This is a genomic window from Rhodococcus opacus B4, from assembly GCF_000010805.1.
Taxonomy (GTDB): domain Bacteria; phylum Actinomycetota; class Actinomycetes; order Mycobacteriales; family Mycobacteriaceae; genus Rhodococcus_F; species Rhodococcus_F opacus_C.
Genome location: NC_012522.1, coordinates 4,980,270 through 5,036,144, shown reverse-complemented (window position 1 = coordinate 5,036,144; position 55,875 = coordinate 4,980,270). Strand labels below are relative to the sequence as shown.

The 55,875-nt window shown below is 65.1% G+C and carries 58 protein-coding genes (2 of these 58 running past the window's edge); 32 read left to right on the top strand and 26 right to left on the bottom strand.

The genetic code is table 11. The features are described 5' to 3' along the window. From ROP_RS23210 to ROP_RS23200, 3 genes are all read left to right on the top strand, one after another. Positions 1-990: the 3' portion of an aldehyde dehydrogenase gene (locus ROP_RS23210; protein WP_015888445.1), read on the top strand. 456 nt of this gene lie to the left of the window's left edge; the window shows 990 of its 1,446 coding nt (coding positions 457-1,446); its start codon lies off the left edge, out of view; the stop codon is at positions 988-990. A gap of 202 nt (positions 991-1,192) precedes the next feature. Then, on the top strand, positions 1,193-2,860 hold the full coding sequence (locus tag ROP_RS23205; protein ID WP_015888444.1) for an AMP-binding protein: 1,668 nt from the start codon (positions 1,193-1,195) through the stop codon (positions 2,858-2,860). Between the two features lie 194 nt (positions 2,861-3,054). After that, positions 3,055-3,375 carry a 2Fe-2S iron-sulfur cluster-binding protein gene (locus ROP_RS23200; RefSeq protein WP_015888443.1) on the top strand — a complete coding sequence of 107 codons (321 nt, stop codon included), beginning with the start codon at positions 3,055-3,057 and terminating at the stop codon, positions 3,373-3,375. Position 3,376: 1 nt separating this feature from the next. Here the strand turns inward: ROP_RS23200 and ROP_RS44865 are convergent, their stop codons facing one another. Together ROP_RS44865 and ROP_RS23190 are read right to left on the bottom strand one after the other, a co-directional pair. Beyond that, complete coding sequence (locus ROP_RS44865) at positions 3,377-4,396, bottom strand: helix-turn-helix transcriptional regulator (protein WP_269454455.1); 1,020 nt, start codon at positions 4,394-4,396, stop codon at positions 3,377-3,379. A gap of 178 nt (positions 4,397-4,574) precedes the next feature. Then, on the bottom strand, positions 4,575-5,714 hold the full coding sequence (locus ROP_RS23190) for a helix-turn-helix transcriptional regulator (protein WP_015888441.1): 1,140 nt from the start codon (positions 5,712-5,714) through the stop codon (positions 4,575-4,577). Between the two features lie 269 nt (positions 5,715-5,983). Between ROP_RS23190 and ROP_RS23185 the strand changes: the two genes are divergently transcribed. The 4 genes from ROP_RS23185 (at position 5,984) to ROP_RS23170 (ending at position 9,717) form a co-directional block, all read left to right on the top strand. Then, entirely contained in the window at positions 5,984-6,964 is a 981-nt protein-coding gene (locus tag ROP_RS23185; RefSeq protein ID WP_015888440.1) for a quinone oxidoreductase family protein, read from the top strand. Between the two features lie 55 nt (positions 6,965-7,019). Continuing rightward, positions 7,020-7,550 (top strand): MarR family winged helix-turn-helix transcriptional regulator, encoded by a 531-nt coding sequence (locus ROP_RS23180; protein ID WP_015888439.1) that lies wholly within the window; start codon positions 7,020-7,022, stop codon positions 7,548-7,550. A gap of 185 nt (positions 7,551-7,735) precedes the next feature. Then, positions 7,736-8,890 carry an acyl-CoA dehydrogenase family protein gene (locus ROP_RS23175; RefSeq protein WP_015888438.1) on the top strand — a complete coding sequence of 385 codons (1,155 nt, stop codon included), beginning with the start codon at positions 7,736-7,738 and terminating at the stop codon, positions 8,888-8,890. 29 nt (positions 8,891-8,919) lie between these two features. Then, a complete protein-coding gene (locus ROP_RS23170; protein ID WP_015888437.1) occupies positions 8,920-9,717 on the top strand; it encodes an SDR family NAD(P)-dependent oxidoreductase in 798 nt (265 codons plus the stop codon). Positions 9,718-10,006: 289 nt separating this feature from the next. Here the strand turns inward: ROP_RS23170 and ROP_RS23165 are convergent, their stop codons facing one another. Then, positions 10,007-10,723 carry a phosphotransferase family protein gene (locus ROP_RS23165; protein ID WP_015888436.1) on the bottom strand — a complete coding sequence of 239 codons (717 nt, stop codon included), beginning with the start codon at positions 10,721-10,723 and terminating at the stop codon, positions 10,007-10,009. A 527-nt stretch (positions 10,724-11,250) separates the two neighbouring features. Between ROP_RS23165 and ROP_RS44300 the strand changes: the two genes are divergently transcribed. The 4 genes from ROP_RS44300 to ROP_RS23145 all read left to right on the top strand — a co-directional run bounded on the left by ROP_RS44300 (position 11,251) and on the right by ROP_RS23145 (position 15,439). Further along, positions 11,251-11,781 (top strand): hypothetical protein, encoded by a 531-nt coding sequence (locus ROP_RS44300; protein ID WP_231868972.1) that lies wholly within the window; start codon positions 11,251-11,253, stop codon positions 11,779-11,781. A 137-nt stretch (positions 11,782-11,918) separates the two neighbouring features. Beyond that, complete coding sequence (locus ROP_RS23155; protein WP_015888434.1) at positions 11,919-13,082, top strand: LLM class flavin-dependent oxidoreductase; 1,164 nt, start codon at positions 11,919-11,921, stop codon at positions 13,080-13,082. Between the two features lie 171 nt (positions 13,083-13,253). Then, positions 13,254-14,099 carry a mycofactocin-coupled SDR family oxidoreductase gene (locus tag ROP_RS23150; RefSeq protein ID WP_015888433.1) on the top strand — a complete coding sequence of 282 codons (846 nt, stop codon included), beginning with the start codon at positions 13,254-13,256 and terminating at the stop codon, positions 14,097-14,099. Positions 14,100-14,104: 5 nt separating this feature from the next. Next, positions 14,105-15,439, top strand: a complete 1,335-nt coding sequence (locus ROP_RS23145) for an MFS transporter (protein WP_015888432.1) — start codon at positions 14,105-14,107, stop codon at positions 15,437-15,439. Between the two features lie 93 nt (positions 15,440-15,532). On the opposite strand, the gene ROP_RS23140 is transcribed toward ROP_RS23145, so the two are convergent. Together ROP_RS23140 and ROP_RS23135 are read right to left on the bottom strand one after the other, a co-directional pair. Beyond that, positions 15,533-16,606, bottom strand: coding sequence for a CaiB/BaiF CoA transferase family protein (locus ROP_RS23140; protein WP_015888431.1), 1,074 nt, complete (start codon positions 16,604-16,606; stop codon positions 15,533-15,535). After that, a complete protein-coding gene (locus ROP_RS23135) occupies positions 16,603-17,436 on the bottom strand; it encodes a mycofactocin-coupled SDR family oxidoreductase (RefSeq protein WP_015888430.1) in 834 nt (277 codons plus the stop codon). The genes ROP_RS23140 and ROP_RS23135 overlap by 4 nt, the downstream gene beginning before the upstream one ends. 210 nt (positions 17,437-17,646) lie before the next feature. On the opposite strand from ROP_RS23135, the gene ROP_RS23130 reads away from it, so the two are divergent. Next, positions 17,647-19,188 carry a class I adenylate-forming enzyme family protein gene (locus tag ROP_RS23130; RefSeq protein WP_419789304.1) on the top strand — a complete coding sequence of 514 codons (1,542 nt, stop codon included), beginning with the start codon at positions 17,647-17,649 and terminating at the stop codon, positions 19,186-19,188. 86 nt (positions 19,189-19,274) lie between these two features. On the opposite strand, the gene ROP_RS23125 is transcribed toward ROP_RS23130, so the two are convergent. The 4 genes from ROP_RS23125 to ROP_RS23110 all read right to left on the bottom strand — a co-directional run bounded on the left by ROP_RS23125 (position 19,275) and on the right by ROP_RS23110 (position 23,216). Next, positions 19,275-19,697 (bottom strand): MaoC family dehydratase, encoded by a 423-nt coding sequence (locus ROP_RS23125; protein WP_015888428.1) that lies wholly within the window; start codon positions 19,695-19,697, stop codon positions 19,275-19,277. After that, positions 19,697-20,155 (bottom strand): hypothetical protein, encoded by a 459-nt coding sequence (locus ROP_RS23120; protein WP_015888427.1) that lies wholly within the window; start codon positions 20,153-20,155, stop codon positions 19,697-19,699. Before ROP_RS23120 ends, ROP_RS23125 begins: the two co-directional genes overlap by 1 nt. 20 nt (positions 20,156-20,175) lie before the next feature. Next, positions 20,176-21,372: an acyl-CoA dehydrogenase family protein gene (locus ROP_RS23115; RefSeq protein ID WP_015888426.1), complete on the bottom strand. Its 1,197-nt coding sequence runs from the start codon at positions 21,370-21,372 to the stop codon at positions 20,176-20,178. A gap of 68 nt (positions 21,373-21,440) precedes the next feature. Continuing rightward, complete coding sequence (locus ROP_RS23110) at positions 21,441-23,216, bottom strand: sigma-54-dependent Fis family transcriptional regulator (RefSeq protein WP_015888425.1); 1,776 nt, start codon at positions 23,214-23,216, stop codon at positions 21,441-21,443. Positions 23,217-23,505: 289 nt separating this feature from the next. On the opposite strand from ROP_RS23110, the gene ROP_RS23105 reads away from it, so the two are divergent. Both ROP_RS23105 and ROP_RS23100 read left to right on the top strand, forming a co-directional pair. After that, complete coding sequence (locus tag ROP_RS23105) at positions 23,506-24,006, top strand: flavin reductase family protein (RefSeq protein ID WP_015888424.1); 501 nt, start codon at positions 23,506-23,508, stop codon at positions 24,004-24,006. Between the two features lie 19 nt (positions 24,007-24,025). Then, positions 24,026-25,276, top strand: coding sequence for a bifunctional 3,4-dihydroxy-2-butanone-4-phosphate synthase/GTP cyclohydrolase II (locus tag ROP_RS23100; RefSeq protein WP_015888423.1), 1,251 nt, complete (start codon positions 24,026-24,028; stop codon positions 25,274-25,276). Positions 25,277-25,363: 87 nt separating this feature from the next. On the opposite strand, the gene fabG is transcribed toward ROP_RS23100, so the two are convergent. Genes fabG through ROP_RS23080 form a run of 4 tightly spaced genes read right to left on the bottom strand, consistent with a single transcriptional unit; the run spans position 25,364 to position 29,234 of the window. After that, positions 25,364-26,104 carry a 3-oxoacyl-ACP reductase FabG gene (gene fabG, locus ROP_RS23095; RefSeq protein ID WP_015888422.1) on the bottom strand — a complete coding sequence of 247 codons (741 nt, stop codon included), beginning with the start codon at positions 26,102-26,104 and terminating at the stop codon, positions 25,364-25,366. Between the two features lie 24 nt (positions 26,105-26,128). Further along, the gene (locus ROP_RS23090; RefSeq protein ID WP_015888421.1) at positions 26,129-26,884 is read right to left on the bottom strand and encodes an SDR family NAD(P)-dependent oxidoreductase; all 756 of its coding nucleotides are present in this window, start codon (positions 26,882-26,884) and stop codon (positions 26,129-26,131) included. Further along, positions 26,884-28,014: an acyl-CoA dehydrogenase family protein gene (locus ROP_RS23085; protein ID WP_015888420.1), complete on the bottom strand. Its 1,131-nt coding sequence runs from the start codon at positions 28,012-28,014 to the stop codon at positions 26,884-26,886. Before ROP_RS23085 ends, ROP_RS23090 begins: the two co-directional genes overlap by 1 nt. Further along, complete coding sequence (locus ROP_RS23080) at positions 28,011-29,234, bottom strand: acyl-CoA dehydrogenase family protein (protein WP_015888419.1); 1,224 nt, start codon at positions 29,232-29,234, stop codon at positions 28,011-28,013. The genes ROP_RS23085 and ROP_RS23080 overlap by 4 nt, the downstream gene beginning before the upstream one ends. 163 nt (positions 29,235-29,397) lie before the next feature. Here ROP_RS23080 and ROP_RS23075 point away from each other — a divergent pair, with 163 nt between their 5' ends. From ROP_RS23075 to ROP_RS23060, 4 genes are read left to right on the top strand one after another with little or no spacing between them, the layout of a single operon-like run. Further along, positions 29,398-29,862 (top strand): MaoC family dehydratase, encoded by a 465-nt coding sequence (locus tag ROP_RS23075; RefSeq protein ID WP_015888418.1) that lies wholly within the window; start codon positions 29,398-29,400, stop codon positions 29,860-29,862. A 47-nt stretch (positions 29,863-29,909) separates the two neighbouring features. Further along, positions 29,910-31,049: a hypothetical protein gene (locus ROP_RS23070; RefSeq protein ID WP_015888417.1), complete on the top strand. Its 1,140-nt coding sequence runs from the start codon at positions 29,910-29,912 to the stop codon at positions 31,047-31,049. Position 31,050: 1 nt separating this feature from the next. After that, complete coding sequence (locus ROP_RS23065; protein ID WP_012691817.1) at positions 31,051-32,238, top strand: thiolase family protein; 1,188 nt, start codon at positions 31,051-31,053, stop codon at positions 32,236-32,238. Further along, a complete protein-coding gene (locus tag ROP_RS23060) occupies positions 32,235-32,717 on the top strand; it encodes a Zn-ribbon domain-containing OB-fold protein (protein ID WP_007299597.1) in 483 nt (160 codons plus the stop codon). The genes ROP_RS23065 and ROP_RS23060 overlap by 4 nt, the downstream gene beginning before the upstream one ends. 69 nt (positions 32,718-32,786) lie before the next feature. Here ROP_RS23060 and ROP_RS23055 read toward each other — a convergent pair whose 3' ends face one another. The 4 genes from ROP_RS23055 to ROP_RS23040 form a co-directional block, all read right to left on the bottom strand. Continuing rightward, complete coding sequence (locus tag ROP_RS23055; protein WP_012691816.1) at positions 32,787-33,971, bottom strand: thiolase family protein; 1,185 nt, start codon at positions 33,969-33,971, stop codon at positions 32,787-32,789. Positions 33,972-34,039: 68 nt separating this feature from the next. Further along, positions 34,040-34,783 carry an SDR family NAD(P)-dependent oxidoreductase gene (locus ROP_RS23050; protein WP_012691815.1) on the bottom strand — a complete coding sequence of 248 codons (744 nt, stop codon included), beginning with the start codon at positions 34,781-34,783 and terminating at the stop codon, positions 34,040-34,042. Beyond that, a complete protein-coding gene (locus tag ROP_RS23045; RefSeq protein WP_012691814.1) occupies positions 34,780-35,541 on the bottom strand; it encodes an SDR family NAD(P)-dependent oxidoreductase in 762 nt (253 codons plus the stop codon). Before ROP_RS23045 ends, ROP_RS23050 begins: the two co-directional genes overlap by 4 nt. Continuing rightward, entirely contained in the window at positions 35,538-35,879 is a 342-nt protein-coding gene (locus tag ROP_RS23040) for a hypothetical protein (RefSeq protein WP_050785123.1), read from the bottom strand. Before ROP_RS23040 ends, ROP_RS23045 begins: the two co-directional genes overlap by 4 nt. 186 nt (positions 35,880-36,065) lie before the next feature. Between ROP_RS23040 and ROP_RS23035 the strand changes: the two genes are divergently transcribed. Further along, entirely contained in the window at positions 36,066-36,515 is a 450-nt protein-coding gene (locus ROP_RS23035) for a limonene-1,2-epoxide hydrolase family protein (protein ID WP_012691812.1), read from the top strand. A gap of 120 nt (positions 36,516-36,635) precedes the next feature. Beyond that, positions 36,636-37,223: a TetR/AcrR family transcriptional regulator gene (locus ROP_RS23030; RefSeq protein WP_012691811.1), complete on the top strand. Its 588-nt coding sequence runs from the start codon at positions 36,636-36,638 to the stop codon at positions 37,221-37,223. A 64-nt stretch (positions 37,224-37,287) separates the two neighbouring features. Here the strand turns inward: ROP_RS23030 and ROP_RS23025 are convergent, their stop codons facing one another. Then, the gene (locus ROP_RS23025; protein WP_012691810.1) at positions 37,288-38,523 is read right to left on the bottom strand and encodes a CaiB/BaiF CoA transferase family protein; all 1,236 of its coding nucleotides are present in this window, start codon (positions 38,521-38,523) and stop codon (positions 37,288-37,290) included. A 305-nt stretch (positions 38,524-38,828) separates the two neighbouring features. On the opposite strand from ROP_RS23025, the gene ROP_RS23020 reads away from it, so the two are divergent. After that, positions 38,829-40,136, top strand: coding sequence for an MFS transporter (locus ROP_RS23020; RefSeq protein ID WP_148222508.1), 1,308 nt, complete (start codon positions 38,829-38,831; stop codon positions 40,134-40,136). An 83-nt stretch (positions 40,137-40,219) separates the two neighbouring features. Further along, on the top strand, positions 40,220-40,966 hold the full coding sequence (locus ROP_RS23015) for an IclR family transcriptional regulator (RefSeq protein WP_012691808.1): 747 nt from the start codon (positions 40,220-40,222) through the stop codon (positions 40,964-40,966). Between the two features lie 26 nt (positions 40,967-40,992). Here the strand turns inward: ROP_RS23015 and ROP_RS23010 are convergent, their stop codons facing one another. Then, positions 40,993-42,054, bottom strand: coding sequence for a 2,3-dihydroxy-p-cumate dioxygenase (locus tag ROP_RS23010; RefSeq protein ID WP_012691807.1), 1,062 nt, complete (start codon positions 42,052-42,054; stop codon positions 40,993-40,995). A 115-nt stretch (positions 42,055-42,169) separates the two neighbouring features. Continuing rightward, on the bottom strand, positions 42,170-42,976 hold the full coding sequence (locus tag ROP_RS23005; RefSeq protein WP_231868971.1) for an IclR family transcriptional regulator: 807 nt from the start codon (positions 42,974-42,976) through the stop codon (positions 42,170-42,172). Between the two features lie 196 nt (positions 42,977-43,172). On the opposite strand from ROP_RS23005, the gene ROP_RS23000 reads away from it, so the two are divergent. From ROP_RS23000 to ROP_RS22955, 10 genes are all read left to right on the top strand, one after another. Then, positions 43,173-44,237, top strand: coding sequence for an amidohydrolase family protein (locus ROP_RS23000; RefSeq protein ID WP_012691805.1), 1,065 nt, complete (start codon positions 43,173-43,175; stop codon positions 44,235-44,237). Next, complete coding sequence (locus tag ROP_RS22995; protein ID WP_012691804.1) at positions 44,224-45,207, top strand: alpha/beta fold hydrolase; 984 nt, start codon at positions 44,224-44,226, stop codon at positions 45,205-45,207. Before ROP_RS23000 ends, ROP_RS22995 begins: the two co-directional genes overlap by 14 nt. Positions 45,208-45,399: 192 nt before the next feature. Then, positions 45,400-45,738 carry a hypothetical protein gene (locus ROP_RS22990; protein ID WP_043825184.1) on the top strand — a complete coding sequence of 113 codons (339 nt, stop codon included), beginning with the start codon at positions 45,400-45,402 and terminating at the stop codon, positions 45,736-45,738. Beyond that, complete coding sequence (locus ROP_RS22985; protein ID WP_012691802.1) at positions 45,735-46,334, top strand: hypothetical protein; 600 nt, start codon at positions 45,735-45,737, stop codon at positions 46,332-46,334. The genes ROP_RS22990 and ROP_RS22985 overlap by 4 nt, the downstream gene beginning before the upstream one ends. Before the next feature lie 72 nt (positions 46,335-46,406). Next, the gene (locus ROP_RS22980) at positions 46,407-47,603 is read left to right on the top strand and encodes an NAD(P)/FAD-dependent oxidoreductase (RefSeq protein WP_012691801.1); all 1,197 of its coding nucleotides are present in this window, start codon (positions 46,407-46,409) and stop codon (positions 47,601-47,603) included. An 11-nt stretch (positions 47,604-47,614) separates the two neighbouring features. Then, positions 47,615-47,902: a hypothetical protein gene (locus ROP_RS22975; protein ID WP_012691800.1), complete on the top strand. Its 288-nt coding sequence runs from the start codon at positions 47,615-47,617 to the stop codon at positions 47,900-47,902. Continuing rightward, positions 47,899-49,212, top strand: coding sequence for an aromatic ring-hydroxylating oxygenase subunit alpha (locus ROP_RS22970; protein ID WP_012691799.1), 1,314 nt, complete (start codon positions 47,899-47,901; stop codon positions 49,210-49,212). Before ROP_RS22975 ends, ROP_RS22970 begins: the two co-directional genes overlap by 4 nt. A gap of 60 nt (positions 49,213-49,272) precedes the next feature. After that, entirely contained in the window at positions 49,273-49,776 is a 504-nt protein-coding gene (locus ROP_RS22965; RefSeq protein WP_012691798.1) for an aromatic-ring-hydroxylating dioxygenase subunit beta, read from the top strand. A 30-nt stretch (positions 49,777-49,806) separates the two neighbouring features. Further along, positions 49,807-50,142 carry a non-heme iron oxygenase ferredoxin subunit gene (locus tag ROP_RS22960; RefSeq protein WP_148222507.1) on the top strand — a complete coding sequence of 112 codons (336 nt, stop codon included), beginning with the start codon at positions 49,807-49,809 and terminating at the stop codon, positions 50,140-50,142. Between the two features lie 45 nt (positions 50,143-50,187). Next, positions 50,188-50,970, top strand: a complete 783-nt coding sequence (locus ROP_RS22955) for an SDR family NAD(P)-dependent oxidoreductase (protein ID WP_012691796.1) — start codon at positions 50,188-50,190, stop codon at positions 50,968-50,970. Positions 50,971-51,131: 161 nt separating this feature from the next. On the opposite strand, the gene ROP_RS22950 is transcribed toward ROP_RS22955, so the two are convergent. The 6 genes from ROP_RS22950 to ROP_RS22925 all read right to left on the bottom strand — a co-directional run. Beyond that, a complete protein-coding gene (locus tag ROP_RS22950; RefSeq protein WP_012691795.1) occupies positions 51,132-52,091 on the bottom strand; it encodes an alcohol dehydrogenase catalytic domain-containing protein in 960 nt (319 codons plus the stop codon). A gap of 45 nt (positions 52,092-52,136) precedes the next feature. Continuing rightward, entirely contained in the window at positions 52,137-52,883 is a 747-nt protein-coding gene (locus ROP_RS22945; RefSeq protein ID WP_012691794.1) for an SDR family oxidoreductase, read from the bottom strand. 63 nt (positions 52,884-52,946) lie between these two features. Further along, on the bottom strand, positions 52,947-53,327 hold the full coding sequence (locus tag ROP_RS22940) for a nuclear transport factor 2 family protein (RefSeq protein ID WP_043825179.1): 381 nt from the start codon (positions 53,325-53,327) through the stop codon (positions 52,947-52,949). A gap of 160 nt (positions 53,328-53,487) precedes the next feature. Then, positions 53,488-53,703 carry a hypothetical protein gene (locus tag ROP_RS44295; protein ID WP_231868970.1) on the bottom strand — a complete coding sequence of 72 codons (216 nt, stop codon included), beginning with the start codon at positions 53,701-53,703 and terminating at the stop codon, positions 53,488-53,490. Positions 53,704-54,027: 324 nt separating this feature from the next. After that, positions 54,028-55,191: an acyl-CoA dehydrogenase family protein gene (locus ROP_RS22930; RefSeq protein WP_012691790.1), complete on the bottom strand. Its 1,164-nt coding sequence runs from the start codon at positions 55,189-55,191 to the stop codon at positions 54,028-54,030. Positions 55,192-55,328: 137 nt separating this feature from the next. Beyond that, a protein-coding gene (locus ROP_RS22925) for a 3,4-dihydroxy-2-butanone-4-phosphate synthase (protein ID WP_012691789.1) crosses the window boundary here: on the bottom strand, positions 55,329-55,875 show its 3' portion. It continues 95 nt past the right edge of the window; only the last 547 of its 642 coding nucleotides appear in the window; its start codon lies off the right edge, out of view; its stop codon occupies positions 55,329-55,331.

The window sequence follows — 55,875 nt, the reverse complement described above, 5'->3', positions numbered from 1 at the left end:
GTTCCGTGGAACTTCCCGCAGGCGCTCGCCGCGTTCAAGTACGCACCTGCCCTCGCTGCCGGGTGCACGATCGTCATCAAGCCGTCTCCCGAAACAGTGCTCGACAGCTACGTCCTCGCCGAGGCGATCGAAGAGGCGGACCTTCCGGCCGGCGTGATCAACATCGTTCCCGGAGGCCGCGAACTGGGCGCGTACCTGGTCTCGCACCCCGGCATCGACAAGGTGGCGTTCACCGGGTCGTCTGCTGCCGGCCGCAACATCGCCGAGGCCTGCGGTCGCCTGCTCCGGCCGGTCACGCTGGAACTGGGTGGCAAGTCGGCGGCCATCATCCTCGACGACGCAAACCTGGATCTCGCCACCGTCGGGGAGCAGTTGTTCGGCGCGACGATGTTGAACAACGGGCAGGTCTGCTACCTCGGCACCCGCGTACTCGCACCGCAGTCGCGTTACCAGGAAGTGGTCGACACGTTCAGCGCTCTGGCCGGGTCGCTGACCGTGGGAAGCTCCCTCGACCCCACCACGATGATCGGCCCCATGGCGAGCGCCCGGCAACGCGACCGCGTGGAGTCGTACATCGCGAAGGGCAAGGGCGACGGCGCCCGCATCACGGTCGGTGGCGGACGTCCCGCAGACCTCGACAAGGGATGGTTCGTCGAGCCGACCATCTTCGCTGACGTGGACAACAACTACACCATCGCCCAGGAGGAGATCTTCGGCCCGGTGCTCTCGATCATCTCGTATCGCGACGACGAGGAGGCGGTCCGTATCGCGAACGACAGCGACTTCGGGCTCGGTGGCACCGTCTTCACCGCCGATCACGACCACGGGGTCGCCGTCGCCCGGCGCGTCCAGACGGGAACGATCGGGATCAACGGCTACCTTCCCGATCCCACGGCACCCTTCGGTGGTGTCAAGGCCAGCGGCCTCGGCCGTGAACTGGGCCCGGAAGCACTCTCCGCCTACCTCGTGCCGAAGTCGATCTACTTGTGACACCCCGGGTGCGGGTGCTGCACACGCGCCGTACCCGCACCCTCCACGGAGCACTCATCCCGACGGGGTATTTCCCTCATCCCGGAGGAGGAGAAGACGTCCGTTTCATACCTTTTTCCTCCCCCGGTCGACATTATGGTTAGACCAATCACTCCGGCCTGTCTCCTGTCGAGGAGAGGCACCTGAAAGCAAGGATCCGCGCATGGATGTCATGGAACACGCGGGAGCCATTCTCCCCGAGGACCGCTACAGTGCGAGCACCCTCGAGGCGTTCCGATCGAACGGCTATTGGCGCGACGAGAGCCTGGCCGAACACGTGGATCGCTGGGCAACGATCGATCCGGACTTCGTGGCTGTCACCGACGGCTACGGGTCACTCACCCGAGGCGAGCTGCGGGCGCAGGCGTACCGCCTCGCGGCGGCACTGAAGAAGCTCGGCGTCGACAGCGGCGACCGCGTCCAGGTCCAGTTGCCGAACTGGAACGAATTCGCCGTCATCTACGTGGCGCTCGCCAGGATTGGCGCAGTACTCGTTCCGACGATGCCGGTGTACCGGCACGACGAGGTCCGGTATGTACTCGAGCACTCCGGCGCCAAGATCTCGTTCGTCACAGAGGAATTCCGGAAATTCCGGTACACCGACATGCTCGCCGAGGTCCGGCCCGAGGTTCCCGGACTCGAGCATGTCGTCGTCGTACGCGGAGCTGCGAGGGCAGATGAGATCGCGTTCGATTCACTCACCGCCGGCGACCACGTCCCCGGTGACGACGAACTCGGGCCGCCGCCGTCCGCCGATGCGGCCCACGCCATCATCTACACCTCGGGAACCGAGTCGCGGCCGAAGGGCTGCCAGCACACCTTCAACACGCTCTCGTTCACCGTCCACGGATTGGGTGGAGACGTGATGGGCCTGAACCCCGACGACGTCATGTTCATGCCCTCCCCCGTCACCCACGCAACCGGACTCGCGGTGGGTGTCGCAACACCGCTGATCCTCGGCAGTGGGATCCACCTCCTCGACGTGTGGGAACCGAGGGAAGGTCTTCGGCGCATCGCGGAGTACAAGGCGACGGTCAGCATGGCCGCGACACCGTTCCTCCAGATGGCACTCGGGGCGATCGATGCCGGTGCCGACCACGACGTCAGCTCCATGCGAATGTGGGTCAGCGCCGGCGCTCCCATACCGGAAAGCCTTCTGCGGGAGTGGAAGAATGCGTTGCCCGCCTGCACGCTGCTTCCGGTGTACGGCAGCAGCGAGGGCCTCCTGGTTACCGCGGTCCGCGAGGATGATCCCCTCGACAAGGTGCTCTCCTCCGACGGGCGGGCCTTCGACGGAGTCGATCTCGCGATCCGCGACGAGGAGGGCGCCGTCGTGACGGCCGGCGAGGAAGGCCAGATCTTCTACGGTGGACCGGGGATCTTTCTGGGCTACTGGCGCGATCCCCAACGCACCGCCGCATCGGTCGACGCGCGCGGCTTCCTCGCTTCCGGAGATCTCGGTCGCGTCGACACGGATGGCTTTCTGCGAGTCACGGGACGGATCAAAGACCTGATCATCCGCGGCGGTATGAATATCTCCGCGCGTGAGGTGGAAGAACACCTGCTGGCGCATCCGCGCATCACGGGCGCGGCCGCGGTGTCCATGCCGGATCCCCGCCTCGGAGAAAAGGTATGCGCCTTCATCGAGGTGAACGGTCCGGCGCCGACCCTGGACGAGCTGGCCGATTTCCTCCGCAACGAGCGGAAGGCCATGATGCAGAAGATTCCCGAGAAGGTGGTCGTCGTCGATCAGCTTCCCACGACCGCCACCGGAAAGATTCAGAAGTTCTTGCTTCGCAAGCAGGCAGCCGAACTGACCGGCAACGGGTAACGTCATCCGGCGCTGCCGGATTCCACGAGCGGGGGCTGCCGCAACGAGGTTGCGACAGCCCCCGTTTCGTTCCCCCGATTCCCGACGAAACAATCTCACCCCAAGGGTGTAGGAAGATCTCTCGTCGAGGTGACGTGTCACCTGCCGGCGCAGGAGAGACTTGGATCACACGAGAGACCTCGAAAGGAACCGAAATGAGCAAGATCACCTACGTGCTGCCCGACGGAAGTGAGTCGACGATCGACGTCCCGACCGGCCAGAGCATCATGGACGGCTCGGTCCGCAACAACCTCCCGGGAATCATCGCCGAATGCGGGGGAAGTTGCTCGTGCGCAACGTGTCACGTCATTCTCGACGAAGGCTCCACGGGCCTGTTCGACGAGGCCACCGACGAGGAGCGTGATCTGCTCGAATACCTCGAAGGGGTGCAGTCACATTCACGCCTGTCGTGCCAATTGATCGTCAACGGGCAGTGTGACGGTGTCCGAGTCGTAGTACCGGACACCAACGGCTGACTCAGGTGGTGCGGCGGGACGAGGCGTCGGAGTCGGTCATCTCGAGGTACCGGTAGATCGCCTCCGACCGGTTCATAGCCCCGAGCTTCCGCAGGATCTTCTTGACATGCGATTTCACGGTGAAGACACTGATAACGAGCTCATCCGCAATTTCCGTGTTGGATTTTCCCGCCGCGAGGAGCTGGAAGACTTCGCGCTCGCGCATGGTGAGTTCCTCGAGACCCGGTGCGCGGCAATCGGAAGGCAGTGGCACCGACGATAACGACGCCGCACCCGCACCACTCGGCTTTCCAAAAGCGACTTCGGCGTTCGACAGTCCCTCCGCCTCACGACTTTCCTCTTGCAGCCGTTCGAGGATCAACCGTTTCTGCTCGCTCAGCCGTTCGGAGACGAGGGCCCGTTCGAAGAGCGTCCCGAAGCTACCCGCGAAAGCATCGAGAAGGTCTCGCTCGGCGACGCTCGGCTTTCGCTCGTCGGCGCGACACGCGTGAATCAGGCCGATCACCCCTGTGGAGACCGCAATCGGGGCCACGACGTACCCGCCGGCACCAAAGAACGGGACACCTGCGATGGCCGTGGAGTTCCCCTTCGAAAGCTGCGGATTCGGCAGTACGAGGACTGCAGCGCGTTTCTGGACTGCCTCTTCCTCTGGCGACCCCGGCGCTATCTCTGTCGACGCCAGTGCAGTCACGTCCGGCGCAGAGCCCTTCTCGAACTGCGTCTCCACGATGGTCCACGCGTGATCGTGAAGCTCCGACAGCAGCACCCGGCCGAGGCCGGTCATCGCGGCGGCCTCGGAGCACACACTCCTGGACAACCCGGCCACCGTTTCAGCACCGCGAAGACGTCGAACAGCGCCTGCGAAGTCGGCGGCACCGACAACACTGGACGAGGACGGCGCCGCGTGCAGACGGAGGCGGACCTCTCGAATCTCGACGAGGAGCCGCCCGAAGAAGACCTTCTTGTCCACTGGGATCGACGGCAGTCCACGGAGTCCTGCTTCGGTCGCCTCGTCCAACATGGCGAGCATGAGGCCCGGTGACACCTTCCGCGTCTCAGTCGGGGCCTCTGGGCCGAAACCGAATTCCTTACGCAAGCGGCCGAGAAGCGATGCGGCCGTCTTCAGACCTTCGGCCTCGGCTCGCGACCGTGCCGAGTTCTGTGCCGGTAATTGACCATTGTTCACGATGGCGTGCCCGTCATCGTCGGTTCTGGTGGGAATAGAGCACCGCCGCCGCTGCCCGCGTAGGCACCCGCAGCTTCTTGAGGATGTGCTTGACGTGTGACTTCACGGTTCCCTCGGAAATCACGAGTGTCTGCGCAATCTGATTGTTGGTGGCTCCGGTCGCGATGTGGGACAGGATCTCGCGCTCGCGGAACGTCAAGACCGCGTTGACCTCAACCGCGCTGGTCTCGTCGACGATGCGTCGAGGGACGGAGGACCGCGCGTCCGGCTGGGGACGCAGGCCCAGCTCCGTCTTCTGCATGCGTTCGAGCATCGAATCGGTGGCGTCGAAGGAGGCCGCGAGTCGCGTCCGCTGCGCGCAGATTCGTTCCCGCAGTACCGCTTGCTCGTACACGAGAGCGAAGAACGTTGCGAACGCGTCCAATCGGTCGCGGTCGTCCGGGTCGAGCGAGTCCCGCACGCCAGGACGATCAGCATGTATGAGGCCTATCACTCTGCCCTTGGAAACTATGGGCGCTGCAACATAGCTGGAGCAGCGTGACACAGCCACGATCTCCTTGAACGTCCGGTTGTCTTCTGCCGGCGCCGGGACAAGGGCGGGCACTCGTCTGCGGACGAGTTCCGTCTCCAGCCGCGCCTCCGACAACGAAAATTCCGCGGAATCAACGAAGTACGAGAAGTCCATCGGCGACCCGTCGAATTCCGGCTGTACGTGGAGTCTCTGCGGTCGCCACAGCGATCCACTGATCGCCGAGATCATGGCGCGTGCGAACGGGAGCGCAGAACAGATCGCCAACGGTGCCGCCTGGACGATGTCATCGGATGCGAGATCCCGTAGCCCGGCCGCGGCGTCGTGGACGGCACGCAACTCGGCGGCACGGCTGACGGCCGCGCTCTCGGCGCACCGCTCCTGGTGTTCTTCGATCCGGACCAGGAGGAAGCATGCTTCCTCGATGTCGGCCTCAGGCAGGCGTCCTTCGGTCAGCGCGTCTCCGAGTTGATGTCGGGCGGCGGCGAGTGCGACGTAGGCATCATCGAAGCTGCAAGCATGGAACCCCGGCCCGAGGATCTTCGCTGCCAGTTCCACATACTCGTGCGCGTGCTGAACGAGGCCCTCGTCCCGCACTGCCACCGACTGCGCCGTCCGACTCATCACGCTCCGTAGTTCAGTTGCCGCACGACGCGGATTGCATCGCAGGGCAGACGTTCCTCATCCGACAACCCAGTATATGTGACTGCCATCACTAAACACGATTCGCGCGCCCGAGGCAAGGCGCGTCGTACACGGAAAGCGTTGCCCAATATTGTTGGGAGGGCGCACGTTCGAGAGCTCGCGCCAGCCACTGCGCATCCAACCGGTCGACACAGTGCTCGTTGATAAAACAATGCTATCATTCAAAAGGTACGACCGAAAGGATTTCTGTGGACGCCGTGGTTTTGCGAGAGTTCGGGGAGCCGGACGTCTTGAGGTTGGAGTCGACTCCCGATCCGGTTGCGAGCCCAGGATGGGTCACCGTCCGACTGAAGGCGGCCGCGCTCAATTGGCACGACGTTCTCGTTCGCCAGGGCAAGTACTCGTCCCCCCTGCCCCATGTCCTCGGCGCCGACGGCGCGGGCATCCGAACGGACACGGGCGAAGAGGTACTCGTCCTCCCATCGCTGTGGTGGGGCGACCGCGAGGCGGCCCCCGGTGCGCAGTGGGAGATCCTCGGCGACCACCAGCGCGGCACCTACGCCGAATTGGTCCGCGTCCCGGAAAACTGTGTCGCCCCGAAGCCTCGTGGCCTCAGCTGGGAACAGTCGGCCGCCCTGCCCCTGGTCGGACTCACGACCTACCGCGCCCTCTTCAGCCGCGGACACCTCCGCGCCGGGGAGAGTCTCCTCGTTCTGGGCGCCGGCGGCGGCGTCGCGACTATGGCAGTGATGCTCGCTTCCGCGATCGGCGCCAACGTCACCGTCACGTCCTCTTCTGCCTCCAAGATCGCGCAGGCCCAGGAGCTCGGCGCCGCCAACGGCGTGCTCTACACCGATCCCGAGTGGCCGGAAGCCGCGCGAGAGCTTTCGCCGGAGGGGCAGGGGTTCGATCTCGTCCTCGACTCCGTCGGGACGTGGGAGCAGTCCATCGCAGCCCTGCGACCGGGCGGCCGGCTGGTCGTCCTTGGGGCGTCGCGCAGCGAACTCGCCAGCCTCGACGTCCGGCCGTTCTACTTCGGCCAGTACGAACTGATCGGAACCACGATGGGCAGCCCACAGGATTTCGCCGGACTTCTGACGCTGCTCGACGCGAAGGACGTCCCTCCGGTCCCCATCAGTGCGGTGTTCCCGCTCGCGGAGGCGGCGGCCGCGCACAAGCATCTCGAGCAGGGAAGCGGGTTCGGCAAGGTCGTTCTGTCCCACGGCTGAGAGCGGTGTCTATCATCGACCGCAACGTGGTTCGGTGACGAGGAGAGGACGCGCAGTGGCGAGTGAACTGCCGGCGCCCGCCGACGACGATCGCGGTGATGTGGTCGACTGGATGCGCACCGAATGGGCGGAGTCGCGGGATTCGGCCGAACTGGAGTTCGCCACCACGATGGCGCTGCTGCGCACCCATCAATGGGTCGTCCGCGCCATGGACCAGGAGCTTCGCCCACTTCGCCTGTCGCGCAACGCATACCTCATTCTCACTTCGCTACAACTGTCCGACGAACACACTCGGACGCTCGGCAAGTTGAGCAAATACCTCATGGTCCACCCCACCACGGTCTCGATGGCGGTTGACCAACTCGTGAAGGCCGGCCTCGTCGAACGCCGCGCGCACACCACGGACCGCCGAACCGTTCTCGCCACGCTGACTCCGGCAGGCATGGCCGTGGTGGAGCAAGCGAACGACCTTCTCGCCGGGGTTCGCTTCGGCCTGGCGTCGGTCGATACCGAGACGCTGGAAGCGGTGATCGGACAGCTTCAACAGGTCCGTCGCGCCGTCGGCGACGTCGAAACCGGGAACTGACTTACACGTCCGCGCAGCACAGACGCGGGCACAACCGGCACACCTCTTGCCGTCGGTGCTTTGACGACCTACTATTCAAACCTAGAATACTTCTCACGGTGCGGGGCACGGGCGCCCTGCTTCCCCACGCACACCAACGCTCCCTCGCCGTGACCACTCCACCGATTCACAGGAGGCACACTCCGATGGTTTCTTTTGCATTCACCGACGAACAGGAAGAGTTCCGGAAGACGCTGGCAGCGTTCAGTGATCGCGTCCTCCTCCCGAGTTACCGCGACCGCGCGGCGTCAACCGAGTTCCCCTTCGACATCATGAAGAAGATTGGCGATCTCGGTCTGCTGGGCATCGGCCTGCCCGAGCAGTACGGCGGAACCGGCACCGAAGACCCCGTCCTGCTCGGACTCGCCACCGAGACCCTGGCCTACGGCGACGTGAACATGGCGTCGGCACCCGTCCAGATCGGGCTTGTCGCCTCCCAACTAGCGCTGTGCCGGGACGAGATTCAGGAGCGTTATCTTCCTCCCCTCATCAGCGGTGAACAGACCATCGCCATCGCCCTGACCGAACCCGGGTCGGGGTCCGACGCAAGTGCACTGACCACCACCGCCACGGCCGTCGAGGGCGGGTGGCGCCTGAACGGTGAGAAGACAGCGATCTCCTGGGCCATGAATGCCACCGCGGCGCTCGTCTATGCGCGCGAGCCCGGATCGAGTCGTGCACGGGGCGTCAGTTGCTTCGTCGTGCCGCTCGACGCGGAAGGCGTCACCGTCAGCCACATGCCCGGCATGGGCTGCCTGCCACTGGGCTGGGGGAGCATTCACCTGTCGGATGTCTTCATTCCCGAATCGCACCTCGTCGGCGAACTCGGCAGAGGCTTCCACTCGGTCATGGACCACTTCGACTTCAGCCGCGCCGCCCTGGGTCTGATGTGCCTCGGGGCCGCAAAGCAGAGCCTGGAGGAAGCCGCCGCCTATGCCCAGCAACGGGAGACGTTCGGGCAGCCGCTATCGGAACACCAGGGACTCGCGTTCCAATTCTCGGAACACGCAACATATCTGGAGGGTGCGCGCTGGATCTGTTACCGCGCACTGTGGCTTCGGGAGACTGCTCAGCCACACACAGCGCTGGCGTCGATGAGCAAGTGGTGGCCGCCCGTCGCGGCCAAGAACGCGATCGAGTTCGCCATGCGCGTCCACGGCAACCTCGGTTACTCCACGGAATCTCCCCTGCAGCAACGCTACCGCGACGTCACCGCCTACCTCGTCGCGGACGGCACCGCCGAGATCCAGAAGCGCATCATTGCGAAGGACATTTTCGCCCGCGGCACCGTCTCCCTCTGACCCACATCACTCGAAAACGGAGTACAACCATGACTACACCCGACATCGCCCTGCCGAAGGATCTGAAGGACTGCGGCGTCCTCGTGGTGGGCGGCACTGCCGGTATCGGTCTCGCGACCGCCGTGGGCCTCGCCGAGGCCGGCACTCCGCGCGTGATGATCGTCGGCCGAAGCGCCGAGCGTGGACGGACAGCGCAAGAACGTATTTCGTCCGCCAATCCGTCGTGCACCGTCACCTTCCTGTCCGCGGACGCGACGACCCTCGACGGCGCCGTGTACATCGCGTCCGAAGCCGAGCGAATCCTGGGCGGCGTCGACGTCCTGGTCTCCACGACGGCCGCCGACGTCCGGCCGGAACTCTTCGCGAACATTCCCACCGACGACATCGCGCGGACCTTCAACCAACTGGCGTTGCCATCCATGTATCTCGCGAGCGAGATCGTCCCGCACATGACGACCAGGAAGGGCGGTGTGATCATCAACGTCGCGTCGGATGCGGCCAAGACCGCCACACCGGGCGAGTCGGTGATCGGTGCCGCCAAGGCAGCCATTGTCATGTTCAGCCGCACTCTGGCCATCGAAGCCAAGCGCCACGGAATCCGCGTAAACGTCCTGACACCATCGCTCGTCAACGGGACCGGGTCGACCGAACGCATCACCTCCGACGGATTCAGCGCCAAACTGTTCGCCAAGGCAGCGAAGCAAGCACACCTCGGCGTTCCGGAGTCGGAAGACCTGGCGGCCCTGGCCGTCTTCCTCGCCTCCCCGGCCGCACGGAGGCTCACCGGACAGGCCATCAGCGTCAACGGGGGAATTTCGGCGGCGTGACACTCTGCGCTCTTACATCGTGACGCGGTGAGTAGACCTGGCACAGCCAGGTCTACTCACTACCGGTCTCGCCGGTCATTCGGCGAACACAGCATTACTTCGCTTGTTCCGACCTGAAGACGAAGTCGCCGGGGGTGGTCGGACCCGACACCCCGCGGTCCCTGCGCGGCGACCCCTCCGACACGTCGTTCGCTCTGTTGCACCTAGTGCCCGCGCCCGGGAACCTTTGCCCTGTTTAGCGACACGCCGCCAGGTTGCGGCGTATCGGACGCGATACCGGTCACCCTGGTTAGGCGGCGAATCGCTCGTAGTAGTCGACATCTGCCGCACCGCGGCCCGTGAGCTCGCGATACCGCGCGATCACGGCCTCGCGGGTCGGAAGCCCTTTCAACAGCGGAACCCCTATGCCTTCCGAGTAGTACCGCACGAAAAGAACGAACCACCCGAGGTCCAGCTGAGGGCTGGCAAGGGTCGCCATTTCCCAATCGAGGACCGCCGCGACGGACTGGTCAGCGCCGAAGATGATGTTCCCCAGCCGGGCGTCACCCCAACAGAGCACCAGCTCGTGATCATGAGGACGGTGCTCCTCGACCCATTCGTATGCCGCCTTGATGTTGGCGATCCGCCCGGATTCTGCCGTCCAGTCGTAGAACTGGCGCCACTCGGCTAGCTGATACGCAATCCCGGGCTCGCGGAGCTCACAGTTGTGCAAGAACTCGATCCAGAGCACCTTTGGGTCGGCGGTGTGGAGTTCAGCCAGTGCGCCCAGCGCGTTGTCGAAGAGGCGTCCTCGGTCAGCAGGAGAGAGGTCCACAACCCAGCCCTCGGAAACGAATGGCGGATCGTCCCCCGGGCCCCGACCGTCCACGCGGTCCATCACTAGGAACGGGCTACCCAGCAGCGCCGGATCGTCTTCGAGCCAGCGAACCCGGGGCACCGGAACCGCGGTGTGCTCGGCAGCCGCCGTGAGCAGCGCGAATTCTGCCGAGAGGTCGGGCTCCCGCAAGATCCCGGGGCGGCGGGCGTGACTCGGGCCACGAGATCGAGCTCTCGGCGGTTCCCCTCCGCGTCGTAGCTGACTGAGAACAAGATGGTGGTCATCGACATTCCGGCCGATGCTGGGATCGAGATCGTCGGGATTCGATGTTCGACGCGTCGTCGAGCTTTGTCGACAACCAATGTGTCAGGGTCGTCCTGGTCGCGGTCTCGTCCAAGTGGTTGAGCACAGCCATGGTGCAATCCTTCGGTTCGTGCCGCGGACAGCGGCGCGGGGGCGGGTCCGGGCGTCGCCACGACGCCCGGACTACTTGGCGGTGATGTGCGCGATGTAGGCCGGCGGCCAGAGGAAGTCGAGGAAGGCCGTGCCCGACCGCCCTCCGCGCACACCATCGCCTCGACAAGAGTTGCGTTCGGATCTACGGGGAATGCGATGTCGGAGAAACCTCTGGCCGTGACAAGGAGTCGAGGGTGCGATGCTATCGGATGAGTTTCGACAGGTGTGGGGTTCTGGCCATGCTGCGCTTCTGTCGCGCGGTGACCGAGAGAGTGGCGAGATCGAACGCGCCGTCGCTGAAGACGCTGTGGAACGCCGACCGTGCGCGGGACTGCCGGGGCGTTCTCGACCTCCCATTCGGGGAGGCTGTCTCGAGGGTCCCGGCCCAGCTCGTTGCCGAAGAGGGCGTCCAGGCACAAAGCCCGCATGGATATCTACAGGTCGTCCCGAAGCGCCTCTGTCCCATTGTCAGACAAACGATTCGCCTGACTGCACCCAGACTGTCTACCGCACGTTCCGTTGCAAGAATCCATGGAGAAATCATGAACAGGACCGATCGACAGATCGCACGGTTCGTCGTCATGTGGGCGCCGTTCGGGTGGCCACCGGAGGATAATGCCTTCGTGGAGTTCGGGATGACATCCGAGCGTCTCTATTCTCGTTGCATCGAGATCATCGCCGTGGCTCGGCGAAATCATGACCTGGCGCACGAGGAGCAGACGCTTGTCTCTCGACTTGCTGCCGTACTGATGAGACGCCGAGTCGCGCGACTCTCCGAGCGCGTCGCGTAGGCGCGAGCGTTCGGTACCTCGGCGTAGCGGTCATGTGGCTGTGTCCGAATGCGCTACATCACAGTACGGCGATCGGCTGGATGCTGGTGACCACAGAGCAGAGTCCCGTCATACGGATACGTCGATCAGGAGAAATCATGGGCAACCCACGCGCAACCGTCGAATTCGGGGCATTCCTCGCTCCGTGGCACAAGATCGAGACGGATGCGAACACCGCGATCCACCAGGACCTTCAGCTCGTCGAGCACATGGACAAGCTCGGCTTCGCCGAGTTCTGGATCGGTGAGCATCACTCCGGCGGTGTGGAGATCGTGTCCTCACCGGAGATGTTCCTCGCTGCCGCCGCTTCGCGGACGTCACGGATCAAACTGGGCCTCGGGGTGGTCTCGCTGCCCTATCACCACCCCTTCATGATCGCCGACCGGCTGGTACTGCTCGACCACCTCAGCCGCGGACGGGTGATCTTCGGCGCGGGCCCCGGTCAACTCGCAGACGACGCCCACATGATCGGCATCGACCCGGTACAGAGCCGGCGGAAGATGGAGCAGGCTTTCGACGTGATTCACCGTCTCCTCGACGGCGAGACGGTCACGGAGGAGACGGATTGGTACAAGATCCAGGACGCCTACCTGCACGTTGCGCCGTTCTCGACCATCGAGAAGGCTGTCACCGCCACGGTGTCGCCGACCGGTCCGAAGCTCGCGGGAAAGTACGGGGCAGGAATCCTCTCGCTCGCGGCCACCAACCCGATGGGCGTCGAGTTGCTCGCGGGCCACTGGGACATCGCCGAGCAGATCGCAGCCGAGAACGGACGCACCGTGTCTCGTGACCAGTGGCGTCTCACCGGTCTGATGCATGTGGCGGAGACCGAGGAACAGGCACGAGCGGACTGCCGGCACGGGCTGTTGGATCTGATGAACTATCTCTCGCACGTTACCCCGGGCTTCGATCCCGCTCCGGACGTCGACACGCTGATCGACGGTGTCAACGAGAGCGGCCTCGCTGTCATCGGTACTCCGGAGATGGCGATCGCACAGATCGAGCGGTTGCAGGAGAAGTCCGGCGGATTCGGGAAGTTCCTCGTTCTGCACGGTGAGTGGGCTCCGCAGCCGGCCGCGCTGCGGAGCTTCGAGCTGATCGCCGAGCGGGTCGCGCCGGAGTTCAGTGGCGCGCGCACTTCGCGTCAGCGGGGCTACGACCAGGTGGTCAACAGCAACCGTGCCGGTGCCGATGCCACCGCCGCCGGCCAGGCGGCCGCTCAGAAGCAGTTCGAGGCGGAGCGTGCCGTGAGCGTGGGCTGATTTGAATTGCAGCGGGGCGGGGTTCGGTGATCGATGCCGAACCCCGCCCCGCTGTTGTGTATGGGCGCGACGTTGGCTCGGCAGAGGTGTAGCGAAGTAGGACATCGTGTGACCCGCGGCACACCTACCGTTCGTAGCGATCAAGACGTCGGCATCGAAAGGATCGTGGATATGGGAACTCTCGAGGGGAAGGTCGCGCTGGTTACCGGCGGCGCACGCGGCCAGGGGCTGGCACACGCACACGCACTCGCGAACGAGGGCGCGGACATCGTCCTGCTCGATATTTGCGAGCAAATCGATTCGGTCCAGTACGGGCTGTCGACCGAGGAGGATCTCACGCTCGCGGCGAAGTCCGTTGGCGCGCTGGGTGTGCGGGTCGCCACGCACAGGACGGATGCGCGTTCGTCATCCGCACTCGATGTTGCGGTGGCGGAGACGGTTGCCGCGTTCGGGAGCATCGACATCGTGGTGATCAACCACGGCATCTGGACCCGCGGAGCGTTGTGGGATCTGACCGACGAGGACTGGCTCGATACCATCGACGTCAACCTCAATGGAGTGTGGCGGACCTTGAGAGCGGTAGCACCGCAGTTGATCACGCAGCGATCGGGATCGGTGATCATCACCGCATCGGTCAACGGGGTGGAGGCGCAGGCCGGCGCCGCTCACTACACCGCGGCCAAGCACGGTGCGCTCGGTCTGATGAAAGCAGCCGCATTGGAGTTCGCTCCCTACGGCGTCAGGGTCAACGCGATCCTGCCCGGATTTGTCGACACTGCGATGACGAACTGGCAGGGCTGCTATGACATGACCGGCGGAAAGCCGGGCTCCACCCGCACCGACCACGAGGCCGCGGCGCGCCATTGGCACGCGATCGGAGGTCTGATCGAGCCCGACGAGATCAGCGGAGCTGTGGTGTACCTCGCTTCCGACGCCGCGCGCCGAGTCACCGGAGTTGAGCTCCCAGTCGACGGCGGCCATCTGGTCCTGTCCACCTTCAACCCGAACCCGAGCTGATCACCATGGCTGCGGGCAAGAGCCTTCGGCGGTTGCTGGTCTCGGCTCTGAGCGCCAGCACGCTCGAATGGTATGACTTCTTCATCTACGGGACCGCGGCGGCGCTGGTCTTCAACAAGGTGTTTTTCCCCGAGGTCAGCCCGATCGTCGGTACGATCGCGGCGTTTGCAACCTTTGGTGTCGGGTTTTTGTTCCGGCCCCTCGGTGGCATCATCTTCGGTCACTACGGCGACCGCCTCGGACGCACGGCCATGCTGGTCGTCGCGATGCTGATGATGGGCGTGGCCACTTTCCTGATCGGACTGATTCCGAGCTACGCGCAGATCGGAATCGCTGCTCCGGCGATTCTGCTGATGCTGCGCGCAGTGCAAGGGATCGCCGTCGGCGGACAGTACGGCGGGGCCATGCTGATCGTGACCGAGAACGCCCCACCGCACAGACGTGGTTTCTTCGGCAGCTTCGCGCAGGTGGGTCCGTCGCTCGCGGTGATCCTGTCCAACCTCGTGTTTCTGGTAGTCGTCGCATCGATGAGCACGGAGGCACTCCAATCCTGGGGCTGGCGCATCCCTTTCTTGCTCAGTGCGATTGTGGTTGCCCTTGGTCTCTACATCCAGATCACCATCGAGGACTCCGACGAGTTCAAGCAGTTGCAGGCGCGGGCGGCCGAGCAGAAGTCCGCCGATGTTCCGGTGCCGCCGCGGTCACCGATCGTCACGGCGCTGCGTGAGCACCCCCGCGAGGTCCTGCAGGCAGCGGGGATGATCCTGGTCGTTCAGGTGTACTACTACATCGTGACGGTGTTCCTCGTCTCGTTCGCCACAGCAGAGGGTGTGTCGAAGTCGACGGCACTGTGGGTGGTTCTCATCTCCAGCGCAGTCACCGTCGCCTCGATTCCGATGTTCGCCTTGGTGTCGGACAAGGTTGGGCGCAAACAAGTCCTGCTGATCGCGGCAGTCGCGACCACCGCGTCGGCGTTCCCGTTCGTGTTGCTCCTCGGCACCGGCAGCATTTTATTGATGCTGTTCGCGGCGCTGCTCCCTGGAATCACACTGGGCGCACTCTACGGCCCGATGGCCGCCTTCTACTACGAGATGTTCCCCGCCGAGGTGCGGTACTCGGGCGCGTCCCTCGGTTACCAACTCGGCGCAGTCCTGGGCGGCGGGTTCGCTCCTCTGATCGCAACGAGCCTGTTTGCCTGGACCGGCACCGTGCTTTCGGTCGGCGCCTACGTGACCGTTGCCGGTGTCCTGAGTATCTGGGCGATCGCTTCCGCCCGCGAAACCTACCGGCCGGCAGCCACCAGTCGGTCGGAGGAGACGGTGGACGTGTCGTCGATCTGATCGTGAATCGACGCGGTCGATTCACGATTGCGCACGTCGCTGTCGGAGGGGAGCTTCGGGGTCACTGAGTGGTGTGGCCCCGAAGCTCCTCGTTCACCAGATCGAGTTGATGTCGGTCAGGACCACGGCGGCCTGGCCGGCTCTGTTGGGTGTTCGGGACAGGCGCGGTGCGGCACCGGGCTGCAGAACGCCGTCGCGAGGACCGATCGCCTGCCGGTGGGCCACCTGAGGCTGACCGGACACTTCGTCGAATGACAGCACCGGGGTCACGCAGGCGTCGATCGAGTCGAAGACTGTCTCCCACTCGGCGCGGCTCCGGGTCGCGAACGTTGTTGCGAACAGCTCACGCAGCTCCGGCCATCGGGACCGGTCGTCGCGATCGGGTGCTTCCTCGATGGCGAGACCGTCGAGGAGCGCCTGATAGAACTGCGGCTCGATCGCTCCCACAGCCATGTAGCCGCCGTCGGCTGTCCGGTAGCAGTCGTAATACGGTGCACCCCCGTCGAGCACGTTTGCACCTCGCTCATCGGTCCAGTCGCCGGCGGCTCGCATCGCCCAGACCGAGTGGGCCAGGGTCAGGGTTCCGTCGAGCATCGCCGCGTCGACCACCTGGCCTCGTCCGGACCGCGTCCGCTCGACGAGCGCGGCCAGCAGCCCCGCGATCAGGAACATCGAGCCGCCACCGAAATCGCCGATGAGATTCAGTGGCGGCAGTGGAGCGCCTTCAGCCGGTCCGATCGCGTTCAGTACGCCCGTGGCAGCGATGAAGTTGATGTCATGGCCGGGTTTTGCGGCCCACGGGCCGTCCTGACCCCACCCAGTCATTCGCCCGTAGATCAAGCCGGGATTGACGTTTGCGAAGGTGTCCGGGCCCAGGCCGAGCCGCTCGGCGACTCCCGGCCTGAATCCTTCGATCAGGATGTCGGCCTTCAGCGCGAGCGCCCGGACGTCGTCGAGGTCGTCCGGATCTTTCAGGTTCGCGGTGACGATTCGGCGGCCGCGCAGCGTGGGGTCCGGGGCCTGGGCGCTGGAGGGGTCGGGGCGTTGAACCCGGACGACGTCGGCGCCGAGGTCGGCGAGCATGAGTGCTGCATGTGGGGCGGGCCCCAGGCCGGCGAGTTCGAGGACTCGGATTCCGGCGAGGGGCCCATGGTGCGTGTCGGTCACTTGATCAGGCATCCCGCGTCGACGGGCAGGGTGGCGCCGGTGATGTACCGTGCCTCGTCCGAGACCAGGAACAGCAGTGCATTGCTGACATCCCGCGGCTCCACCCACGGAATCGGCAGGGCGTTCGTCGACGCCGACGCGGGCTCGAAGTCCTCCCGGGTCGGAGCCTCGAGGTCCGGGCGGAAGATTCGGTACGTGCCCTCGTTCTGGATCATCGGGGTATCCACCTGAGTGGGGTGGATGGAGTTCACTCGGATGCCGTGCGGAGCGAGTTCGTTCGCGAGGCTGCGCATCAGCCCGACGACACCGTGCTTGGCGGAGACGTAGTGGGCAATGTGGGCGTAACCCTTCAGCCCCGCAGCCGAGCTGGTGAGGACGATCGCGCCGCCCTGGCCGCCCTCGATCAGATGTGGGATGGCGGCCTTGGCCGTATGCCAGACACCGGTGAGGTTGATGTCGAGCATCTGCCGCCACGTCGTTTCGGGAATCTCGTGCGCCAGGTGTGGGTTGCTCGCGATGCCGGCGTTGGCGGAGACTATGTCGAGTCGACCGAGTTCGGCGACAGCCCCGTTCACCCCGTTCGTCAGGGCCTCGGCGTCGCGGACGTCGACCTCGAACGTGATGACGCGGCGACCGAGTTTTTCGACGAAACGGGCGGTCTCGGCGAGTTCGTCGGCCGTGCCGGCTTCGTACCCGATGTCGATGATCTCCCGCGGGACATCGACCGCGATGATGTCCGCTCCTTCTTCGGCGAGGCGAATCGCGTGCTCTCGCCCCTGGCCTCGTGCCGCTCCCGTGATCAGGGCGACCTTGCCTTCTACTCGACCCACAACTACTCCTCTACTTGTACAGATGTTGTGTCGTACGACACATTCTCTGTGCGGAGGTGGGGCCGGGTTGTCGCGTTTCGCGACAGTGCCCGGCGGGTGTATTCGATTGCGACATCCGCGGGCCGCGAACCGGGGTGTACTTCTACACCACAGGCTGATTTCGGCGACTTTCGTGCCGGTCGGCTTCCGGACCTTTACTTCTGACGAAGGATGCACGTGAACCTTTCCAACGTCCTCGTCCGCGTCGCAGCGCGCCGACCCGACGCGGTCGCAGTCCGATTCGGTGGTGATGAGCTGACGTTCGAGCAGTTCGTCGCCGTCTCCCGGCAGTTCTCGGCGTTTCTCGACTCCGTCGGTGTGGTGCCTGGCGACCGCGTCGGGGTCTACGCCTCCAACCGGCTCGAGTCCTTCTGCCTTCTCCTCGGGATCTGGATGGCGGGCGCGATTGCGGTGCCGTACAACCTGTCCGTCCCGCGGGGACCCCTGCGGCACGCTGTCGAAGACTCCGATCCCACGCTGATCGTGGTTGCCGACAGCGAGGTCGAGCTGATCCAGGACGTGTGCGACGGGCTGGGCGGCGCGGAACGGCTCCTGGCGGTAGGTCCGAACGCCGCCAGCGCCGGCGCGACCTGGACGTGGCACGACGTGACGACGCTGCCCGAGCGCGACGAGATTGTGCCTCGGCTCGACGCGGACGAAGCACTCCTGATGTACACCAGCGGGTCGACCGGAATCCCGAAGGGTGTTCGGCAAACTCATCGGACGACAGGGGCCGCTGTCGACGCCACGATTGACATCTTCGGCTTGAACGCCGATGACAGCGCACTCGTGTGCACTCCCCTGTTCCATGTCGGCGGTCTGCAGCTGATTTCCCTTCCGGTCCTCGTCGCCGGCGGGTCGGTCACGCTGATGTCGAAATGGGATCCGATAGGGTGGGTCGATCTGGCGCGGAGGTGGTCACCGAGCTATGTGGCGCTGGTCCCGACCATGGCGATCGATGTGGCCAACCGGATGAGTGGCGCGGAACCGGTGCAGCTACCTAGTGTGCGGATCTGCGCGGTCGGTGGATCGGGGCTTCCGGAGGGCCCGCTGCGACGGTTCCGGGAGGCAACCGGGATCGGCTCGGTGATCAACATCTACGGCCAAACCGAGCAGAACGGGTTGGCGGCGTGCGAACGGATCGGGGAGAACCCGCTGCCGGTCTGTTTGGGCCGGCCACTCGAACAGGTGGTGCAGTGGCAGTTGGTCGACCCGACCACCCAACAGCGCGTCGCCGAGGGCAGCGCCGAGATCGGGGAACTGCAGGTGCGTGGTGATGCGGTGACGCCGGGCTACTGGAAGCGGCCCGACGCCGATGCGGAGCGGTTCACCGACGGCTGGTTCCGGACGGGTGACCTGATGAGGGTTCGGCCCGATGGACAGCTCGAATACGTCGAGCGGATCGACGACATGATCATCAGCGGCGGCGAGAACGTCTATCCGCAGATGGTGGAGAACTACCTGGCCTCCTCCCCGGACGTCGCTGAAGTTGCCGTGATCGGAACGCCACACGATCGGTGGGTCGAACAGGTGACAGCGATCGTCGTCGCGTCCCGCGAGGGAGTGACGATGGCCGATATCGCCGAGTTCTGTCAGCACCATCCCGACCTGAGAGGTCTCTCACGCCCCCGGCGGATCGAGATGGTCCCCGCGCTGCCGCGAACCGGGAACAACAAGATCAACAAACCGGAGCTCAAGCGGATGTTCCGCTGAACCCAGACGTTTCACCAAACCCTGAAAGGGGGGTGGTGCACGGTGTGCACCACCCCCCTTCGTTTGTCGAATACTGTTGCGGCGAATCACTCTTCGGGAATGGCGACCACGACCGTTCCGTCGATGACGCGCGTCCCGTCGCCTCGGTCGACCCAGACCTCGCACAGCGCGCGGCGGTTGTCGCCGCCGCCGGTCACCTCGAGCACCGTGCCGCCGGCGGTGACCACATCGCCGGCGCGGACGTTGTCGCGGAATCGGCATTTGATGCGCTGGAGGGCGGACCGGGTGCCGGCCCATGAGGTGATCATGTCGATGATGTACGCCATCGTCGAGCCGCCCTGATTGATTTCCCGGTCACCCATACCTGCGGCGGCGACCGCGTGCAGGTCGAAGTGGATGGGGTTGGGGTCGTCGAGGATCAGTGCGATCTGCCGGATGTGTTCACCGTCGACCGGGTCCACGACGAACGACGGGATCGTGTAGCCGGGCGTAATCTCGCTGGTGGACATCAGTTCTGCCCTCTCTTGAACAGGTAGACACTCGTCACCGCACCGACGGGGTCTGTCGGTGCGGCGGTGTCGAACAGGGTCACCGTCACAGTGAGGCTGTCGAGGATTGATCCGTCCCGGGTGGTGCGCCGATCGATGCTGTCGATCGAGGCGGTCGTCCGATAGGTGTGACCCACCGCCAGCGGCTGGATCTGGTCGATACCGCAGGTCCCGAACAATAGGGTGTCGGTGTCTCGCTTGTCTGCCAGTGCGCACAACTCGTCGACGCTGATGCCCATGCCGCGCAACGCGATGACGAGGAACCAGATCGAGTGGGCGCTCTCGCCCGAGTCACGGTCGGCGGCCGCGTGGAGCGCGTGATCGGTGATCGCGGACTGATGCCGCGAGATGGTGGTGGTGTCTCCGGGCAGCTGCCGGCCGATCAGGCCGGGATCCAGCTCCTTGACTGCAGTAGTCATCGGGTGATGCCTTTCGTGAATCAGTAGGAGCGGGGCAGACCGAGGGTGTGCTGGGCGATGTGATTGAGGACCATCTCCGAGGACACCGGCGCGATCTGCTGCAGACGCACGATCGACCACAGGTCGGCGAGTCCGTACTCGAGCGCCAAACCGTTGCCACCGTGGACCTGGATGGCGGTGTCGAGGGCATGGTGCCCGGCCTTGGATGCGAGGTATTTGGCCATGTTCGCCGCTTCACCGGCGGGCAGGCCGGCGTCGTAGAGTGCGGCCGCCTTCCACGTCATGCCGCGGGCTGCCTCGAGCTCGATCTTGGCGGCCGCCAGGGGGTGCTGGACCGCCTGATAGCTGCCGATCGGGGTCGTGCCCCACACAGTCCGTTCCTTGACGTAGCGGCAGGCCTTGTCGATGGCGTAGCGGGCGATGCCGGTGCAGATCACTGCACTCAGTACCCGCTCGGGGTTCAGGCCGTCGAACAGCGGCACCAGGCCCTTGTCGACTTCGCCGATCACTCGTTCGGCGGGGATGCGCACGTTGTCGAAGAAGAGGGTGAATTGGCGTTCGGGTGCGGACAGCGCCGTCGGAATGAGCTCGCGGGTCAGTCCTTCGACGTCGGGGTCGACGACGAACAACGTCAGCTTGCCGCGGCCGGTGTTTTCGTCGGTTCCGGTTCGGGCGACGAGGAGGAAGTGATCACAGTGGTCGACACCCGAGATGTAGTACTTGGTGCCCTTGACGATGTAGTCGTCGCCGTCGCGGGTCGCGGTGGTCGAGACGTTGTGTGAGTTCGATCCGGCGTCCGGCTCGGTTAGCGCGAAGACGAACTTCTTTGCTCCGCTGGCGATCCCGGGAAGGTACTGCCGCTTCTGTTCCTCGGTTCCGTGCCGTCCGAACACGCTGCCGGCGATGCCTTGGGAGAGCACCATGGCCAGCTCCGGGCAGCCGCCCGCCGCCAGCTCTTCGCTGACGATCGCCTGTTGGGTCAGGCCTGCGCCGCTGCCGCCGTACTCCTCTGCGATGTTGAGGCCGAGGTAGCCGTTGCGACCGAGTTCGTCCCAGAGGTCCTGCATCGGTTCTCCGGTGGCCGAACACTTCTGGTAATAGTCGTGACCGTATTTGGCGACGATGCGGGCGACCGTCTCCCGGAGGAGGGTTTCCTCTTCATCGGCGATGAGCGGTAGCGACGCGTCGGGTTGAGTTTCTGTGGAATGAGAGACCATGGGTCGATTGTGAGTCTCGAAGCCGGGTGGTGGATGTCGCAACCTGCGCCACCGCCCGGACCGTCCCGTCAGAAATTGGCGGAGTCGATGTCGATACCGAGTGATCGAACCTTCCGGTACAGCGTGGATCGCGCGATCCCGAGCCGATCCGCGGCGAGGCGTTTGTTGCCGCCGGCGTCGCGGAGCGCATTCATGATCGCCTTCGCCTCCATCTGTTCGAGGCCCTGTAACTGCCGGCGGGACGCCTGTACGCGGTGCTCGATCGGCAGGTCCTGCGCTCCGATGTACCGGCGGCTGCGGCCTGCGACGAGTTCACGTACGAGTGCATCGAGCCCGGCGACATTGCGATCCCAGTCGATGCGGCCGAGGGCTTGGACCGCATCGGGCATCCAGTGGATCCTCTGGTTCGGCGGGCTGTAGCGCCTGCTGACCGCTTCGAGCAGCAGCGGAAGATCGCCCGCACGGTCGGCGAGCGAGGGAACCTCGACGACTCGATCGAACCATTCCACCAGCTGCGGAGGCGCGGTGGTCGGGGCGCTCGTGGTTGCCACGACTCGGATCTGCCGGGCGCGGGCGCGGGCAACCGCGGTTGCGGTTTCGCGCAGGTCGTCGGAGTCGAGGGCGTCGATGCGCCGGAGAATCAGCAGCGACGGAGTCCGAGCGATGGCATCGGCGATTCGGGTGCCCCAGTCCACGCTCGTGGGCGATTGCGTCAGGGCATCGACCACGGCGGTGTCGGGCTCGTCGGCCAACGCACGCGCAACCGCAAACTTTCCGACGCCGGGCTGGCCGGTCAAGAGCAGTGCGCGGTTTCCGGCGTCGGTGACCGCGTGACACATGGCACGCCACGCAGGCGAGTTTCCGACGAGCTCACCGAGCACGGGCGCGGGTTCGGGCGCACGACCGCTGCGTGACGGGTGACTGGCGACCTTGAGCCGAAGCAGCGCACCGACGGTGGCGGGGCCGTCGGTCACCGGCACCACGTCGACGCCCACCGCGGCTCCGTCTGCGAGCGACACCGTCTTCTGGAGGGCCGCATCGGTATCGGTATCGGATTGCAAAGCCCGGGCAGCGTGTTCCCATAGGATCGCCTGATCGGATGGTCCGAGGATTCGGGCGGCCGCGGCGTTGCTGATGATGGTCTGCTCGTCGAGACAGATCACGGCGTGTCGGCTGTCGCGATTGTCAGCGAGGAAGGCCTCGAACAGAAGCTGTTCGCGGCGGGTGGCCGAGGTGGCGAGCGCCTGCGTGATCTGGGTAGCGACCTCACATACCCAGGACAACATGATCGGGTTGGTGTCGCTGTATCGGCAGGTCAGATTCAGCGTTCCGATCAGTCGTTTGGTGACCGGATGGTGGATCGGTGCGCCGGCGCAGGTGAGCTGGAGTGACTCCTCGAAGAAGTGTTCGGGACCGGCGACGAGCGAAGGGCGCCCGGTTTCGAGGACCATGCCGCCGCTGTTGGTGCCCACTGTGGTCTCGGCGAAGGAGTACCCGGGAAGGACGTCGTGCCGGTCCAGGCGCCGGGAGAAGCGGCTGTCCTCGACCCACCGTGCGACAACCCAACCGCTCGCATCCGTCACTGTCAGGCTGCTCGACGAATCGACGAGGGCACCGCGCTTGGATTCGATCACCGGAACCGCCACGGACAGAAGTTGTTCCGAGGACTGCGACTCCGGACGGAAGGTGGGTCGCGAGCGCTCCGGTTCGAGGCCGTACATCAGGGAACGTTTCCAGGACTGTGCGATCTCCTTGCGGACGATGCCCCGTTGGGTCGGGTCCGCGCCTTCGAGGAAGAGCTCACGCTCGTGCAGCAAGGTACGGGTGCGGTCGTCGAGTGACAAGGCGGGTGTCCTTTCGTCATGGCCGGGGCCCGGGAGCCCGCGGCACATGCATTTCCGGCGTCGCCCACCACAGATCTGTCCAGGCTGTGAGGTGCAACACGTCCATGATGACAAGCTACTGACATAGCGTCAACAGTCCTGCGGCAGATCCGCGCGGATTCGGATGTCGCGATGTGCACCGCCGCAGCCGGCATCGGTCGCCGCGCTGTCCCGATCTGCGACAACCCCGCCGTTCTGCGCTCCATACAGTGACCCCTGTCACCACCTGCACTACGAATCGAGGCCCACCATGACCGCCGACATCACGGCCGACGCCCCCAACTTTCGAGAGGCGATGGCGCGGTTTCCCAGCGGCGTCACCATCGTCACCACGGTCGACGAACAGGGTCACCAGCGGGGTTTCACCGCGAGCTCGTTCTGCTCGGTGTCGATGGATCCGCAGTTGGTCCTCGTTTGCCTGGCCACCGGCGCGGAGTGTCACGAGAGCTTCGAACGCGCGGACACCTGGCTGGTCCACATCGCGGGGATGGAGCACGAATCGATCGCCCGGCGGTTCGCGACTCGAGGCGCCGACAAATTCGCCGGAGACGACTTCATCCCGCACACCTCAGGGCTCCCGCACCTCGCCGATGCCCCGGTGGTACTCGAGTGCCGGGCACACGCCCGCTACCCAGGAGGCGACCACACGATCCTCGTCGGCGAGGTCGTGTCGGTCGGACTCGGCGACCCGGCTCCGGTCGTCTACTTCGACCGCACCTTCACCCCCGCCCCACGCTCCGGCCGGAACTGACCCGAGACCCTGTAACCCCATGCCCGAGAAGGAGATCACCGTGACGACGTCGACGATCGAGACGGCACTGGCAGACCTTCGCGCCGGACGGCTGGTGGTCGTGGTCGACGACCCAGGCCGTGAGAACGAAGGTGATCTCATCGGCTGCGCGGCAACCATCACCGCAGACCAGGTCGCGTTCATGGTGCGCCACAGCACCGGCATTCTCTGCGCTCCGATGTCCGCGGCGCGCGCCGACAGACTGCACCTGCCCCAGATGGTCGGAAACAACACCGATTGCCACAGCACAGCGTTCACGATCACCGTCGACCACGTCGGTACCACGACGGGTGTGTCGGCAGCCGACCGCGCCCGAACCCTCCGCGCCCTCGCGGACCCAGATTGCCACACCGCAGACCTGCGCCGACCCGGTCACGTGTTCCCGCTCGTCGCCCGGGCCGGCGGCGTCCTCGAACGCGCCGGGCACACCGAAGCGGCTGTCGACCTGCTGACCCTGGCGGGACTTCCGACGGTCGGGGTGATCGGCGAGATCGTCGAGGACTCCGGTGCCATGCGCGCCGGCCGGTCGCTCGACGACTTCGTCGACGAACACCAGCTCACCAAGATCACCATCACCGACCTGGTTCGCTACCGGCGTGAGCGGGAATCGTCCGTCATCGCGACCGGCAGTGCCGAACTGCCCACCGAGTTCGGTCACTTTCGGGCCCACGCGTACCGGGCCACCGCCGACGGAACCGAGCATCTCGCGCTGACGGTCGGTGACCTGACCGCATACACGAGCAACCCGGCCGGCGTACTCGTCCGGGTCCACAGCGAATGTCTCACCGGCGACCTCGCCGGATCGCTGCGCTGCGACTGCGGAGTCCAGTTCCGCGAGTCGCTGCGGCGCATCGCCGCGGAAGGAGTCGGCGTGCTGGTGTATCTCCGCGGGCACGAGGGCCGCGGGATCGGTCTCGGTCACAAGCTCCGCGCCTACACCCTGCAGGAGAACGGCGCCGACACGGTCGAGGCCAACGAGGCGCTGGGCCTGCCCGTCGACAGCCGCGACTACCGCGTCGGCGCGGAGATTCTCGTCGACCTCGGTGTGCGCCGAATGCGTCTGATCACCAACAACCCCGAGAAGTACACCGGCCTCGACGGCTTCGGCCTCGAGATCGCCGAACGGGTGCAACTGCCGGTGCACACCACCCCGGAGAACGTGGCCTACCTGCGCACCAAGAGGGACCGGATGGGGCACCTGCTCGAGATCCCCCCGGCGGTCGGCGACTGACGGCAACCTCTCGCGCACAGCACGAATCGGGGTGGCGGGAGCAGTACTGCTCCCGCCACCCCGATTCTGTTGTCCGGCCGAGATGGGCTACATCGACACGCCACCGTCGACGGGCAGGACCACCCCGGTGATGTAGCTCGCTTCCTCCGATGCCAGGAATGCGACTGCGGCAGCCATTTCGGAGGGGTCTGCGAACCGCCCGAGCGGCACCGTCTCCGTCATCTCGGCGAGCCGCTCGGCCGGGATCGCCGCCACCATCGCCGTCGCGGCGTTCGGTGAGATCGCGTTCGCCGTGATGCCGAATCGTGCGGTTTCCTTGGCGACGGTCTTGGTGAAGGCGATGATGCCACCCTTGGCGGCCGCGTAGTTCGCCTGCCCGACGTTGCCGTGCATGCCCGTGTAGGACGTGACGTTGACGATCCGGCCGAAGCCGGCCTTCCGCATGTGGGGCACCACCGCACGGGTGACGTTGAAGGTTCCGCCGAGGTGGACGTCGAGTACGGCCTTCCACTGATCGTCGGTCAGCTTCCACACCACCGAGTCGCGGGCGATTCCGGCGTTGTTGACCGCAATGTCCACCGACCCCCAGGTGTCGACGATGATGCCAACGCCTGACGCTACCGACGCCGGATCGGCCACGTCCATGGCCACCGGGAGCACGGTCTGCGACGGCGAGCCCCACGCCTTCTCCAGTTCGGTGGCGTCGCGGTCGGCGACCGCGACGCGTGCCCCGGCAGTACGGAAGAACTCGGCAATCGCCTTGCCGATACCATGGGCTGCTCCGGTGACGAGCACGGTCCTGGTTGAGAAGTCACAGGTCAGGTTCATTCGATGGGCTCCTTGCGCCGATAATCAGAAGATGGTGTAGCCGCCGTCGACGACGACTTCGTTTCCGGTGTGGAATGTCAGGGTGGGGTCAGCGAGAAATGCTGCTACGGAATGGAATTCATCGGGAGTGGCCCATCGCCGGACAGGTGTCCTCTTCGTGGTCGCGTCCACGAACCGCCCGTTCTCCTGCAGGTACTCGTTCATCGGGGTCGCCACCCAGCCGGGAATGAGGATGTTGCAGCGGATCCTGTGCCGGGCGAACTCCACCGCGAGGGTGCGGCCGACAGCGCTCACTCCGGATTTGCTGGCCGCGTAAGCGGCCTGGCCCGCCCCGCCGTAGCGGGTGATCGTCGACGAAACGATGACCATCGCGCCGCCCTCGCCTCGATCGACGAGGTAGCGGCCCACTTCCCGGGTCGTGAGGAATGTGCCGTCGAGATTGGTACGGATGACCCGGTGCCAGTCGTCCAACGAGGTCTCGAGGTACGGCTTGTCGTCGGCGATCCCCGCGTTGGCCATCAGGATGTCGATCCGGCCCATCGTCTCGACGGTGTCGGCGACGGCACGCCGCACGTCGTCTTCGCTGCCGATGTCACAGGCAATGGCGTGCGCGCGGACGCCGCGCCCGCGCAGGGCATCGACGGCGGCAGCGCTACGTTCGACGTTGCGCGCCCAGATCGCGACGTCGGCACCGGAGGCCGCGAGGCCTTCGGCCAAGCCCAGCCCGATGCCCCCGTTTCCGCCTGTCACCACCGCAACGCGCCCGCTCAGATCGGTCATCAGATGTTCTCCAGGGTCGGAAGCGGAAGGTGGACCAGACCCGCGAGGTGGGTGCGGTGGATGTCCGGACCGCCGAACATCAGGGTCGAACTCTTGGCGCGCTTGAGGTAGAGGTGGGCGGGATGCTCCCAGGTGAACCCGATACCGCCGTGCAGTTGCACGTACTCCTCCGCTGCGTGCACGGCGACCTCGGAGCACCACGAGTGGGCGACGGCGGCCGCGACGGCGAGATCGTCGCTGCCTGCGGCGAGGCAGTCCGCGGCGTACCGGGCTGCGGCCCGGGCCTGATTGATCTGGACCCACAGGTCGGCCAGGCGGTGCTTGAGTGCCTGGTACGACCCGAGAGCCCGCCCGAACTGGCGTCGAACACCAAGGTATTCGACCGTGGAGGTGAGGCAGTGTTCGGCGAGACCGAGTTGTTCGGATGCGAGCAGCGCGGTGCCCGCGCGCAGGGCTGCCGCGGTCGCGGCACCGGCCGACTGGGTGCCTTCGAGGCGCTGGGCTGGTGCTGCGCTGAACTCGATGTCGACCAGCGGCCGGGTCTCGTCGAGCGATACCACCTGGGTGCACCGGACACCGGCTGCGGCCGGGTCGACCAGGTACGTGTCCTCACCGACGGGTACGAGCAGGGTGTCCGCCGCGGCGGCATCTGCCACCGTCGAGACGGTTCCGGTGAGGGTGTTGCCGGTGGCCGTGACAACCTGCGGGAGGGGTCGGAACCACGGTGAGCCGGCGGGGATCGCGACAGCCGCGATCGTCTCACCGGCGGCCAGGCTCGCGAGGAGGTCGCCGGCCCCGATCTCTTGCGCGTAGACGGTGGCGATGACCGAACTACCCAGGTACGGCACCGGGGCGATCGAGCGGCCCAGTTCCTCGAGCACCATGGCGGTCTCACGCCAACTCGCGCCGGCGCCGCCGATGTCCTCGGGCAGAGCCAGCGCGGCGCCGCCGACCTCTGCGGCGAGCGTGCGCCACAGCGAGCGGTCGATCGCGCTCTCGGACTCGGTGAGGGCAAGAACTGAGGTCCAGTCACAGGCCTTGTTCAACACGTCCCGGACGGTCTCGCGAAGGAACTCTTCCTGCTCGGAGTAGAGCAGGTCGGTAGAAGGACGTTCAATGCCGGTGGTCATCGGGGCAGCTCGTTCCAGGGGATGGTGGTGTCGGTGCGGCTTTCTGCAGGCAGGCCGAGGATTCGTTCGGAGATGATGTTGCGCATGATCTCCGAGGTGCCACCCTCGATCGAGTTGCCCTTGGTGCGCAGGAATCGATATCCGGCGGGGCGGTTGCGTTCGTCGTCGAGGTTCGGGCGGCGGAAGCTCCAGTCGTCGAACCGGAGTCCTCGGTCACCGAGAATGTCGAGTTCCAGGCTCGACACCCGTTGCGCGAGTAGCGAGTAGGCAAGCTTCGATCCGGACCCTTCGGGGCCCGGGGTTCCTGCCACTGCCTGCTGACGCAGGCGTTCGGTGGTCAGGCGCATCGTCTCCGCCTCGACCCACAGCTGCACCAGCTTGTCGAAGGATCCGATGGTGCGATGGGTGTCCTCACGCCGCCACAGGTCGGCGAGGAAGCCGATCGGTCCACCTTCGCGCGGTGCGGCCCCGGCGCCGATGGCGACTCGCTCGTTCATCAGCGTCGATTGGGTGACCCTCCATCCGGCGCCGACCTCGCCGAGCCGGTTGTCATCCGGCACCCGGACGTTGTCGAGGAAGACCTCGTTGAACTCCGCTTCGCCGGTCAGCTGGCGCAGTGCGCGAACATCGACGCCAGGCGAGCGCATGTCGCAGACGAAGTACGTCAGGCCGCGGTGCTTGGGCACGGAGGGATCGGTGCGAGCGATCAGCAGAGCCCAGCTCGCCTCATGGGCCAGCGATGTCCAGACCTTCTGCCCGTTGACGACCCAATCCGTGCCGTCGGGTACCGCCTTGGTTCCCAGCGACGCCAGGTCCGAGCCCGCTGCGGGTTCACTGAACAGCTGGCACCAGATCTCTTCGCCCGTCCACAGCGGCCGCAGCCACTGGCGCTGCTGTTCCGGTGTGCCGTGAGCGAGAATCGTCGGCGCTGCCATGCCGAGGCCGATGACGTTACGGTGTGGCGCGTTGTCCGGAGCCGCGACGGCCTCCAGCGCTGCGTCGACGATCGACTGTGCGGCGGCGTCGAGGCCGAGGCCACCGCAGCCGATCGGGTACTGCACCCATGCCAGGCCTGCATCGAACCGGGCACGAAGGAAATCGATCCGGGGTGTGGCAGCCGGATCGTACTTGGACAGGAAGTCAGCCACGTAGGTGGGCAGCCCGTCCTCGGTGACGGGATCGCCGGCGGAGACCGCGGCGTCGGTGGTCGTGTCAGTCATACGGCTCGAATCCTTCTGTCAACGATGTCTGCCCGACTCTCACACGGATCCGGAGCGGTCGGATGTCGCGCTCTGACACACCTCCATGTGGCGCAGACTGCAACACCCGAACCCGCTCGTTCTCACTACCGTCGTCGAGCGAGACAACGGATCGGAGCGAACAATGACAACATCGCCAGCGGTCTTCGCCACCCCGGACGACCTGGTGAACGCGGTGGGAACCGCGTTGCCCACCACGGACTGGGTGGTCGTCGATCAGCAGAGCATCGACACCTTCGCCGACGCCACCGGTGATCACCAGTGGATCCACGTCGACGCCGAGCGGGCGAAAACCGGGCCATTCGGCGGCACCATCGCGCACGGCTACCTGACACTGTCGCTGATAGGCCCGTTGGTCGCCGACGCCCTGTCGGTTCCCGGGGCGTCCTCGGTGGTCAACTACGGCCTCGAGAAGGTCCGCTTCCCCTCCCCCGTGCCCGCCGACTCGCGGATCAGGCTGTCCTCCACCATCACCGCAGTGGACAAGGTTCCCGCGGGGGTCCAGGTCGCCATCGCCGCGGCAGTCGAGTGCGAGGGCTCCGGGAAGCCTGCGTGCGTGGCCACCGTGGTCTACCGATTCCTCGACTGATCCGGACCGCAACCTCCCCTCATTTCACTCTCGGAAGGATCGACTACATGACAGTGACCGGATCAGCGGGAGGCCGAGCGGCGCCAGTGGCCGTCGTCGGTCTCGCCTGCACACCGTTCGTCCCCGAACACGACGCCGTCCTCGACGAACTTGTCTACGACGTCGTGTCCCGCGCCCTCGGCGAGGCGGCGCTGCGCAAGCAGGACATCGGACTCACGGTGACCGCCTCGATGGACATCTACGACGGCCGAAGCATTTCCTCAGGTCTGACGAACTCGGCGTCCGGTGGGTACCTCCAAGACTCGTACCGGCTCGAGTCCGACTCCGGGACCGCGATTCTCGCAGCCGCAGAAGCGATCTCCTCAGGAGACGTCGAGGTCGCCGTCGCCGTCGGTGTCTACAACCCCGAGTCCACCAGCCGCGGTGCCCAGCGGCGCACGTTCCTCGAGCAGATCTCGAATCTGGCCTTCGACCCGCACTTCGCGCGCCCCGTCGGCCTCACGGCCGAGGCGACGTACGCGCTGCACACGGCCTGGGCGCTCGAACACGACGTGGAAATCACCGAGTTGGCCGACCTCGCGGCGGTGGAGATCACCAAGTCGGTGGGGCATTTCCGGTCGGTTCGTCGGGACCGTGTCACCGGCGCCGATGTGCTCTCCGCCGATCCCGCGAACGGTGCGCTGACCGAACTGATGCTGCCGGCACACGGCACCGGTGCCGTTGCGGTAGTGCTTGCCTCACCTGCCCGGGCGGCGCGCCTACAGGGGCGCAATGCCGTGATCACCGGTTTCGGCCGGGGTACCGGTGGATACGTCCACGGCACGGAATGGCTGACCGATGTCGGTGCCTCGACGAGACACGCCGCGACCACCGCCTACCGGAATGCAGGCATCACCACCCCGGCAGAGGAGATCGATCTGCTGGAGTTCACCGCACCGACGGCCAGCATGTACCGACCGCTGTTGGACGCCCTCGCGCTCGACGGGCTCGCAGCGGACCGCATCAATCGCTGGGGGTCGACAGCAGGCGTCTACCCCGGTGTGGCCAACGGCGCCGTGAGGCTGGCGGACGCGCTCGACCGGCTTGCCGAGGCCGAGGCCCAAACAACAGCGGTGGTGCATTCGGTCGACACCGTCACCGGTGCTGTCGCACTCGACAGCACCGTCCTCGTAGTACAGGGAGTGTGAAATGGCTCGACATGCAGTAGTCGGCGGTGTCGGCATCACCGAGGCCACTTCTCCACGCAAACAACAATTCTCGTTCATCGAACTGTGCCAGCAGGCCGCCTGGCGGACGCTCGCGCACTCCGGCGCGACCCCCGGCAGCATCGATGCCATCGTGGTCGGCAACATCGACGGGTTCGAGGGCACCGTGCTCGGCGGCAAGTACCGCTCACGGTTCCTCGGACTCGGCGCGAACATTCCGCTGACGGTGGTCAACACCGGTGGCACGACCGGCGGAAACCTGATGCAGGTCGCGGCGCGCATGGTCAGTGCCGGCACCCACGAACGGGTTCTCGTTGTCGGCGGCCCCACGTTCTACGGGGTCCATGATCTCCAGTCCGCGATCAACACGAACTCCCCGATGGTCGTCGAGCAGCCTCTCGGCATGGGCGGATTTCACATGGGTGCCTTCGCTGCGAGTGCCTATCAGGCGCGGCACGGCGTCAGCGTCTCCGATTTCGCCGCTGTCGCGGTCGCCGATCACGAGAAGGCCTCCCACAACCCCTACGCCCACCTGCGGTACACCCTGACTGTCGACGAGGTCGTCGGCGGCACCCCTCTGTCGTCGCCACTCACGCAGCCGATGGTGTGTCCGGTGTCGACCTCAGCGTGCGCCATGCTGGTGACCTCCGAGGAATCCGCGCGTTCGCTGAAGACGACACCCGCAGTGATCCGGGCGATGGGCACCTCCGGTGACCCGTACCTCGGCGGCGGCAAGGGCGACTTCGGGGCCATGGAGAACCTCGCCATGCTGGCTCGGCGGGTGTATGCGAAGGCCGGCATCCGCGATCCGTATCGCGAGTTCGATGTCGTGGAAGTCTTCGCCCCGTACGCCCACATGCAGCCGATGCAGCTCGAGGCACTTCAGTTGTGCCCTGCCGGCAAAGGAATCGATCTCATCAAGTCGCCGGACAGCCGACAGGGTGGCAGTCTGCCGATCAACCTGTCCGGCGGTCCGAAATGCACCAACGCCGGGGTCGCGGGCGAACTAGCTCCGTACGTCTACGTGGCGTGGCAAGTGATGGGCGATGCGCCGGAAGAAATCCGGGTCGACGGTGCCCGCACCGGGTTGGCGCACGGCACCGGAGGAACCTTCTTCCAATTCGAGAACTTGGCAGTATTCGAACGATCGACCGAGGAGCACGCATCATGAGCGAAACCACCAGCACCATCGACCAGGCCGTGACCACAACTCCCGTGCACTGGGATCTGGACTACGACATCCATCTCGGTGAGACCTGGGGCCGGTTCATGCAGGGTCTGCGGGAGAAGAAGATCCTCGCCAACACCGGAGCCAAGTCGACGAAGGTTTACGTCCCCCCGCAGGCATACTGCGAGGACTCGTTCGAGCGAAACGACGAATGGGTCGAGCTCAGCGGTGAAGGTGACCTCGTCGTGTTCACCGTGGTGTGGCAGGGATTCCGCGGTGGCCCGAAGGCTCCGTACGCCATCGGTGGTATTCGCCTGGACGGCGCCGACACCTTGCTGATGCACTACATCGTCGGGTTGGACTTTTCCGACCCGGCGGGGATCCGGGCACAGCTGCCGGCTGGGTCACGGGTGCGTGCGGTGTGGGCTGAGGAGCGCACCGGACAGATTCTCGACATCTCGCATTTCGAGCCCGCCGTCTGACGAGGCCGATACGACTGTGGCCTCCTCCCGATCGGGAGGAGGCCACAGCCGTATCGGTTTGGCTTCGGGTCAGAGGCGTTCGATGACGGTGGCGTTCGCCATGCCGCCGCCCTCGCACATCGTCTGCAACCCGTACCGTCCACCGGTGTGCTCGAGGTTACCGACCATCGTGGTCAGCAGACGGGTTCCCGACGCCCCGAGCGCGTGGCCCAGGGAGATCGCACCGCCACTGGGGTTGAGCTTCTTGGGATCGGTGTCGAGCTCCTTCTCCCAGCACAACGGCACCGGAGCGAATGCTTCGTTGACCTCGTAGGTGTCGATCTCATCGATACGCAGACCGCTGCGTTCGAGCACCTTGCGGGTGGCCGGGATGACGCCGGTGAGCATGTAGAGCGGATCGCTGCCGGTCACCGCGAAGGAATGGAACCGGGCCCGCGGGGTCAGGCCCAGCTCGGCTGCCTTGGTCGCCGACATGATCAGAACAGCGGACGCGGCGTCGGTCAGCGGCGAGGAGTTTCCCGGGGTGATCGACCAGTTGATCTGCGGGAACCGCTTGTCGTGCTCCGGGCGCGCGAACGACGGCTTCAGACCGCCGAGGCCTTCTGCGGTGGTGCTGGACCGAAGCGTCTCGTCTACGCGGTGGATCGAGCCGTCGGGGAGGGTGATCGGGATCAGTTCGCGCTCGAAACGGCCAGCGGTATGCGCCTCGTCGGCGAGCCGGTGCGAGCGGGCCGCGTACTCGTCGAGAGTCGCGCGGTCGAGACCCCACTTCGCGGCGATGAGTTCAGCAGACACGCCCTGGTTGACCAGTCCGTCCGGGTACCGGTCCGACAACGGTCCCACGGTGGGGTCCTGGCCCTGCGAGCTCGCACCCATCGGGATCCGGCTCATCGACTCGACGCCGCAGGCCACGACGATGTCGTACGCCCCCGCGATGACACCCTGTGCGGCGAAGTGCGCGGCCTGCTGACTGCTACCGCACTGACGGTCGACGGAGGTGCCCGGCACGGATTCGGGAAGCCCGGCTCGCAGTGCAGCAGTGCGGGCGATGTTGAGGGCTTGCTCACCGGTCTGCGACACGCAGCCCGCGATCACGTCGTCGATCAACGCGGGGTCGAAATCGTTGCGAGCGAGAAGGGCGCTGAGGGTTTGGGAGAGAAGGTCTGCGGGGTGCACGACGGAGAGTGCACCGCCCGGCTTGCCGCGCCCGGATCCGGTGCGGACGGCGTCCACGATCACTGCGTCGATGGTCACGAGAGAAACTCCTTGTTGGTGGGTGCCGGTCTGATTGATCGGCAGGGGTGGTACCGCTTTGGGTGGGGTCAGGCGTGCCAGAGGTTGGGCCCCGGGCGTGTCAACAGCAGCCGCGGAATGACGACTGTCCGTGACAGTTGGGTCACTGCGACTGTCTGGTCGGCGACGTCGTCGGCTGTGATCATCGTGTCGGCGTCGACATCGTCCCGGCTTGCCGTCATGTCGGTGGCGACGTAACCGGGGCACACGGCGACACCGGAAACGCCGTGGGCGTGTTCCTCCACGGTGAGGGTTTCGCACAGGGAGATGAGCGCGGCTTTGGTGGCCCCGTAGGCGGAGTTCAGCGGCTCTGCGCTGACCCCGGCCATCGATGCCATCGCGATGACGCGGGCACCCGTCGTCGAACGGGTACCCGTATCTCGAAGTGTCGGCAGGAGCTGCTGGACGAGTTGATACGCCGACCTGACGTTGACGATGAACAACTTGTCCAGCTTGCGTAGCGGAAAGTCGGAGAACGGTCCGATCGCACCCATTCCGGCGTTGAGGACGAGCGCGTCGAGCCGATCGAAGGATTCATCGTGACGTCCGGCGAGTTCGGAGACAGCATCTTCGTCAGACATGTCGGCAGGAACCGCGAGGACCCGCCTGCCGGTCTTCTCCGCGAGATTCTCAGCGAACTCCTGGAGCGACTCCGGACGGCGGGCGCTGAGGGTGAGGTCCCACCCGCGGTGAGCGAGGGCGGTGGCAATCCGGGCGCCGATTCCTCGGCTTGCACCGGTGACAAGGGCGACCCGGTTCTCCGCGGTGGTCATCGGGGCGCCATTCGGATCGCTCCGTCAAGTCTGATCGTTTCGCCGTTGAGCATGGGGTTCTCCACGATGTGCCGGATCAGACCGGCGTACTCGGCGGGCCGCCCCAGCCTGGACGGGTGCGGAACCTGAGCTTCGAGCGATGCGCGTGCGTCGTCCGAAAGCCCTTTGAGGATAGGGGTTTCGAACATTCCAGGGGCGATTGTCATCACACGGACAAGTCGGTCCGCGAGGTCACGGGCGATCGGCAGTGTCATCCCGACGATGCCACCCTTGGAGGCCGAGTAGGACGCCTGTCCGATCTGGCCGTCGTAGACCGCGACCGACGCGGTGTTGACGATGACACCGCGTTCACCGTCGACGGCTTCGGTTCCGGCGATAGCGGGCGCTGCGAGGCGGATGACGTTGAAGCTGCCGATCAGATTGACCTCGATCACTCGCCGGAATCGGTCGAGATCGAGCGGCCCTTTCGAGCTCAGGGTGCGGGCGGGATCACCGATCCCCGCGCAGTTGACGACGATTCGCAGGTCACCCCATCCCGCGGCGATATCGACAGCGGGTCCGACCTGGTCACTTTCTCGCACATCGGCGCCCACGAATCTCACGGCGCCGTCGAACTCATGCAGACCGCTCAGGTCCGCCGACGGAAGATCGAGCGCGACCACACGTGCGCCTGCTCTGACAAGCTCCGCGGCGGTGGCCAGGCCCAGGCCGGACGCTCCTCCGGTGACCAGGGCAACGGTGTCGGGAGTGATGATCATCGGGTGGCTTCCATCCATTCGATATGTGCGGCAACAGTGCCGGCGTTCGGCTCGAACCAGCCCTTGTGCTGTGCGTAGTCGAGCATCGCGTCGAAACTGCGCTCCCACTGCGGGGTGGGGGTCGTGGGGTGAGCTGATCGCGCCGCCTCCCGAAGTGCTGCCACGTCGAGTTTGACGGCATCGAGGGTCGACCCAGCGACGGCTAGGTTCACGGACAGGAGCGCGTCGAGTACCGAACTCGGCGCCTGCCCGGAGTTGGTCGCCACGATCGACAGGCGGTGAAAGTCATCGGGTTCCCGGACCGTGGGCGGTCCGGGCGGCGTCACCTCTACGTACATCTTGTCTCCCGGGTTGTGAGCTGGTGCTTCGAGCCTCACATCCGGCACCGGGTCGCGGTCGTCGCATTTCGATACGCACGAGCATGTGACCGCTGCGGACTGTCTCGATATGGGACATCGCGTGTGATCGGCGCCATATACGTTGGCGATCACTCCGGCATATACCCAATCAACAGGAGAGTGAAAGTGACACAGTCGATTCAACGACCCCAGTGGGCCGACCCGTCGTCGGGAGCAGCGAAACCTGTGGGCGCCGACGAGGCATTGGTGCTCGAGTTCATGGAGGCCCTCAGCAGCAATGACGCCGACCGTCTCATCGACTACTTCGCCGACGACACGATGTACCAGAACATGCCCCTGCCCGCCGCGTATGGACGCGATGACGTCCATACGACGCTCGCCGGCCTGTTCACGGTGTTGCGCATCGACAAGATCGACACCTTCTACATCGCGTCCCGGGATGGGATCGTGTTCACCGAGAGGGTCGATCTGCTGACGGCGCTTCCCACCGGGAAGTCGTTCGAGTTGCCCGTCAACGGCATCCTGCACATCCAAGACGGCAAGATCACCGAATGGCGTGACTACTTCGACCTGCGAAATTTCGAGGAAGCCGTCGACTTCGCCCTGGGTGGATAGTCCAGGTGTCCGCGGCACCGATCTCGTAAGGGAACACAGGTGGGGGTCCAGTCGACAGGACCCCCACCTGTCTCGGCCGCCGACGCCCCAATCCGAGGAGCAGACGGCTACGGTATCCCTATGACGGTCAATCATGCTCCCGATCGACGGGTCCGGCTCGATGCCGACGATCGTCGAGAGCGGATGATCGAGGCTGCGCAGCGCATCTTCGCTGATCACGCGTACGACTCCGTCTCGACCGAGGAGTTGGCGCGCGCGGCAGGCACCACCCGCACGAATCTCAACTACCACTTCGGCAACAAGCGCAACCTCTACCTCGAGGTCGTGCGCCGCTTCTCCGCCCTGCCGTCGCACCTCCCGCGAGGAGTGGCACAACACGACGTCCCCGTCGCCGATGCCACCCGGGCGCTGTTCACTCGATGGCTGAACCTCGTCGAGGAGAACCGCGCGACATTCACCGCACTGATGCGAGCACAACGGACCGCTGATGAGGAAATCGCAGCTCTCCTCAGAGGCAGCCTCGCCTCCTGGGAGGATCGCATTCTTACGGTCACGGAGATGCCCGATTCGGAAGCCTCTCGCGCCCGGGTGCGCGCTTTCCAAGGAATGATCAGCGGCGCCACGACCGAATGGCTCGAGCACGGCACACTGTCGAAGGACGAAGTCCTCGACCTTCTCGTGCGTGGAGCCGTCGCACTCGCCGACTGATGCCGACAGGCCACTCCCCGATCAGGGCGCTTTCAGCCATCTTTCCGTCAGCGATTCTGCATCTCTACAGAACTGCGGCTGTCGAACTCAATTCGTTCTCGTCGTGCACGCGCGCGGTATCTGCGGCGATCAGGGCGTCTATCTCTGCGGTGCCATACCCGAGGTCCGACAAGATCCGGCGAGTATCTGCGCCCTGGTCCCGAGGAGTCCGGCGCACACTCCCCGGCGTTCGGTCGAGTTTGATCGGAATGCCGACCCCGCGATAATCACCGTCGGTCACGACCATATGTCGGTGGTGCACCTGGGGGTCACCGAGCGCCTCGGCGATGTCGCGTACCACGGCGGCGGGAACTCCACGAGCGAGTAGATTCTCGGCGAGGACATGTCGCTCGTGCCGAACGATGCGTTCGGCGAGCAGTGGCCGTAGGGTATCGAGGTTCCGGATTCTGCTGACGTTGCCTGCGAACCGCGGGTCACCAGCAAACTCAGGGATGCCGAGAAGCGAAGTGAGTTCGCGAAATTGGCGGTCGTTACCTACGCCGATGAAGATGTGGCCGTCGCGTGCATCGAACGTGTCGTACGGCGCCACGGTGGGATGGGCCGAGCCAGTTCGTCGGGGAGTACGCCCGTCGCTCAGGTGAGAAGCCGAGTGAGGATGCAGCAGCGAGATCGCCGTGTCGAGCAGAGTGCAGTCGACGAGCTGCCCCAGCCCGCTATGGTAACGGTCGTTTAGCGCCAGCAAAATCCCACAGAAGGCGTAAATGCCGGTGACCATGTCGACGATGGGTACGCCGACGCGCAACCCGGGCCGATCGGGCTCGCCGTTGATGCTCATCAGACCGCTGTAGGCCTGAACGACGGCGTCGTACCCGGGCATGCCCCCCATGGGGCCGTCGACACCGAAACCCGTGATACGGCAGTGAATCAAGCGCGGGTAGCGTTCGCGCAACACCGCGTCGGAGAACCCCCACCTCGCGAGGGTTCCCGCCTTGTAGTTCTCCAGCACCACATCGGCGTCGGCGAGCAGGCCGGCGAGGATGCGCTGCCCGTCCGAAGTGCGGAGATCGAGGCAGATGTTCGATTTGTTTCGATTGACGGCACCGAAGTATGCGCTGGTTCCTTCGCGAACGAACGGCGGACCCCAGACCCGAGTGCCGTCTCCCGCCGGCGGTTCGACCTTCACGACCTCGGCACCGTGATCACCCAACATCTGACCGCACAGAGGTCCGGCGAGAACTTGCGAAAGGTCGAGAACGCGAAGTCCGGAGAGACTGCCGCCGCGAGCGAAGTGAGAGCTCATACGAACCCTTTCTGTCGTAAATGAGACATTGCTATCCATATATACGCAACCATGACACTGTCGCGCTTGTCGCGTCCCGCTGTCAACCCCGCCCCCGCGGCGCAAGGTCACTTACGGCGCCGGGGTTGACGTGATGTGAACCACTTCATAAGATGCCGGCACGTCGTAAATAAGACAAGCCATTCTTAAATACGAATTCACCATCCTCGCTCGCGCTCAGTCCGCCCACCGGCACGCGAACGAGGGACGCGAAAGGACTCGACGTGACCGAATCATCGACCGACCATCCGATCAAACCTCCACCCATGACGATGAATAGAGTTCGCCGAGCCGTAGTCGTCGGCTCTGCGCTCGAATGGTTCGACTTCTACCTCTATGCGTCGATGGCCGCGCTGGTCTTCGGGCCGATCTTCTTCCCGTCCGAAAATTCGGCGAACGCCACCCTGGCCGCGTTCGCCACCTTCGCCGTCGGTTTTCTGGCACGACCCGTGGGTGGAATCCTCTTCGGCGTGATCGCCGACAGGGTCGGCCGGAAACGGGTGCTCTCTATTTCGTTCCTACTCATGGGCGGGTCGTCGGTATTGATCGGACTCATCCCGACGTACGCCTCCATCGGCATTCTCGCGCCGATTCTCCTGGTGGCCTTCCGCATCCTCCAGGGTCTCGGAGCGGGGGCCGAAGTCGGCAGCGCGATGGCTGTGGCCTACGAGCACGCAGTTCCCGGATCCCGCGGACGCCAGGGTGCATGGACCGCACTCGGCGTCAACATCGGCCTGTTCGCGTCGGCGGTGGCCGTTGCCGGACTCACCAGCCTCGACCGAGAACTGCTGCAGTCCTGGGCTTGGCGAATTCCTTTCGTCGCTAGCCTCGTCCTCGTCGTCTTCGGCCTCTGGATTCGTCGACAGATGCCCGAAACGCCCGAATTCGAACAGGTCGTCTCGACGGTGCCGAACCAGAAGAAGGCCCGCCCACTGCGCGACCTGTTCAAGTCCGAGTGGCGCGGGCTCGCCGTCGTCATGGTCATCACGTTCGGCTACAACGGTGTGAGCTACACCTTCAAGACGTTCTCGCTGTCCTACCTCACCCAATTCCGGGATGTGGCAGCAAATGTCGGCGCGGTCGGCATCATGCTCGCAAGCGGTTGCGCCATCGTGATCGCACCTCTGGCCGGTCGTCTCTGCGACCAGGTAGATGCCGCCCGGGTGATCTATTTCGGTGCCGCTGGCACGGCCGCAATGGCCTTCCCTTTCTTCTGGCTCCTGAACTCCGGAAAACCCACGTACATCTGGGCTGCTCTGATTCTGACGACCGGCATCCTGGTTCCCGCCATGCTCGCAGCCTCCGGCTCATTTCTCGCCCGTCAGTTCCCCGCGAAGGTACGAACCTCCGGTCTCGGCACCGGCCGAGAAGTGTCCGGCGCCATTGCGGGAGCGCTAGCACCCCTCGGCGCGCTCACCATGGTGACCATGTCCTCCGACCACGCAACACGGGGAGTGTCCACGCTCTTCCTGATCGGTGCCACCTGCATCGCCGTCGGATGCATGTTCGACCAGCAACGACGCGTGAACTCACGGTCCCTCGTCGACCCGGTGGAGCAGCGCATCAGTCGGTGACACCGAAACCATCGTCCGTAGGGTCGGCCCAGTGGACGTAATGTAGGTCCAAAGCCACCGAGGTAGTCGACAGGATGATCAGGATGACAGCGCTCGAGCCGACCTACGGCGACGCAAAAGAACACCGCACGGTCTCTCGCGTCACCCGGATCCTCGAACTGGCCGCCGGACACGATCGCGGGGTGCGACTGTCGGAGATCTCGGCAGAACTCGACGCCCCGCACTCGTCCATCCATGCACTGGTCAAAGGACTGGTCGCGAACGGATACCTGCGGGACACCGGCGGCGCGTACGTCATCGGACCCGCCGTCTATGCCCTGCTCGGTGCCCGTCCAACCCTCGAGCGAGTCGCTCGGGCGGGCATGGGCAGACTGCATACCGAGTTCGACGAAACCGTCACCCTTGTCTCGCTGGTAGGAGAATCGGTCGTCTACACCGATGCACTCGAGTCCACACAACCGATTCGGTACAGCCCGACACTGCGCATCCGCAGACCGCTCTATCCCACCAGCGCCGGAAAATGCTTCCTCGCCAACATGACCGAACGCTCTCGCGAGAACTACATCACTGCTCATTTCCCCGACGACACAGAGCGCAGTCGGGTCCGAGAAGAACTGAGCACGGTGGCGGAACAGGGAGTTGCGATCAATCGGGCAGAGACGCTCCCCGACCTCTACGCAGTATCCGCCCCGATCTTCGACATCGGGCAGGTTGCGGCAGTCATCACCATCGCGGGCCCGGTCCGTCGATTCGTCGATCGACTCGACGACTTCCTGGACGCAACGAAAGGCACGGCACAGATGATCTCCGCCCAACTCGAACAGGGCTGAACCCCGCAACCGGCGGTTCTGTGCGCCTATTGAAACAACGCAAACGCCTTGTTGGAGTTGAAAACGTCGGTCACCACGAGGTCCGACCATTCCCGGCGCAGGCCGAGTTCCTCGACCGCACCGAGCATGCAGAACCAGTTCAGGATCTCGTGCTGGCCGGCGTCGACGACTTCTGCGCTGGTGTAGTTGCGCATCAGTGCGAAGTCGTCTTCGAGCAGGGCCTTGTAGATGCGCATGTCGGCCTCGGTGTCGGGACGCATGTGCCACAGCTTGTCTGCCAGGAAGGCGTGGGACCAGCTGGAGGAGGCCACGAACGCCACCCTCAGGTCGCGGTCGCGGAAATGCTGCGCGACTGCTCGACCCACTTGGAAACACCGCGCCGGCGTCGGGCCCGCCGGATCGAGCACCTCCGACTCGATATCGGCGAATCTGGCCAATCCACCCTTACGCGCGATGGCGTGCTGCCCATAGCAATTGACGGTCATCGGGATGAACGGGTACGACATCTCGGCGCCGGCGTTCTCGTAGTCGAGGAAGAGTTGCGTGTTGAGGATGGCGTGCGGAAAATGCGCTCCGGCGCGCTTCTTGTACGAGTAGGCCATGTCGAATCCGCGCTCGATCAGGCCGTCGGTGAGTTGCCTCGCTCCTGACACGTCGCCGTGCATCACGATCTCGAAGTCGTCCCGCTTGCCCCAGAAATTGGAACTCCCCCTCTCGTTCATCACCTCGAACGCGGGTACCTCGAGGTCGCCGTAGGCGAGCACACAGAACGGCGGCACCACCTCCTCGCGGAAGTTCTCGTACTGGTCGTCGCCCCACACCACGACGACATCGGGGGCGAATTCGTCGACCGCCTCACGAACCCGGGTCAGATTCGTCACCAGTTCAGCACGATGTGCTGCTGCGGCGGCCGTTCCGCCGTCGTCGGACCATTCGCGGCGCATCAGGTCCGGCCAGTGGGCCGGGTCCTTCTCCTCCGCCGGGATATCCGGATCGGTGAGGGTCCATCGCAGCAGACCTGCCATGTGCTGGTCGTTTCCCGCCAACAGCGGGTAGTGCGTCATGCCGAGAGCGAGGAAGTCTCCCATTGGCCGTCCTTTCTGAGGGGCGCCTCGGCGCCGTCACGCGCCGGGCGTATCGCTCCCCATCGTGTGACGTGCCCGTGCTCCACGCACAGCAAGTTCCAGTGCCCGGAACGCGGCGTCAGTCGTCGAACGGAAAAAGATCGTCCCTGCCCTGGGCGAGCATCTGGGCGGTGTCACGGCTGATGCGGTGGGCGGTCAGTTTGACGGCGTTGATCACCGACTCCGAAACCTGCTTCGACGAGTCGAATTGAACAGCAACGGCGCCCATCGGCCGGCCCTTGATCAGGACGGGCGCTGCTATGTTGCCCAGGCCCAGGACTACACCATCTTTCTGGACCGCCACTCCCGACACCCGCACCTGCTTCAACTCCTCGCGAATCCGGACCGGATCCGTGATGGACTTCGGCGTGATTCCGACGAGGGGGCCGGACAGCAGGTCGGTGAGTTCGTCGTCACGCAGGTGCGCCATCATCGCCCGGCCCATCGCGGACAGGTGCGCGGGGATCCGGGTGCCCACCTCCCCGATAGGCCGCGCGTGATCCACCGCGAACAGCGCCTGCAGCACGACGACCTCGTTGCCCCGGAGCACCCCGAAGTGCACGGATTCCTTAGACCACGCCTGCAACTGCGCAAGATGCGGCAACGCCACCTCACGCATTCCGTCCACCGGCATGGAAGAAACCAACTGCAGAAGCCGGATGCCGAGCCTGTACCCCGCACCGTGTTCCTCGATCACGTCCAGCTCACCCAGCCGCTGCAGCAATCGGTGGACCGTCGACTTGGGCAGGCCCGTCTTCCTGCTGATCTGAGTCAGTGTCAGCACCCGATCACGCTCGTTGAACGCTCCGATGACCAAGAAGGCTTTCGCCAGGATGGAGGGAGGCGTGCTCTCCGCGCCACCGACGTCTTGCTTGTCTTCTGCCATGTGCACCATCCGGGCCTCCGCACTCTCCGCTCCGCCGACCCACGGGGAAACCCACTGTAACGGCGGTCACAACGTGCCGGCATTCAGGGTACGGGTTTCACTGCCCGGTTCCAGCCCCCGGAACAACAGCGGTCGCCGTCTCGGGTGACCACCTAACGTTCCCTCGAACAACAGGTTGCGCGCGAAAGGAGACCTCGTGGTTCCACCCGGCACCATCGATGTGCATGCGCACTACTTCCCCCTGGGCGCTCCTCCTGCCAAGGTCATCGCGGGCTTTTCGCGAGCACCTCGATTGGTGGTCGACTCTCCGGCAGAGGGAAGGCTGGTTCGCGGGTCCGACAACTTCCGCGTCGTCCGGCGCCCACTCTGGGACGTACGGGCGCGTCTGGAGGACATGGATCGTGCCGGTATCGGGGTGCAGGCGATCTCTCCCGTTCCGATCACACTGGAGTACGGTGCCCCGGCCGCACCGTTCGCCGCGTACTGCCGGTGGATCAACGAGTCCGTCGCCGGCGCGGTGGCAGAAAGTAATGGCCGACTCGTCGGAATCGGAACCGTCCCCATCGGGTCACCTTCCGACTGTCTGGCCGAACTACGTTACCTTTCCGAAGTTTTGGGTCTTCGCGGCGTCGAGATCGGCACGCGAATCAATGGAATGGAGTTGGACGACCCGGCGCTGGCGTACTTCTTCGACGCCGTCGACAGCCTCGGGCTCGCGGTACTGGTCCATCCCGTCGATGGCGGCGGCGGCGCGGTGCGCCGTTCCGGATTCACCTACGACTTCGGGCTGGGGATGCCTTCCGACACTGCGTTGGCGGCCACAGCGCTTGTCTTCGGCGGGGTTCTGGACCGTCATCGGGGACTGCGCATCGCGATGGTCCACGGGTGCGGCACGTTCCCCTGGGCGTATCCGAGACTGCGCCTCGGCGCACAGATTGCCGCCACCCACCTCGCGGAGGAGCTGGACCACCTCATATCGCGGCTGTATGCAGACACCCTGGTGTTCGATGCGGCGCACCTGCCGGCATTGGTGCACCGCTTCGGCCCCAACAGGGTGCTGCTCGGTAGCGATCACCCGTTCATCCCGGGTCAACCCGAAGATGGACTGGCGGACTTGGACTCTGCGGCAAAGGATCTGCCGCCCGGAACGGTGCCGAGAATCCTGCGCGACAACGCACTCGAATTCCTCGGACTGTCGTCGGGCGCGCTCGTCACCGATCACTTCTCACGGATAAAGGAAGATCACTATGGCACTCACTGATGAAAACCTCGTCGACGTTCCCGGGCTCGCCAGCCGGTGGGTCCGACTGGCGAACGGCGCTCGCGCGCATTACATGACCGCCGGCACGTCCGGCCCCGCCGTGATCCTGCTCCACGGCGGCCTACCCGGGTCATCGGGACTCGCGGGATGGCGCTTCATGGCTCCTTACCTCGGCGAGAACGGTTTTCGCGTCTACTGCCCCGACATGCCGGGCTTCGGCCTGTCGGACACGCGGGAAGAGTACTGGCCGGACGGCATGGAGTCCTTCGTCGACTTCATCGACCAGTTCGCCACCGCGCTGTGCCTTGACGAGTTCCACCTCGCGGGAAATTCCATGGGTTGCATGAACACGGTCAACTACACCGTCGCACACCCGGACAAGGTCAAGAGTTTCATCCTGATCGCGGGAGACGTCGGCGACGTGGTTCCGGAACACCTGACCCCACCGGCGGGCGAGTTCCGTCTCACGGCGTACGACGGCACCCGCGACGGAATGCGCACGATGATGGAGGCGATCATCCACCGCGGCGAGGCGATCAGTGAGGATCTGATCGACATGCGTTACCTCTCGGCGAGGGACCGGATGGACGCGCACGCGAAGTTCTGGCCCACTCTCCTGCAGTATCGCCGGATCACCGACTGGACGGACGAGAATCGCGCCGCCCGTCTGGTCACCAAGGGGCGTCTGGACCGGTTGAGCACTCCGGGGCTCTACCTGTACGGCCGCCAGGACATCCTCACTCCGGTCGAGTGGGGGTATGTGCAGGAAGACCACCTGCCCAATGTCCAGTTCTTCTATCCCGACGAGTGCGGCCACCAGGGTCAGACCGACCGCCCCGACCTGTTCAACCCGGTCTTCCTGGAATTCTTCCGGGACGGCAAGGTCTCGGGCGACCTCGCCGATGCCGCCGGCGTCTCCGATCGCCGCCCCGAACTGCCGTTGATCAGCCGTTCCCTGGTCTCTGCCTGACCGTCCCACCGAAAGGCCGACTCCGGATCTCAGGATCCGGAGTCGGCCATCGGTCGTTTCCGCCTCCGCGTACCAAGGAAGTGTCCGATGGCTCGACCCCAGACCGCCCCGCCCGGACTCTCTTCAGCGGCTCCGGCACCGTCACCGCGCGCCGGTCATCGCGACCGGGACTGGCTTTCAGTCTGCGCGGCAATGTTCGTGGTCGCGTGGGGCGGAAATCAATTCACGCCACTGCTGACCATGTACCGGGCGGAACGCGGGTACAGCGAACTCGCCGTGAACACGCTGCTGTTCGCGTATGTGGTCGGCCTGATCCCCTCGCTCCTGCTCGCGCATCGGATGGCAGCCCGCTGGGGCACCCGCGGTCCCCTCGTTCTCGCCGTACCTCTCAGCGCGCTGGGTTCGATCCTGGTCGCGGCCGGGTCGCACAACCCCGTTCTGATGTTCACCGGGCGAATGTCGACCGGCGTGGCACTGGGCATCGGGATGGTGGTCGGCGGGCTGGCGCTCGATCGCGGCCAGAACCGTTGACGGGTAATCGAACACCGCTTCCCCGCGCCTTCCGGCTCGTGGTCATCCCCGCGGCACCCTGGATCTTCGGCGCCCTGGGCATCGCCTACGCGGTCCTCCCGCCCATCGTCGCGCCCCAACTGGACGGCTTCGCCACTGCTTTCTCCGGACTGCTGTGTCTCCTCAGTCTGGGTTTGGGCTTCCTCGCGCAGCGGCTGGTCGGGACCGCCGAACGGCGAACGGGTCCGGCGCGGGCGACAGGAGTGGCACTCGTTGTAACCGGCACGCTCGCGGCCGCCGGCGCGGCCGCAACCGAGGCGCTCTGGCTGGCCGTGGTCGCCGCATCAGTGCTGGGGATCGGCTACGGGTTGACGTTGGTCGGTTGCCTGCGCGACTGTGAGCGATTGGCTCCGCCCGGCCGGTTGGGGACCATGACCGGGCGGGTCTACTGCCTCGGCTACCTGGGGTTCGGATTACCGACCGCGATCGCTTGGCTGCACAGTTCCTTCGCGATCGGCACGGCCGCGACATTGCTGTGTGTGGCCGCGGCGGCTGTCGCAACCAACGCTGGAGGAGCGGCCGTTCTGTGCATCGTGCGGCGGAGGCATCCGGGCTGATCTGCACTCTGAGGTGTTCCAGCGGCCGGAACTACGCACCACCTGGACGAGCGACGTCGCTACGTTTCGACTATGTCCTTCCTGATCGTCGGCGCCTCGGTTGCAGGCACCAGAACAGCAATCGCTCTGCGGCAACGCGGTTTCGCCGGGCGCATCGTGCTCCTGGAGAGCGAGGAGCATTGGCCGTACGACAAGCCCCCGCTGTCCAAGGATCTTCTGGCCGAGGGAGATGTTCCGGACGTCCCGCGACTCCTCACCCCCGAACTCGCAGAAGAGTTCGACCTCGACGTCCGGTTGGGCGTGCGCGCCACCGGCCTGGACCCGGCACGGCGGGTAGTGTTCACCCAGACCGGCGAGGAGTTGTCGTACGAGCAGTTGGTGATCGCTACCGGCGCCCACGCACGCACCCTGCCGATTCCCGCCGCTCCCGCCGGGTTTCACACGCTGCGCACGCTCGACGACGCGACGGCCCTACGAGAGGCTCTCGCCGCCGGGCCCCGTGTGGCCGTGGTGGGAGCCGGATTCATCGGCGCCGAATTCACCTCCGCGGCACGAGCGCGTGGACTCGACGTCACCCTGATCGAGGCACTCGACGTCCCGATGAGTCACATCTTCGGCGACGAGGTCGGCCACGAGATCTCCTCGATCCACACCCTGGGCGGGGCGCGGCTCGTCACCGGAGCGCGGGTCGAGCGTTTCCTCGGCAGCGAGCGGGTCGAAGGGGTCGCCCTAGCCGACGGATCTGAAGTACCCGCCGACCTCGTCGTCGTCGGCGTCGGCGCAGTACCGAATACGCGGTGGCTCGAGGGAAGTGGGCTTCCCCTCGACGGCGGGGTGCAGTGCACCGACCGCTTCGAGGTCGAAGGCTTCCCGTCGATCTTCGCCATAGGCGACCTCGCGCTGCGTCGGTATCCGCTGTTGGGTGTCACTGCGCGGATCGAGCACTGGACCAGTGCCGGCGAGCAGGCCGACGCCGTCGCCGCGATCGTCACCGGTGCCGAGCCCCCTACCGCGCAGCTTCCGTACGTATGGTCCGACCAGTACGGCTCCCGGATCCAGATCGTCGGGATGCCGTCGCTCGGCGCACTCGCCCACCGTGAGGGATCGATGTCGGAGGGCCGCTTCCGTGCCGTCTACACCGACGCCGATAGCAGGCCGATCGCCCAGGTCAGCGTGAACGACACCCGAGTCGTCGCGGCGTTTCGCAAGAACCACCGTCGCGGCGGGAGTCTCGAAGACCTCGTCGGCCAACAGACTCCCGCCCGATAAGGAAGGCAATCATGCGTCAGATCCAGCATTTCAAAGGCGGCCCGGACAAGATCCTTCACATCGAGACCGAGGGCTGCAAGGTCAACGTGATCATCGGGACCCACGACCTGAGCAACGAGGTCTTCACGACCGTCGAGATCCTGCCCGCCGAACCCGACGACGACGGAAGAAACTGGATGGCAATCGGTCCCACCGCCGTTCTGGTCGTTCCTGCCACCGGCTCCGATCCCGACAGTTGGCTCTTCCGAGACCTCGCCGCCGCCAACCCGACACCTCATCAGAATGGATCATCCTCATGACCGCAGAGCAATTCATCATCGACGACCGCGAGAACAACCTCTTCCGGGTCAACCGTGAAGCCTTCACCTCCGAAGACGTGTTGCAGCGCGAGCGTAAGGAAATCTTCGGAAAGACCTGGCTCTACGTCGGACACGAGTCCGAGATTCCCGGCAAGAACGACTTCCAGACCCGGGACGTCGGCGGCCGGCCGGTGATCTTCAACCGCGACCGCCACGGTGACGTGCGGGTGCTGCTCAACACCTGTCTGCACCGCGGGTCGTCCGTCTGCCGGCACAGCTCCGGCAACGCCAAGATCTTCACCTGCTTCTACCACGGCTGGGCGTACCGGAATTCGGGCGAACTCGTGAACGTGCCCGGCAACGAGGACTATAAGAGCGAGCCGGCGGCCGTGTACAAGGGTTTGCAGTCCCCGGCACAGGTGGACTCCTACCGCGGGCTCTACTTCGTGAACTTCGATCCCGACGCACCGGATCTGCTGACGTTCCTCGGTGAAGCCCGCTACTTCATCGATCTGGCAGCCGATCAGTCCCCCGAGGGCGTCGCCATCCTGGAGGGAACGCACAAGTATTCGCTGAAGGCCAACTGGAAGCTCCTCGTGGAGAACAGCATCGACGGATACCACGCCAAGTCCGTTCACCACACCCATTTCGAGATGATGATGGAGCTCGGCGCCACACCCCCGATGCTCGGTAAGGACACCGTCAACGGTATCGCGCCGGCCGGTATGGGCACCGAGTTCCCGAACGGGCATGCCACACTGATGTATCCGGCCAACGGGCTCCCGCTGGCAACCGACAGTGTCAAGCAGACCCTCGCCGGCCTGCGAGCACAGGCAGAGCAGGCCTTCGGTGAGAACTACGCCAACGCGATGTTCGGCCTCGCACGAAACTCGGTGTTCTTTCCCAGTCTCATTCTGATCGACCTCAGTTTCGGGTTGACGCTGCGCACGTTCTATCCGGTCAGCGCTTCGGAAACCCTCGTCACCGGCTGGCAGATCATCCCCAAGGGTGTCGACGAGGAGTTCGTCAAATATCGCATCGACAATGCGCTCACGTTCTGGGGGCCGGCGGGGCTCGCAACCCCGGACGACGTCGAGGCGCTCGAGCAGGCGCAGAAGGGGTTCGGCGCACGCGGCGAGGTCGGCTGGTCCGACGTGTCGAAGGGAATGGGCAAGCCGGTCCCGGCCGCCAACGACGAACTGCAGATGCGGTCGTGGTGGCGGGAATGGAACAGGCGCATCACCGGAGAACAGCTCCCCACCGAGGGGACATCTTTCGTCCCGTTCGACAAGCAGGGTGTCGATGCCTGACCTCGCTGGATCACTCCGAATCATCCACATCGCAGCTCGTCATCTCAGAAGGACATCCCTATGACTTCCGTGTCGGAGACACCGTCCATCACCACTCGTAGTGCAATCGAGGAGTTCCTGTTCCACGAAGCCGGCCTGATAGATCGATGGCGGCTAGAGGAGTGGCTGGACCTGTTCACACTCGATTGCACGTACGAAGTGCCCGCCACGGACCATCCGGACGCAGACCCCGGTCTCACCTGGTCGCTCATCCACGACGGTCGGACCATGCTCGAACAGCGCGTGATCCGGCTCAAGAAGCCGGAAGCGCACGCGGAGTTCCCGCATTCCCAGACGAGCCGGATCGTCGGCAACGTGCAGATTCTCGACGAAACCGACGAATCGATCTCCGTCACCGCCAATTTCATCATCCACCGGGCAAAGGCCGGCAAGTTCGACACGTACGTCGGCCGATACGAGTACGAGCTCGTCCCCCGGAACTCGTCGTTCCTGATCCGTCGAAAGCGTGCCGTTCTGGCTCACGACATGCTCGATCCCCAGGGCAAGATCAGCTTCATCATCTGAACGCATCCGCGCTCTACGAGAGGTCCGACCATGGCACCAGAAATGTCCACCGAAGCACTGATCTTCGCGTGCAACCAGGACGATCTGACCGACGGTGCAAACCTTCGGTTGGACGCTGATGGCGGGATCGCCGTCTTTCGCGTCGACGGCGAGTTCTTCGCCACGTCCGACTCCTGCAGTCACGAGAAGTGGTCGCTGGGCGAGGAGGGCGAACTCGAGGGGCACGAGGTGCTCTGCACACTCCACATGGCCCGCTTCGACGTCCGCACCGGAGCGCCACTGTGCTTTCCCGCCGTGCTCGCATTGAAGAAGTACCGCACTGTCGTCACCGACGGTCGGGTGTACGTAGCGCCGAACGAAGACTGAACACCCTCGCGTCCAGCGCATTCCATCGGAAGGTAGTACCACTACATGAACAGGTTCAAAGGCCGGACCGTGGTTGTCACCGGGGCCGGGAGCGGCATCGGCCGCGCCATCGCCGTGCGACTGGCGGACGAGGGCGCCGATCTCGTCCTCGGAGACCTCAGTGCGGACGCGGTGGAGGCGGTCGCCGAACACCTCCGGCCCGGCAACGCGGCGTCGGTGACCGACGTCGTCGGAGACCTCTCGCGACGAGAGGACGCCGCCGACCTCATCCGACGGGCGGTCACCGACCGCGGCGCGGTCGACGTGCTCGTGAACTGCGCGGGCGGCGGTGTCATCCTTCCGACGTTCGATCACACCGAGGAGACGCTGCGGGCCACCATCGACCGCAATCTCTGGACGACCCTGTACACCACGCTCGAAGCACTTCCCCACATGGTCGACGCCGGGTACGGCCGGATCGTCCACATCGGTGCGGAATCCGTGCGCAACGGGCTGTACCGTCACGCGATCTACAACGCCGCGAAGGGCGGAGTCCATGCGTTCGGAACCGGGCTCGCGCGGGAGTTCGCGGATTCGGGAATCACCGTGAACACGGTCGCCCCCGCGTGGATCGAGACACCGGAGGCTGCGGCCAAATTGGCGTCCGCTGCCCCTGAGGTGAAAGAGGACATGGCGGTCTTCGGCGCCCAGATGCGCAACCTCATCCCGATGGATCGACCGGGAACCGTCGAGGAGGTCGCTGCCGCGGTTGCCTTCGTCGCTTCCGAAGAAGCGTCCTACGTGACCGGTCAGGTGATCAGCGTGAACGGTGGCAGTTCGATGATGTGACCCGCGAGACGACGTCGAGGCGACGGAACTCCGCCACCTCGACGTCGTGGTCTCGAACGTCTACAGCGTTTCGACCAGCCCGCCGTCCGCCGGCAGGGTCACGGCGTGAATGAAGTCGGCATCGTCGCTGACGAGGAACCTCTGGGCCCGCACTCCGGCTCTCAGTCGAACAGTGCGACGAGCCGCTGCCCACCGACTTCACTGCGGGCCAACTGCTCCAGGCCGGAACCGATGTCAGCGAAACCGATCGACTTCGTCGAGATCGTCAGATCTCCGGACGAAATGAACTTCAAGACCTCGACCGTGTCGGCGGGCGTTCCCCCGATCGACCCCCGCAACTCCACCTCTTTCATGGTCAGAAGATGCGTGTTGATGGTTGCTTCCGACCGTCCGAGGCCGACCTGGACGACGCGTCCACCATTGTTGACAACCTCGATTGCACCGGCAGTTGTCGTGCCGAATCCTGCGAAGTCGACAATCAGGTCGAGTTCGAACTCGGCAAGTTCCTTGACATCGCCGACAACCTGCTTGACGCCGCGTTCGATTCCGGCCGCGTGGACGCGAGGATTGATCTCAGCTGCGTACACCTCACCGCCGCCGAGCACTGCCAACCGCGCGGCAGTCATCCCGAGTCCGCCGAGGCCGATGATCCCCACCTTCGTTCCGGGTCTCAGTCCACCACGAACGAATACCGCGTGGTATGAAGTCATCCCGGCGTCGGTTGCCGCGGCCGCCTGTTCGAAGGGAACCTCGTCTGGAAGGGCGATGATCTCACTTGCAGGCGCCAGAGTCTTTTCGGCGTACGCGCCGTGGCGGCCGACTCCGATGTTCTTCTGTCCGAGAACTCCGCTCTTCCCGTCTCCCATGGCGCTGACTGCGACACGCTTGCCGACCGAAACGTTGTCGACCCCGTCGCCGACGGCGGAGACGATTCCGGCGGCTTCATGACCGAGGATGATGGGAGTGAAGCCGAGGATCTCAGCCATCGTCCCGTCTGTGATGCCGACGTCCGTGTGACAGAGACCGGCCGCCGCAAGATCGACGACGACCTCGCCGTGACCCGGGTGGGATCGGGGACATCGACAAGCTCGATCGGCGACCCGACACCGTTGAATACCCACGCTTTCACGTTGAACTCCTTGACTTCTGGCTCGTGGCCGATGCTGCTACTTGATCAGGAAGCCTGCATCGACCGGCAATGCAATTCCTGTGACGTACCGGGACTCGTCCGAGGCGAGGTAGAGAACGGCGTTGCTGATGTCGATCGGATCGACCCACGGGATGGGAAGAACGTTCGCGGCGCGGTAATTGGAATCAGGCTTCTCTGCGTCGGCACGGCTCGGGTGCTCGAGATGGGGCATGAAGAGCTTCATGACGGTCTCGTTCTGGATCATCGGAGTGTCGACGTTGGTCGGAAGCACCGAATTGACTCGGATGAATTGCGGTCCGAGTTCGAGTGCCAGTGACTTCATCAATCCCAGGACACCGTGTTTGGCAGCGACATAGTGACCGAGGTTCTGCACGCCGGCCGCTCCGGCGGCGGATGAAGTCAGAACGATGGACCCTCCGCGTCCACCCGCCACGATGTGCGGAACTGCAGCGTTCACCGTGTGAAACACCCCGGTCAGGTCGATATCGATCACGTCCTGCCAAGTTTGTTCGGGCAGACCGACGATCGGCCCGGTCGACGCGATCCCGGCGTTCGCGGAGACGATGTCGAGTCGTCCGAGTTCGGCGACGCCTTCGGCCACGGCGCTCTCGAGTGCAGAACGAGGTTGTCGGGTCCCGAGCAGTCCTCCCGACGTCGGCAGACAGTCGCGGGCGCTGAGACGCTCACGTTTCCCGGCTGAGCGATAGCTGCCCGGTGCCCGCTGAGTCGATGTCGGTGTTGAGGCCGATCCCGGCCGGCGCAAGATGTGCAGTGTGTGGCTCGACGAGGAGCAGACACCCGGACGCAGGGGTCTGCTGTGGACGGTCTATTGCGTGGTGCCAGAGACAACGGGGCTGGGGTCCATGAAGATCAGGTATTCGGTCACTTGGTTCTGCTCGACGCGGGTGCGCGTCACGGCCGGGAGTGTGAAGGATTCACCGTTCAGCAAGGTATAGGTCACCTCCACCCGGAGGGCGGCCACGTTGCCTTCCGACCATTCTTCGACGATCTCGTGGCGCATCGCCGCCACCGAGGTCAGGTACTGCGCTACCCAGGATTGAATCGCGTTCTTGCCGATGACGGAGACGTTGTTGCCCATGCGGAAGACGCAGTCGTCGGAAAAGAATTCGAAGAATGCTGCGATGTCGGAGTCGGCGGCTTGGAGAAGTTTGCGGGTGGTCTCGACCTCGGTTGTAACTGTGGTCATCGCGGACTCTCTTTCTCTGTTGATGTGACGTATGGGGCCCGGCAGTGCGGGGTCGATCTGAATACGAGACGGGCACGACCTGAAGAGCGTCTGCAGCACTCAGGCCCAGTGCACAGTCTCGGTGGGGTCGAGTCCGGGGAGACGCTCGAACCACGGATTCTCACCGGGGTGTCCGGATGTTGACGACGAGGATGGATCTCCAGGTTGTTCCGGAGAAAAATACGGTGTCCATTCCTGCGGAGTCGAAGCCAGTCATCGGACCGGCCGCCACGCCCGCGGCACGGATGACGAGAATGAAGTACCCCGCCGGAAGATCCGCGTTGAAGCCGCCGGTTCGCTCCCGCAGCGCGTCGTTGGCGGCGAAGATCTCACGCATCTGCGGCCGGATCGGCAGCAGTCGGTGAAGTTTCTCGTGAAACGCGCTGTCTACCACAAAATAGCGGTGACGGGAGCTGATGTCGTCTTCGCGCGGTTACCCTCGTCCGGGTGCTCGAGCAGTCTGCGTCGGCCGTCGTCGCTGCGCACGAACTGCACGCGCATCGGTTGGGAGTTCGCGCCCCGTGAACAGTAGGTGTTTGGCTGCGTCGTCGAGAAATTCGAACGTCGGGTTACTGCGCACCGCTGTTGTCTCCTCTGGATTGTTGGGGTCGATGCCGATTCACCCGGTGATCGGCTCGGATGCGGTGGCTGCAACAGTTCGTCAGAGGAGCGGATCGGACACGGGCAGGTCGAGGGTGAACCGGCCGATCGTCTCCGAGGCCGTGTCGATGTCGAGGAAGGCGTGCACCGACAGGACGGACAGGTCGCGGAAGAACCGCTGGATTGGTGCGGAGTTCCGGTACCCGTCGCCACCGATGCCGCGAACCATGTCGTTGAGGGCGTTACGGGCCAGGTCTGCCAGATAGGCTGCCTTCAGCTTCATTTCGGCACGATCGCGGGGATCGGACTGCTCGGGTCGCTGCGCGGTGAGGCGCTCGAAGAAGGCGTCGAGGAGTGATTCGGCTGCGTCCGCGGCGGCCAGCGTCCGACCGAGCCGCATCTGGGCGGCCTGCTTACCGGAGGCCTTCTCCTGACTGATGGTTCCCAGACGATTCCGGGTGCGCTGAACGAACGCGTCCGCCGCGCCCCGCAGTGCACCGACGACCACAGGGGTAACCTCGGCCATCGCGAACGGCAGGAACGGCAGGTGGTACATGGGGTTGGGGTGGATCAGCTGTCCGGGTGCGGTACCGGCGAGGGCGAGGGCGAACGGTCCGGTGCGGTAGTCCGGGACGAACACGTCGTCGACACTGACGTCATTGCTGCCGGTTCCGGACATGCCGGCTATGTACCAGGTGTCGAGGATCTTGACATCCTCGCGGGGCACGAGGAACCACACTGGGGTGGGGGCACTGCCCTCCTCGAACACGACTCCGGCGAAGGTGAACCATTCGGCGTGCACCGAGCCGGAGTTCCATGCCGTCTGCCCGGTGATGCGATAGCCGCCGTCGACCTTCTGCACCTGCCCGAGAGGGGCGGCGGTGCCGGCAGTGAGGGTGTAGGGCTTGTCGGCGAACACTTCTCGTTGCGCCTGTTCGGTGAAGATGTTCACCCGCCAGGCCGCTCCGATGTAGAAGGAGGTGACCCATCCGGTCGACGGGCAGGCCGCGCTGATGGTGCGGACGATCTCGGCGGCGACGTCGAGTCCGAGTTCAAGTCCGCCGTAGGCCTTCGGCGTCAAGGTGGCCAGGATTCCCGAGTCGATGAGGTCGGTGATCGTCTCGTCGAGGGGAGCACGATTCTCCTCGGTCTTCTGGGCACGTTCGGCGAAGGCTGGTGCCAGGGCGTGCACTCGGTCCATGAGCTCGGTGCGGGTGATGTCCATTGTTTCCTCCGGTGTGGGTGGGTGACTGTTTCGTGTGGCCGGGGTGCGCACAGCTCAGCGCAGGCGAGGACCGCGCCGGTGGTGTGGGGGGTGCTGGTGAGTTTGGGCGTGCGGGTCGCTGCGGCCTCGCGGAGGGTTCAGTGGACGTCGTTCTCCAGGTCCGGACCGGCGACCAGTGTGAGCCCGTAGCGGTCGGCAAGGTTCTCGGCATCGTCTCGATCGCCGACACTGGTTGGGTCGGCGATGCCGTCGAGGTCGGCGAACACCGCGCCCGAGTACTGGGTTGCCGCCGCGTCGGTGAGCGCGAGGGCAAGGGAGGCAGCGGTCAGACGCGCTCGAAACTCCGCTGGTGTCACGCGAACCGGGACCAGGTGCCCGGGCCTGGCGAGGTCGTCGGCCACCGTAGTCGGGTCGGCGAGGGTTCGGGCGGTGTGTGCCCGGTCGGCGCCAGAAATCCCGGTGGTAATACCGGCAGCGGCGTCGACGGTGACACATTGGCCATGACCGAGGGTGGACATGGTTCGAAGCGTGGGTGTCGCTTCGGGCAGAATGAGACGGTCACAGATCCGTTCGTGCAGCGCCACCTGCAGAAATCCCGTGGTGTGGCGGATCAGGAAGGCCATCTGCTCGGTGGTCGTGGCACCGGCACACCCGACGAGCACGACGCGGCGGTGATGGCTGAGA

Excerpts from the sequence above, each read along its gene's own strand:
- ROP_RS23205 (WP_015888444.1), top strand. The coding sequence starts at position 1,193 with ATGGATGTCATGGAACACGCGGGAGCCATTCTCCCCGAGGACCGCTAC.
- ROP_RS23200 (WP_015888443.1), top strand. The coding sequence starts at position 3,055 with ATGAGCAAGATCACCTACGTGCTGCCCGACGGAAGTGAGTCGACGATC.
- ROP_RS44865 (WP_269454455.1), bottom strand. The coding sequence starts at position 4,396 with ATGTTGGACGAGGCGACCGAAGCAGGACTCCGTGGACTGCCGTCGATC.
- ROP_RS23190 (WP_015888441.1), bottom strand. The coding sequence starts at position 5,714 with ATGAGTCGGACGGCGCAGTCGGTGGCAGTGCGGGACGAGGGCCTCGTT.
- ROP_RS23175 (WP_015888438.1), top strand. The coding sequence starts at position 7,736 with ATGGTTTCTTTTGCATTCACCGACGAACAGGAAGAGTTCCGGAAGACG.
- ROP_RS23170 (WP_015888437.1), top strand. The coding sequence starts at position 8,920 with ATGACTACACCCGACATCGCCCTGCCGAAGGATCTGAAGGACTGCGGC.
- ROP_RS23155 (WP_015888434.1), top strand. The coding sequence starts at position 11,919 with ATGGGCAACCCACGCGCAACCGTCGAATTCGGGGCATTCCTCGCTCCG.
- ROP_RS23150 (WP_015888433.1), top strand. The coding sequence starts at position 13,254 with ATGGGAACTCTCGAGGGGAAGGTCGCGCTGGTTACCGGCGGCGCACGC.
- ROP_RS23145 (WP_015888432.1), top strand. The coding sequence starts at position 14,105 with ATGGCTGCGGGCAAGAGCCTTCGGCGGTTGCTGGTCTCGGCTCTGAGC.
- ROP_RS23130 (WP_419789304.1), top strand. The coding sequence starts at position 17,647 with ATGCACGTGAACCTTTCCAACGTCCTCGTCCGCGTCGCAGCGCGCCGA.
- ROP_RS23125 (WP_015888428.1), bottom strand. The coding sequence starts at position 19,697 with ATGTCCACCAGCGAGATTACGCCCGGCTACACGATCCCGTCGTTCGTC.
- ROP_RS23120 (WP_015888427.1), bottom strand. The coding sequence starts at position 20,155 with ATGACTACTGCAGTCAAGGAGCTGGATCCCGGCCTGATCGGCCGGCAG.
- ROP_RS23115 (WP_015888426.1), bottom strand. The coding sequence starts at position 21,372 with ATGGTCTCTCATTCCACAGAAACTCAACCCGACGCGTCGCTACCGCTC.
- ROP_RS23105 (WP_015888424.1), top strand. The coding sequence starts at position 23,506 with ATGACCGCCGACATCACGGCCGACGCCCCCAACTTTCGAGAGGCGATG.
- ROP_RS23100 (WP_015888423.1), top strand. The coding sequence starts at position 24,026 with ATGCCCGAGAAGGAGATCACCGTGACGACGTCGACGATCGAGACGGCA.
- fabG (WP_015888422.1), bottom strand. The coding sequence starts at position 26,104 with ATGAACCTGACCTGTGACTTCTCAACCAGGACCGTGCTCGTCACCGGA.
- ROP_RS23090 (WP_015888421.1), bottom strand. The coding sequence starts at position 26,884 with ATGACCGATCTGAGCGGGCGCGTTGCGGTGGTGACAGGCGGAAACGGG.
- ROP_RS23085 (WP_015888420.1), bottom strand. The coding sequence starts at position 28,014 with ATGACCACCGGCATTGAACGTCCTTCTACCGACCTGCTCTACTCCGAG.
- ROP_RS23080 (WP_015888419.1), bottom strand. The coding sequence starts at position 29,234 with ATGACTGACACGACCACCGACGCCGCGGTCTCCGCCGGCGATCCCGTC.
- ROP_RS23075 (WP_015888418.1), top strand. The coding sequence starts at position 29,398 with ATGACAACATCGCCAGCGGTCTTCGCCACCCCGGACGACCTGGTGAAC.
- ROP_RS23070 (WP_015888417.1), top strand. The coding sequence starts at position 29,910 with ATGACAGTGACCGGATCAGCGGGAGGCCGAGCGGCGCCAGTGGCCGTC.
- ROP_RS23065 (WP_012691817.1), top strand. The coding sequence starts at position 31,051 with ATGGCTCGACATGCAGTAGTCGGCGGTGTCGGCATCACCGAGGCCACT.
- ROP_RS23060 (WP_007299597.1), top strand. The coding sequence starts at position 32,235 with ATGAGCGAAACCACCAGCACCATCGACCAGGCCGTGACCACAACTCCC.
- ROP_RS23050 (WP_012691815.1), bottom strand. The coding sequence starts at position 34,783 with ATGACCACCGCGGAGAACCGGGTCGCCCTTGTCACCGGTGCAAGCCGA.
- ROP_RS23045 (WP_012691814.1), bottom strand. The coding sequence starts at position 35,541 with ATGATCATCACTCCCGACACCGTTGCCCTGGTCACCGGAGGAGCGTCC.
- ROP_RS23040 (WP_050785123.1), bottom strand. The coding sequence starts at position 35,879 with ATGTACGTAGAGGTGACGCCGCCCGGACCGCCCACGGTCCGGGAACCC.
- ROP_RS23030 (WP_012691811.1), top strand. The coding sequence starts at position 36,636 with ATGACGGTCAATCATGCTCCCGATCGACGGGTCCGGCTCGATGCCGAC.
- ROP_RS23025 (WP_012691810.1), bottom strand. The coding sequence starts at position 38,523 with ATGAGCTCTCACTTCGCTCGCGGCGGCAGTCTCTCCGGACTTCGCGTT.
- ROP_RS23020 (WP_148222508.1), top strand. The coding sequence starts at position 38,829 with ATGACGATGAATAGAGTTCGCCGAGCCGTAGTCGTCGGCTCTGCGCTC.
- ROP_RS23015 (WP_012691808.1), top strand. The coding sequence starts at position 40,220 with ATGACAGCGCTCGAGCCGACCTACGGCGACGCAAAAGAACACCGCACG.
- ROP_RS23010 (WP_012691807.1), bottom strand. The coding sequence starts at position 42,054 with ATGGGAGACTTCCTCGCTCTCGGCATGACGCACTACCCGCTGTTGGCG.
- ROP_RS23005 (WP_231868971.1), bottom strand. The coding sequence starts at position 42,976 with ATGGCAGAAGACAAGCAAGACGTCGGTGGCGCGGAGAGCACGCCTCCC.
- ROP_RS22995 (WP_012691804.1), top strand. The coding sequence starts at position 44,224 with ATGGCACTCACTGATGAAAACCTCGTCGACGTTCCCGGGCTCGCCAGC.
- ROP_RS22990 (WP_043825184.1), top strand. The coding sequence starts at position 45,400 with ATGTTCGTGGTCGCGTGGGGCGGAAATCAATTCACGCCACTGCTGACC.
- ROP_RS22980 (WP_012691801.1), top strand. The coding sequence starts at position 46,407 with ATGTCCTTCCTGATCGTCGGCGCCTCGGTTGCAGGCACCAGAACAGCA.
- ROP_RS22975 (WP_012691800.1), top strand. The coding sequence starts at position 47,615 with ATGCGTCAGATCCAGCATTTCAAAGGCGGCCCGGACAAGATCCTTCAC.
- ROP_RS22970 (WP_012691799.1), top strand. The coding sequence starts at position 47,899 with ATGACCGCAGAGCAATTCATCATCGACGACCGCGAGAACAACCTCTTC.
- ROP_RS22965 (WP_012691798.1), top strand. The coding sequence starts at position 49,273 with ATGACTTCCGTGTCGGAGACACCGTCCATCACCACTCGTAGTGCAATC.
- ROP_RS22960 (WP_148222507.1), top strand. The coding sequence starts at position 49,807 with ATGGCACCAGAAATGTCCACCGAAGCACTGATCTTCGCGTGCAACCAG.
- ROP_RS22955 (WP_012691796.1), top strand. The coding sequence starts at position 50,188 with ATGAACAGGTTCAAAGGCCGGACCGTGGTTGTCACCGGGGCCGGGAGC.
- ROP_RS22940 (WP_043825179.1), bottom strand. The coding sequence starts at position 53,327 with ATGACCACAGTTACAACCGAGGTCGAGACCACCCGCAAACTTCTCCAA.
- ROP_RS44295 (WP_231868970.1), bottom strand. The coding sequence starts at position 53,703 with ATGCGTGAGATCTTCGCCGCCAACGACGCGCTGCGGGAGCGAACCGGC.
- ROP_RS22930 (WP_012691790.1), bottom strand. The coding sequence starts at position 55,191 with ATGGACATCACCCGCACCGAGCTCATGGACCGAGTGCACGCCCTGGCA.